General features: G+C 71.1%; 56 protein-coding genes (2 of these 56 cut by a window edge). 32 read left to right on the top strand and 24 right to left on the bottom strand.

The features are described from left to right. From ACIGXM_RS01625 to ACIGXM_RS01590, 8 genes are all read right to left on the bottom strand, one after another. On the bottom strand, positions 1-574 hold the 5' portion of the coding sequence (locus ACIGXM_RS01625) for a hypothetical protein (RefSeq protein WP_396555683.1). Its footprint begins 389 nt before the window's first position; only the first 574 of its 963 coding nucleotides appear in the window; it begins with the start codon at positions 572-574; its stop codon lies beyond the left edge, outside the window. Positions 575-758: 184 nt separating this feature from the next. Continuing rightward, entirely contained in the window at positions 759-1,802 is a 1,044-nt protein-coding gene (locus tag ACIGXM_RS01620; protein WP_396555681.1) for a serine hydrolase domain-containing protein, read from the bottom strand. A gap of 84 nt (positions 1,803-1,886) precedes the next feature. Continuing rightward, positions 1,887-2,999 carry a glycosyltransferase family 4 protein gene (locus tag ACIGXM_RS01615; RefSeq protein ID WP_396555679.1) on the bottom strand — a complete coding sequence of 371 codons (1,113 nt, stop codon included), beginning with the start codon at positions 2,997-2,999 and terminating at the stop codon, positions 1,887-1,889. Then, complete coding sequence (locus tag ACIGXM_RS01610) at positions 2,996-3,532, bottom strand: dCTP deaminase domain-containing protein (RefSeq protein WP_396555677.1); 537 nt, start codon at positions 3,530-3,532, stop codon at positions 2,996-2,998. The genes ACIGXM_RS01615 and ACIGXM_RS01610 overlap by 4 nt, the downstream gene beginning before the upstream one ends. Continuing rightward, entirely contained in the window at positions 3,532-4,068 is a 537-nt protein-coding gene (gene dcd, locus ACIGXM_RS01605) for a dCTP deaminase (RefSeq protein ID WP_396555675.1), read from the bottom strand. Before dcd ends, ACIGXM_RS01610 begins: the two co-directional genes overlap by 1 nt. Then, the gene (locus ACIGXM_RS01600) at positions 4,065-5,300 is read right to left on the bottom strand and encodes a metallophosphoesterase (RefSeq protein ID WP_396555673.1); all 1,236 of its coding nucleotides are present in this window, start codon (positions 5,298-5,300) and stop codon (positions 4,065-4,067) included. The genes dcd and ACIGXM_RS01600 overlap by 4 nt, the downstream gene beginning before the upstream one ends. Further along, positions 5,297-6,610: a UDP-N-acetylglucosamine 1-carboxyvinyltransferase gene (locus ACIGXM_RS01595; RefSeq protein WP_396555671.1), complete on the bottom strand. Its 1,314-nt coding sequence runs from the start codon at positions 6,608-6,610 to the stop codon at positions 5,297-5,299. The genes ACIGXM_RS01600 and ACIGXM_RS01595 overlap by 4 nt, the downstream gene beginning before the upstream one ends. Positions 6,611-6,841: 231 nt before the next feature. Then, the gene (locus tag ACIGXM_RS01590; protein ID WP_396555670.1) at positions 6,842-7,321 is read right to left on the bottom strand and encodes an ATP-binding protein; all 480 of its coding nucleotides are present in this window, start codon (positions 7,319-7,321) and stop codon (positions 6,842-6,844) included. Positions 7,322-7,493: 172 nt separating this feature from the next. Between ACIGXM_RS01590 and ACIGXM_RS01585 the strand changes: the two genes are divergently transcribed. Genes ACIGXM_RS01585 through ACIGXM_RS01575 form a run of 3 tightly spaced genes read left to right on the top strand, consistent with a single transcriptional unit; the run spans position 7,494 to position 10,121 of the window. Continuing rightward, positions 7,494-9,083: a hypothetical protein gene (locus tag ACIGXM_RS01585; protein ID WP_396555668.1), complete on the top strand. Its 1,590-nt coding sequence runs from the start codon at positions 7,494-7,496 to the stop codon at positions 9,081-9,083. A gap of 23 nt (positions 9,084-9,106) precedes the next feature. After that, positions 9,107-9,745, top strand: a complete 639-nt coding sequence (locus ACIGXM_RS01580; protein ID WP_396555666.1) for a GNAT family N-acetyltransferase — start codon at positions 9,107-9,109, stop codon at positions 9,743-9,745. Positions 9,746-9,749: 4 nt separating this feature from the next. Then, positions 9,750-10,121, top strand: a complete 372-nt coding sequence (locus ACIGXM_RS01575; RefSeq protein WP_396555664.1) for a hypothetical protein — start codon at positions 9,750-9,752, stop codon at positions 10,119-10,121. Positions 10,122-10,239: 118 nt separating this feature from the next. On the opposite strand, the gene ACIGXM_RS01570 is transcribed toward ACIGXM_RS01575, so the two are convergent. The 4 genes from ACIGXM_RS01570 to ACIGXM_RS01555 all read right to left on the bottom strand — a co-directional run bounded on the left by ACIGXM_RS01570 (position 10,240) and on the right by ACIGXM_RS01555 (position 13,698). Then, complete coding sequence (locus ACIGXM_RS01570) at positions 10,240-10,569, bottom strand: hypothetical protein (RefSeq protein ID WP_396555662.1); 330 nt, start codon at positions 10,567-10,569, stop codon at positions 10,240-10,242. A 134-nt stretch (positions 10,570-10,703) separates the two neighbouring features. After that, positions 10,704-11,426, bottom strand: coding sequence for a hypothetical protein (locus ACIGXM_RS01565; protein WP_396555660.1), 723 nt, complete (start codon positions 11,424-11,426; stop codon positions 10,704-10,706). Positions 11,427-11,537: 111 nt separating this feature from the next. Further along, on the bottom strand, positions 11,538-13,304 hold the full coding sequence (locus ACIGXM_RS01560) for a relaxase/mobilization nuclease domain-containing protein (RefSeq protein WP_396555658.1): 1,767 nt from the start codon (positions 13,302-13,304) through the stop codon (positions 11,538-11,540). Continuing rightward, positions 13,249-13,698 carry a MobC family plasmid mobilization relaxosome protein gene (locus tag ACIGXM_RS01555; RefSeq protein ID WP_396555656.1) on the bottom strand — a complete coding sequence of 150 codons (450 nt, stop codon included), beginning with the start codon at positions 13,696-13,698 and terminating at the stop codon, positions 13,249-13,251. Before ACIGXM_RS01555 ends, ACIGXM_RS01560 begins: the two co-directional genes overlap by 56 nt. Positions 13,699-13,837: 139 nt before the next feature. Here ACIGXM_RS01555 and ACIGXM_RS01550 point away from each other — a divergent pair, with 139 nt between their 5' ends. After that, entirely contained in the window at positions 13,838-13,978 is a 141-nt protein-coding gene (locus tag ACIGXM_RS01550) for a hypothetical protein (RefSeq protein WP_396555654.1), read from the top strand. An 11-nt stretch (positions 13,979-13,989) separates the two neighbouring features. Here the strand turns inward: ACIGXM_RS01550 and ACIGXM_RS01545 are convergent, their stop codons facing one another. From ACIGXM_RS01545 to ACIGXM_RS01535, 3 genes are all read right to left on the bottom strand, one after another. Next, a complete protein-coding gene (locus ACIGXM_RS01545) occupies positions 13,990-14,376 on the bottom strand; it encodes a hypothetical protein (RefSeq protein WP_396555652.1) in 387 nt (128 codons plus the stop codon). A 107-nt stretch (positions 14,377-14,483) separates the two neighbouring features. Continuing rightward, positions 14,484-15,602, bottom strand: coding sequence for a DUF3631 domain-containing protein (locus tag ACIGXM_RS01540; RefSeq protein WP_396555650.1), 1,119 nt, complete (start codon positions 15,600-15,602; stop codon positions 14,484-14,486). An 804-nt stretch (positions 15,603-16,406) separates the two neighbouring features. Then, on the bottom strand, positions 16,407-16,622 hold the full coding sequence (locus ACIGXM_RS01535; RefSeq protein WP_396555648.1) for a helix-turn-helix transcriptional regulator: 216 nt from the start codon (positions 16,620-16,622) through the stop codon (positions 16,407-16,409). A 673-nt stretch (positions 16,623-17,295) separates the two neighbouring features. Here ACIGXM_RS01535 and ACIGXM_RS01530 point away from each other — a divergent pair. Continuing rightward, positions 17,296-18,558 (top strand): tyrosine-type recombinase/integrase, encoded by a 1,263-nt coding sequence (locus tag ACIGXM_RS01530; RefSeq protein ID WP_396555646.1) that lies wholly within the window; start codon positions 17,296-17,298, stop codon positions 18,556-18,558. Positions 18,559-18,608: 50 nt separating this feature from the next. Here ACIGXM_RS01530 and ACIGXM_RS01525 read toward each other — a convergent pair whose 3' ends face one another. After that, on the bottom strand, positions 18,609-19,304 hold the full coding sequence (locus tag ACIGXM_RS01525) for a hypothetical protein (protein WP_396555644.1): 696 nt from the start codon (positions 19,302-19,304) through the stop codon (positions 18,609-18,611). A 42-nt stretch (positions 19,305-19,346) separates the two neighbouring features. Between ACIGXM_RS01525 and ACIGXM_RS01520 the strand changes: the two genes are divergently transcribed. Beyond that, on the top strand, positions 19,347-19,934 hold the full coding sequence (locus ACIGXM_RS01520; RefSeq protein ID WP_396555642.1) for an Imm21 family immunity protein: 588 nt from the start codon (positions 19,347-19,349) through the stop codon (positions 19,932-19,934). A gap of 85 nt (positions 19,935-20,019) precedes the next feature. Here ACIGXM_RS01520 and ACIGXM_RS01515 read toward each other — a convergent pair whose 3' ends face one another. Beyond that, on the bottom strand, positions 20,020-20,490 hold the full coding sequence (locus ACIGXM_RS01515; protein WP_396555640.1) for a hypothetical protein: 471 nt from the start codon (positions 20,488-20,490) through the stop codon (positions 20,020-20,022). Positions 20,491-20,849: 359 nt separating this feature from the next. Between ACIGXM_RS01515 and ACIGXM_RS01510 the strand changes: the two genes are divergently transcribed. Next, positions 20,850-22,979 (top strand): ATP-dependent nuclease, encoded by a 2,130-nt coding sequence (locus tag ACIGXM_RS01510; protein ID WP_396555638.1) that lies wholly within the window; start codon positions 20,850-20,852, stop codon positions 22,977-22,979. Between the two features lie 88 nt (positions 22,980-23,067). Here the strand turns inward: ACIGXM_RS01510 and ACIGXM_RS01505 are convergent, their stop codons facing one another. Next, the gene (locus tag ACIGXM_RS01505) at positions 23,068-23,883 is read right to left on the bottom strand and encodes a DUF4262 domain-containing protein (protein ID WP_396555636.1); all 816 of its coding nucleotides are present in this window, start codon (positions 23,881-23,883) and stop codon (positions 23,068-23,070) included. Positions 23,884-24,056: 173 nt separating this feature from the next. Then, positions 24,057-24,539: a hypothetical protein gene (locus ACIGXM_RS01500; protein WP_396555634.1), complete on the bottom strand. Its 483-nt coding sequence runs from the start codon at positions 24,537-24,539 to the stop codon at positions 24,057-24,059. A 507-nt stretch (positions 24,540-25,046) separates the two neighbouring features. On the opposite strand from ACIGXM_RS01500, the gene hemL reads away from it, so the two are divergent. The 8 genes from hemL (at position 25,047) to ACIGXM_RS01460 (ending at position 32,689) form a co-directional block, all read left to right on the top strand. Further along, positions 25,047-26,375, top strand: a complete 1,329-nt coding sequence (hemL, locus tag ACIGXM_RS01495) for a glutamate-1-semialdehyde 2,1-aminomutase (protein WP_396555632.1) — start codon at positions 25,047-25,049, stop codon at positions 26,373-26,375. Between the two features lie 13 nt (positions 26,376-26,388). Further along, complete coding sequence (locus tag ACIGXM_RS01490; protein WP_396555630.1) at positions 26,389-27,072, top strand: histidine phosphatase family protein; 684 nt, start codon at positions 26,389-26,391, stop codon at positions 27,070-27,072. A 131-nt stretch (positions 27,073-27,203) separates the two neighbouring features. Continuing rightward, the gene (locus ACIGXM_RS01485) at positions 27,204-27,866 is read left to right on the top strand and encodes a TlpA family protein disulfide reductase (RefSeq protein WP_396555628.1); all 663 of its coding nucleotides are present in this window, start codon (positions 27,204-27,206) and stop codon (positions 27,864-27,866) included. Then, a complete protein-coding gene (locus ACIGXM_RS01480) occupies positions 27,863-28,639 on the top strand; it encodes a cytochrome c biogenesis CcdA family protein (RefSeq protein ID WP_396555626.1) in 777 nt (258 codons plus the stop codon). The genes ACIGXM_RS01485 and ACIGXM_RS01480 overlap by 4 nt, the downstream gene beginning before the upstream one ends. Positions 28,640-28,641: 2 nt before the next feature. After that, on the top strand, positions 28,642-30,432 hold the full coding sequence (locus ACIGXM_RS01475) for a cytochrome c biogenesis protein ResB (RefSeq protein ID WP_396555624.1): 1,791 nt from the start codon (positions 28,642-28,644) through the stop codon (positions 30,430-30,432). A gap of 3 nt (positions 30,433-30,435) precedes the next feature. Beyond that, a complete protein-coding gene (gene ccsB / locus ACIGXM_RS01470; RefSeq protein ID WP_396555622.1) occupies positions 30,436-31,596 on the top strand; it encodes a c-type cytochrome biogenesis protein CcsB in 1,161 nt (386 codons plus the stop codon). A gap of 88 nt (positions 31,597-31,684) precedes the next feature. Beyond that, positions 31,685-32,089 (top strand): hypothetical protein, encoded by a 405-nt coding sequence (locus ACIGXM_RS01465; RefSeq protein WP_396555620.1) that lies wholly within the window; start codon positions 31,685-31,687, stop codon positions 32,087-32,089. A gap of 63 nt (positions 32,090-32,152) precedes the next feature. Beyond that, entirely contained in the window at positions 32,153-32,689 is a 537-nt protein-coding gene (locus tag ACIGXM_RS01460) for a GNAT family N-acetyltransferase (protein ID WP_396555618.1), read from the top strand. Here the strand turns inward: ACIGXM_RS01460 and ACIGXM_RS01455 are convergent. After that, positions 32,667-32,879, bottom strand: a complete 213-nt coding sequence (locus ACIGXM_RS01455) for an acyl-CoA carboxylase subunit epsilon (protein ID WP_396555616.1) — start codon at positions 32,877-32,879, stop codon at positions 32,667-32,669. The genes ACIGXM_RS01460 and ACIGXM_RS01455 overlap by 23 nt on opposite strands. Before the next feature lie 83 nt (positions 32,880-32,962). Continuing rightward, positions 32,963-34,555 carry an acyl-CoA carboxylase subunit beta gene (locus ACIGXM_RS01450; protein WP_396555614.1) on the bottom strand — a complete coding sequence of 531 codons (1,593 nt, stop codon included), beginning with the start codon at positions 34,553-34,555 and terminating at the stop codon, positions 32,963-32,965. A 524-nt stretch (positions 34,556-35,079) separates the two neighbouring features. Between ACIGXM_RS01450 and ACIGXM_RS01445 the strand changes: the two genes are divergently transcribed. The 4 genes from ACIGXM_RS01445 (at position 35,080) to ACIGXM_RS01430 (ending at position 38,583) form a co-directional block, all read left to right on the top strand. Then, entirely contained in the window at positions 35,080-36,537 is a 1,458-nt protein-coding gene (locus ACIGXM_RS01445; RefSeq protein WP_396555612.1) for a menaquinone biosynthesis decarboxylase, read from the top strand. Next, the gene (mqnP, locus tag ACIGXM_RS01440; RefSeq protein WP_396555610.1) at positions 36,534-37,445 is read left to right on the top strand and encodes a menaquinone biosynthesis prenyltransferase MqnP; all 912 of its coding nucleotides are present in this window, start codon (positions 36,534-36,536) and stop codon (positions 37,443-37,445) included. Before ACIGXM_RS01445 ends, mqnP begins: the two co-directional genes overlap by 4 nt. A gap of 41 nt (positions 37,446-37,486) precedes the next feature. After that, complete coding sequence (locus tag ACIGXM_RS01435) at positions 37,487-38,122, top strand: NAD(P)-dependent oxidoreductase (protein ID WP_396555608.1); 636 nt, start codon at positions 37,487-37,489, stop codon at positions 38,120-38,122. A gap of 86 nt (positions 38,123-38,208) precedes the next feature. Next, positions 38,209-38,583: a VOC family protein gene (locus tag ACIGXM_RS01430; protein ID WP_396555606.1), complete on the top strand. Its 375-nt coding sequence runs from the start codon at positions 38,209-38,211 to the stop codon at positions 38,581-38,583. 131 nt (positions 38,584-38,714) lie between these two features. Here ACIGXM_RS01430 and ACIGXM_RS01425 read toward each other — a convergent pair whose 3' ends face one another. Then, entirely contained in the window at positions 38,715-39,449 is a 735-nt protein-coding gene (locus ACIGXM_RS01425; RefSeq protein WP_396555604.1) for a cyclase family protein, read from the bottom strand. Positions 39,450-39,489: 40 nt separating this feature from the next. Here ACIGXM_RS01425 and ACIGXM_RS01420 point away from each other — a divergent pair, with 40 nt between their 5' ends. From ACIGXM_RS01420 to ACIGXM_RS01395, 6 genes are all read left to right on the top strand, one after another. Continuing rightward, positions 39,490-40,155: a UbiX family flavin prenyltransferase gene (locus ACIGXM_RS01420; protein WP_396555602.1), complete on the top strand. Its 666-nt coding sequence runs from the start codon at positions 39,490-39,492 to the stop codon at positions 40,153-40,155. A 119-nt stretch (positions 40,156-40,274) separates the two neighbouring features. Next, complete coding sequence (locus ACIGXM_RS01415; protein WP_035800738.1) at positions 40,275-40,736, top strand: Lrp/AsnC family transcriptional regulator; 462 nt, start codon at positions 40,275-40,277, stop codon at positions 40,734-40,736. Positions 40,737-40,744: 8 nt separating this feature from the next. After that, positions 40,745-41,707 (top strand): threonine/serine dehydratase, encoded by a 963-nt coding sequence (locus ACIGXM_RS01410; RefSeq protein ID WP_396555600.1) that lies wholly within the window; start codon positions 40,745-40,747, stop codon positions 41,705-41,707. A gap of 73 nt (positions 41,708-41,780) precedes the next feature. Continuing rightward, positions 41,781-42,944: an aminofutalosine synthase MqnE gene (gene mqnE / locus ACIGXM_RS01405; protein ID WP_396555598.1), complete on the top strand. Its 1,164-nt coding sequence runs from the start codon at positions 41,781-41,783 to the stop codon at positions 42,942-42,944. Positions 42,945-43,018: 74 nt separating this feature from the next. Next, positions 43,019-43,933 (top strand): hypothetical protein, encoded by a 915-nt coding sequence (locus ACIGXM_RS01400; RefSeq protein ID WP_396555596.1) that lies wholly within the window; start codon positions 43,019-43,021, stop codon positions 43,931-43,933. A gap of 104 nt (positions 43,934-44,037) precedes the next feature. After that, positions 44,038-44,982 (top strand): beta-ketoacyl-ACP synthase III, encoded by a 945-nt coding sequence (locus ACIGXM_RS01395; protein WP_396555594.1) that lies wholly within the window; start codon positions 44,038-44,040, stop codon positions 44,980-44,982. A gap of 176 nt (positions 44,983-45,158) precedes the next feature. Here ACIGXM_RS01395 and ACIGXM_RS01390 read toward each other — a convergent pair whose 3' ends face one another. Continuing rightward, entirely contained in the window at positions 45,159-45,806 is a 648-nt protein-coding gene (locus ACIGXM_RS01390; RefSeq protein ID WP_396555592.1) for a TetR family transcriptional regulator, read from the bottom strand. 377 nt (positions 45,807-46,183) lie between these two features. Between ACIGXM_RS01390 and ACIGXM_RS01385 the strand changes: the two genes are divergently transcribed. Both ACIGXM_RS01385 and ACIGXM_RS01380 read left to right on the top strand, forming a co-directional pair. Then, positions 46,184-48,736 (top strand): PQQ-binding-like beta-propeller repeat protein, encoded by a 2,553-nt coding sequence (locus tag ACIGXM_RS01385; RefSeq protein ID WP_396555590.1) that lies wholly within the window; start codon positions 46,184-46,186, stop codon positions 48,734-48,736. A 444-nt stretch (positions 48,737-49,180) separates the two neighbouring features. Then, positions 49,181-50,245, top strand: a complete 1,065-nt coding sequence (locus ACIGXM_RS01380) for a S1C family serine protease (protein ID WP_396557324.1) — start codon at positions 49,181-49,183, stop codon at positions 50,243-50,245. Between the two features lie 30 nt (positions 50,246-50,275). Here ACIGXM_RS01380 and ACIGXM_RS01375 read toward each other — a convergent pair whose 3' ends face one another. Next, the gene (locus tag ACIGXM_RS01375; protein ID WP_396555588.1) at positions 50,276-51,520 is read right to left on the bottom strand and encodes a sensor histidine kinase; all 1,245 of its coding nucleotides are present in this window, start codon (positions 51,518-51,520) and stop codon (positions 50,276-50,278) included. Positions 51,521-51,828: 308 nt separating this feature from the next. Here ACIGXM_RS01375 and ACIGXM_RS01370 point away from each other — a divergent pair, with 308 nt between their 5' ends. The 5 genes in view from ACIGXM_RS01370 to ACIGXM_RS01350 are tightly spaced (at most 50 nt apart) and all read left to right on the top strand, a layout consistent with a single transcriptional unit that may run on beyond the window. Next, positions 51,829-52,245 carry an NADH-quinone oxidoreductase subunit A gene (locus ACIGXM_RS01370; RefSeq protein WP_396555586.1) on the top strand — a complete coding sequence of 139 codons (417 nt, stop codon included), beginning with the start codon at positions 51,829-51,831 and terminating at the stop codon, positions 52,243-52,245. After that, a complete protein-coding gene (locus ACIGXM_RS01365; protein ID WP_396555584.1) occupies positions 52,236-52,883 on the top strand; it encodes an NADH-quinone oxidoreductase subunit B in 648 nt (215 codons plus the stop codon). Before ACIGXM_RS01370 ends, ACIGXM_RS01365 begins: the two co-directional genes overlap by 10 nt. Further along, positions 52,880-53,839, top strand: a complete 960-nt coding sequence (locus ACIGXM_RS01360; RefSeq protein WP_396555582.1) for an NADH-quinone oxidoreductase subunit C — start codon at positions 52,880-52,882, stop codon at positions 53,837-53,839. Before ACIGXM_RS01365 ends, ACIGXM_RS01360 begins: the two co-directional genes overlap by 4 nt. Positions 53,840-53,850: 11 nt before the next feature. Beyond that, entirely contained in the window at positions 53,851-54,798 is a 948-nt protein-coding gene (locus tag ACIGXM_RS01355) for an NADH-quinone oxidoreductase subunit H (protein WP_396557322.1), read from the top strand. 50 nt (positions 54,799-54,848) lie between these two features. Next, positions 54,849-55,259, top strand: partial view of a 4Fe-4S binding protein gene (locus ACIGXM_RS01350; protein ID WP_396557320.1) — the 5' portion only. Its footprint extends 75 nt past the window's final position; the window shows 411 of its 486 coding nt (coding positions 1-411); it begins with the start codon at positions 54,849-54,851; the stop codon falls past the right edge of the window.

The following is a 55,259-nucleotide window of genomic DNA, read 5'->3' as shown; positions in this document are numbered from 1 at the left end:
TCTCGCCCAGCCGCAGGCGGGGCTCTGGTCGGATCACCCGGAACAGGGTCGCTACCGCCTTGCGGATCTGCTCGTCCGGCATCCCCGGAGGCTGTTGGACGAGATCACGATCCCCCTCCCGCCCCGCGGGCGCCTCGACGGCCTCCTCGCTGGCCGACGGCTGATCGGCCTGTTTGGCGGGGAGGGAGGGTTCTTGGTACCCGTTCTTTGCAAGAGGGGCGCCAGCAAGGCCGGTCGTCGCCTGGCCGGAGGCCGGACGGGGGACACCCGGCAGCTCCGGTCGCTGTGGGGTGTCGTAGACGTGGGACTCGGACCGGATGGTGCCGTCGGGCATCCGGATGATCTCGACCCGGTAGTACCCGGCTTCGGTCAGCTCCTTCAACGCCTTGCGGATCGCCCCGCGTCCCTGCGGGCTGGAGTCGGCCATCTGCCGCCCGTCCTCGCGCCAGCCGTCCGGGCGCGAGAGGAGGTCGGCCAGCAGGCCGCGGGCCGTGTAGCTAAGCCGCCGGGCCTGAAGCAGGCCGTTGGGCAGCACCGTGAAGTTGCGCACGTGGGCGTTACGATGTACGCGCATCGGGAGTTAGAGCTCCTGTTGCCGGACCCCGGGGTGTTACCAGCACCGCCGGGGTCGCCTATGTTCGGTTGGATCACGGAACTTACCACGCGACCTTGTGCAAGATCGACGACTTGTGCCAGCGACCTCGATCACATTCGATGCGAGGTATGGTCTCCTTCAACTTCCTTGGAGTGGAAGGAATTCAGTCGAACACGAGTCCGCGGAACGCATCTCGGACGTCTGTCAGCGGCTGACGGTCACGGGTGTAGTAGAGCTTGTTGGTCAGCAGGATCGCCCAGCGGTCCTGCTTGGGGGAGATCCACATGCCGGTGCCGGTGAAGCCGTAGTGCACCCAGACATGGTCGGCGGGGTCGGTGCCGGGGGCGGGGTGCCAGAAGAGGCCACGGGTGGGCTTCATGCCGCCGGTGTGGACGGTCAGCGACTCCTCGGACCACGGGGGGCCGAAGCCGGGCTGTGCGGGGGCAGCTGTGGGGTCAAGCATGTATCGCAGGAAGCGGGCGAGGTCGTCGGTGGTCGAGAAGACGCCGGCGATTCCGCAGACGCCGCCGAGGAGGCGGGCGGAGAAGTCGTGGGCGGTGCCTCGGAGGTGGGAGCCGGTGTCCTGGTCGAGTTCGGTGGGGGCGCTTCGGGGAGCCTGGTCGGCGGGCAGGGGGCCGAAGCGGGTGGTGCCCATCCCGAGGGGCTGCCAGATGCGTTCGGCGGCGAGCTGGTCGAGGGGCTGGCCGGAGAGGTGTTCGGCGAGGTAGCCGAGGATGAGGGCGGCCCGGTCGGTGTACTCGACGGCCTCGCCTGGCCGGCGGTATAGAGCCTCGTGCAGGACACCTTCGCGGATGGCGGTCGGGTCGGTGCCGTAGAGGTTCCTCAGCTGGGCCCGCAGGGGGACTCCGGCGGTGTGCGTCAGCAGGTTCCGCGCGGTGGCCTGGCCGAGCGGGTGTCCGGATACCTCGGGCCAGAAGCCGTCGAGCGGCACGTCGAGCGGGAGTTGGCCGGCCTCCCAGAGGGAGCCGATGGTGGACCACACGGCGAGGATCTTGGTGAGGCTGGCGACGTCGAAGACGGTGTCCGGCAGCATCGGCTCGTCCGGCTTGGCGGGGTCGAGGACGCCGACGGCGCCGCTGGCCCGGGTTCCGGCGGCGTCGCCGACGGCCCACACGGCCCCAGGGTAGACCTGGTCGCGGACGCCGTCCGTCAGGAGCTGGTGGATGCGATCGGTGCTGGGTGTCATCGTCTCCCCGATTCACTGCGGACGTCCGCCCCGGCCAGCGTAGTGAGCCGGTCGGGGCGTGGTGGGCTTCGGCGCGAAGATCCGTCAGATGAGTTGCCTGCCAAGGTCGGTCAGGGCGGCCGCGGTGGTGCTGAGCGGGTAGCGGGCCGCATTCGCCCGCCCGGCGTTCCGCAGAGCAGGCAGGAGGCTGGGCGAAGTCCGTAGCCGGTCCAGGTCGCGGGTGAGGGCGGTGGTGTTGGTGAAGTCGGTGGCCAGGGCGGAACCACCGAGGGCTTCGCGCAGGCCGGGGACGGGCTGGTAGACGACGGGCAGGCCGCATGCTTGGGCTTCGAGGGCGACCAGGCCCATGGCCTCCAGGGTGGTGGAGGGCATGACGAGCGCGTCGTGCTCGGCGAACGCCTTCCACAGCTGCGGGCGGCGGAGCCAGCCGAGGTAGCGGGAGTGGATGCCGGCCCGGCGCATCAGCGGGGACAGGGCATGGAATTCGGCGCTGGGGGCGGCGATGCTCAGCTCGATCCCCTTGGCGGCGGCCAGAGCCTTGATGAGGACGTCGCCGCCCTTCTCGGCGGTGAGCCGACCGGCGTACAGCAGCCGCAGATGGCTGGCCGTGGTCCGCTTGGGCGGCGTGGGCGGGCGGCCAAGGAGGTGGTCGGGAATGCCCCACGGGATGTGGTGGATCTTGCGCCGGTCGGTCTGGGGAGCGAGCCGGATCAGGTGGTCGGCCATGGCAGCGGTGGGTGTCACGATCGCGTCTGCGAGGCGGGCGGTCTCGCGTAGGACCCGCAGCTGGTCGCGGTGCAGCTCGGCGAAGAGCAGGTCGGTGCCGTGGACCAGGGCGATTCGCGGGTGCTGGGGAAGGGCTCGCATCAGGGCCGGGGTGGCGCCGAAGGCCAGGTGCTGAAGGTGCAGCACCCCGATCCGTTCCGGGACCAGGGCATGCGCCAGGGCCTGCCCGAGTGCGGCGACGTAACGCCGGAAGGCGGGCCCTTCCAAGGTCTTGCCGGTGATGGCCAGCAGTTCCAATCCTGCCGGGACGGCGGGACGGCGCCCAGCGGGCCCGAGCATGAAGGCGCGCGCCGGGATGAGCGGGTCCTCGCCGGTGTAGAGGTCGCGGAAGAGTTCGACGCTGCCACCCGGGCTGCCGGCGGGCAGGTCGAGGCAGGTGGCCACCAGTGGCTGGCGATCGGGGGAGGTCATCGGGTGCCTCCGGGGATCTCCTCGTAGAGGCGGGAGATGTCGATGCCGTCGGTGGCCGTGTACTTGAGGCCGTGCTGCTGGTAGCTGGCCAGGGCGCCGAAGGTCTGAAGGAAGACCAGCTTCCCGAAGGTCATGCCGGGGTAGACCCGCACGGGCCTGGCCACGCGGATCTCCAGCGTCCAGCGGATCGCGTGGCCGGAGTGTCCGAGTGGTGCGGAGACGTGGACCCAGATGCCAAGCGCGCCGGTGGTGCGGTCGCCGTTGAGCATCTGCGCGTACCGCTCGGACCCGGTTCGCTCCAGCGTGATGCCGAGGTAGAGCACGTCGGGCTCCAGGACGAGGCCGTGGGCGGGGATGGTGGTCTCGCCGAAGGCGGTGGGTGCGGCGGCGTCCAAGGCGTCGTCGCACACCCGTAACGTCTCGCCCAGGCGCCAGTCGTAGGCGTTCGGGGAGAGCCGGACCGGGTCGAAGGGGTCGATGGCGATCTCGCCCGCCGCGACGGCCGCGGCGATGGCGCCTCCGGTGAGGATCATCAGGCCACCGCCTCAGCGCCGGTGCGGTCGCGCCAGTAGCCGGAGGGCTGCGGGCCCAGCGCGGCCTGGTACTTGCCGCTGTAGAGGTCGACCGGGCCGACGGAGACGAAGAACATGATCTGCCCGATCTTCATGCCCGGGTAGACCCGCAGCGGGCGGGTCGGGGAGAGCATGAGGGTCCACTGGCCGTGGAAGCCGATGTCGCCGATCGGAGCGGTGATCTCGACGAACAGGCCGAGCCGGCCTACCGAGGAACGGCCGAACAGCAGCGGCACGAAGGTGTCGGAGCCGACCTCCTCCACGGTGTGACCGAGGTAGAGCTCGCCGGGCTGAAGGACGAACCCGCCTGGACCGATCTCGGTCTCCTGGGTGGGGTTGGGGTGGTGGGCGTCGATGACGTCTCCGGTGTAGGTCAGCAGGGTGGAGCCGAGCCGCACGTTGTAGCTGTTGGGGTTGACCTGGTCGGGCTCGAACGGGGCGATTCGCACCCTGCCGTCGCGGACGGCGGCGGTGATCTCCGGTCCGGTGAGGATCACTCGGCATCTCCTTCCTCGTGGTCGGACGGGGTTTCGGTAAGGACGTGCCGGACGGCCTGGCCGAGCTGGAGCCCGGCTTCGTGCGCGCGGCCGGCCAGGAAGGTCTCGGCCAGGTAGTCGGTGGTCAGCACGCTGCGGATTCCGGGCGGCAGCGGGTCGGGGGCGACCACCAGCGGTCCGGCCCGATCGGTGAGGTGGGCCAGCAGACCGGGCAGGTCCCGCGTGACGGCTTCGGGCAGGGGCGCGTGGACGAGCTGGTTGCTGAACGGCTCGATGGCCAGCAGGTCGGCCAGGTGCAGCACATCGGCGAGCTGGACGGGCCGCAGAGCGGTCTCGTTGAGGATCACGGCTTCGACGCCGAGACCGGAGTGCAGCCGGTCGGCGGCAGCTGCGAGGAGCTCGCGCCGGTCGGGCACGGTGTGCCGCCAGCGGTCGGCGGGGCGGCCGAGCGGGGCGGCCAGCTTCGCGTTGATCGCCTCGATCGAGTGGCCGATCGCCTCCAACTCGACGGGAAGGGCTGTGCTGTCGGGGAAGCGGCGGGTGTGGGCGGTCCAGCCCGAGCCGACGGGCGCGGCGAGCGCGTACCCGGCGCCGAGCTCGGCGCCCTTGACGACGAGGGTGTTGCCGACGGGCTCGGCCGCGTAGTGGTCGCTGTGGCAGTGCCCGGCGAAGATGACGTCCAGGAACGGGCATTCGCGGGCCAGCGACAGGTCCTGCTCGAACCCGGAGTGGGACAGCAGGATCCAGGCGGCCACCTCGTGGTGGTGGGCCAGCAGCTCGCGCAGGGCCCGCACCGGGTCGGTGGCCCGGTGCCCGGCGCGCTGGTCGAGCGGGATCGCGGCGAACGCCTGCGGGCTGATGACCGCGGTGACCGCCACCTTCCGACCGCCGATCTCCGTTGTGTGCAGCGGCCGGAACAGCGGGCGGCCCGTCGCCTCGTCGACGGCGTTCGCGCATACCGTCAGCTCGTGCAGGCCCGGCTCGAAGTGGTGGCTCCAGCCGTGGTTGCCCGGTGCGAGCACGTCGTACAGCGACAGCAGGATCTGCCGCTCGACGCCGCCGCGGCCGAGTCGGTAGAAGCCCGTGCCCTCGAAGAAGTCCCCGCAGTCCACCACCAGCGACCGCTCGCGCTCGGCGTGGAGCCGGGTGAGCATCCCGGTGGCCTGGGCGAGGTTGGAGTGGACGTCGGTGGTGGCGACGATCCGCTCCAGCGTCCGCGTGGTCGTGGTCATCGGGTGACCTCGGTGATGTCGGCACCGAGGGCGCGGAGCTTGGCGGGCAGGTCGGCGTGGCCGCGCTTGAGCTCGTCCAGGCCGGTGACGGTGGTGGTGCCGCGCGCGGTCAGTCCCGCGATCAGCAGAGCGGTGCCGGTGCGGATGTCGGTGGCCTCGACCGGAGCGCCGGTCAGCCGCTGGGGGCCGGTCAGGCGGCACTGGGTGGGCGAGAGTTCATCGATCCGGGCACCCAGCGCGCGGAGCTGGGGGATGAGGTTGCCGTGCCGGCCGGGGTTGATGTCATCGGCGAACAGGTGGGTGCCCGGCAGGCCGAGGGCGAGCGCCAGGAGAGCGGGCTCGAAGTCGGCGTCGAGGCCGCCCGGGGCGAGCGAGGCGATGGCGAAGAGCGGTGTGCCACTCGGGGTGCCGCCGCCGGGCAGGACCAGGCCGTCGGGCTCGGCCAGGGCGGGAAAGCCGAGCCAGTTCAGGGCCTCCGTGAGAGGGACGGTGTCCTCGCCTCGCACGCCTTCGATCCGGCCGCTGCCGCCGGTGGCGGCGATCGCGCAGGCCAGCGTCCCGGCCTCGATCTTGTCGCCCGGCACCGCCCAGGCCAGCGTCTTGGTGTCGTCGGTGCGGGACAGCGGCTCGACGGTGAGCGCCGCTTCCGCCACGTCGATCCGCCAGCCGGCCTGCCGCAGGAAGTCCAGCATGCCGGTGAACTCCGGGGACAGGTTGGGATTGCCCAGCAGCAGCCGGTGGCCGCCGACGACCGCGCGGAGCACGGCGACGACGCTCGCGCCGCGGGAGCGGAACGGCAGGTCGATCGTCACCTGTCCCGGGCCGTTGGGACAGGCGGTGACCTGGTAGCCGGCGTCGTCGGATTCGACCTTGTCGCCGAAGGCCGCATACACCTTGAAGTGCTGGTCCATGCCCCGCTCGCCGATCCGGCAGCCCCCGGGCCACGGCAGCCGGGCCTGGCCGTAGGTGGCCAGCAGGGCGGGAACCAGGTAGTAGGACGCGCGGATGCGGGCGGCATCAGGGAGGGGCACCGGCAGGCGGCCGTCCACCGGCATCAGGGCCACCGCGTGCGCATCGGTGACGGGCCGGGCCAGGTGGCAGCCCGAGTGCTGCAGCAGGGCCAGCATCTGCTGTACGTCGGCGCTGTAGGGCACGTTGCCGAGGTGGACCGGGCAGCGGATGGCAGCTGCGGCGGCCAGCAGCGGCAGAGCGGCGTTCTTCGAGCCGTCCACCCGCACGAGGCCGGCCAGTGGCTGGCCGGGGCGGACAGTGACGGCCAGGCCGGTCACGGGGATTGGATCGAGAGTCATGCAGACCTCCACTGTGGTGGGTGTGACGGAGTGCTGGTACTGATCAGCTGTGCTCGGGGCGGCCCGGCCGCCGGCATCCGGTGCTCGCCGGGCGGTGGCCAGGCCGTGATGGGGCGCCGCCCCGACCGGAAGAGGTGGGGCGGCGCCCGCCGCATGCCGGTCCCGGACGCGGGGAGCGGTTGCGCGGTCCGGCGCGAGGAGATGTGTTGTTCTTACGCCGGAGCAGCTGGGTCAGGCCGCCGCGAACTCCTCGCGCGGCAGCGTGCAGGTGATCTGCTTGCCGACCAGGGTGGGCTTCACGGTCCAGCCCGGGGCGAGAGCGTCGAGGATCCACAGACCGCGGCCGTTCCTGGCATGCGGGTTGTCCGGTGGCTCGGGGGACCGACTCGGTAGTGCGGATGGTTCGGGATCATGGACCTGTACCACGACCTCTTCGTCGGCGTTGGCCAGCGAGACGATCACCGGTGCGTGCGGGCCGCACAGCCGGATCGCGTTGCCGACCAGTTCGCTGGCCACCAGACGGGCGGCCTCGGCGACCTCCTCGGCTGCTCCGGCCGAGGTCACGGCCTTGAAGACGCGAGAGCGCATCTCGGCCAGGTGCTCAGGACTGGCGCTCATGTGCAGGACGAAACCGTCGGGGCGGTGCGAGAGGTAGAAGCCGCACTCGGCGATCTCGGGCTCGCACGGCGGGCGGACGTGGTCTTCGTGCATGGCGGGCTCCCAGGCGACAGAGCAAGCCGCCGGCCACAAGGGTGGGGCTCGCGCAAGGGTTCGACGGGCACACGCTTCGCTGTCGTGGATGTACGGACAGCGAAGTGCCGTTCAGCATGCGCCGAGCGGGGAGGCGCCGCTACGCCATCGCAGCCGTCGCGAGGCCGCCGTCATGACCGGGCTCGAAGTGGTGTTCACGTCGTCGTGCGTCATGACCGCCGTCATGGCTGCCGTCATCTGGTTCGCACGGCGCCCGGACGGGTTTCCTGCTGATCGGTCACGGCTATCGTCAGAGCAGACGAACGGGGACCGGAGAGGACCTGCGGTGGCTGAAACTCCCACCCTGTTAAGGGTCTTGGCGCTACAGCGGCACTGGCAGGTCCACGAGACCTTCCGGCTGCGGTTCGAAGCGGCGGCGGACCGGCTCGCGCAGGAGGAGAACGACCCCCGGCTCAGGGGATTGTCCGTCTCCAAGCGGCAGTTCGAGCGCTGGTACGGCGGTGCGGTCAAGACCCGGCCGTACCCGGACCAGTGCCGGGTGCTGGAGGCCATGTTCGGCTTCGGCATCGACCTGCTGCTTGCGCCGGTCCCGGACGGCTTCAAGCCCGAACCCGCGACCGCGCCCCCGCTCGTCATCCCGCCGCCACGGCAGGTCCCTGTCCTCCTCCCGTTCGAGCAGGCAGACGAACTGCCTGCTGGTGGCCCGTTCAGCAGCGAAACCCGCCTCGGCGCGGGCACTACGGATTTGGAAAGGCAGGTTGCGATGGCGGCTCGTCGCGCGCTCCGGTTCACCGCGATGGCGGAGGGAAGCAGCATCGGTCCGGAAACGCTGGGCCAGATCCAGGATGAGGTACGGCGGTTGACCGTCGCGTACCCGAGACTGGCGCTCCCGACGCTGTTCGGTGACCTGATCGAGGTCCAGGACCTCACCTTCCGCCTGCTGGAGCACGGACGGGTCAAGCCCGCGCAGGCACGCGAGTTGTACCTGCTCGCCGGCATCACCTCCGGCATGCTCGCCAAAGCGAGTCACGACCTCGGCAACCCGAGCGCCGCGATGATGCAGGCCCGCACCGCCTTCGTGTGCGCGGACAACGCCGACCACCACGCCATGCGTGCTTGGGTCCGCTCCCTCCAGTCGCTCATCTCCTACTGGGCCGGGCGCCCCGCCGAGGCCGCCGAGTACGCCGCCGTCGGCCAGAGCGGCGCCCGCAGTGTCCGGGGTACCACCAGCGTCTGGCTGGCCTGTCTCTCCGCCCGCGCCCAGGCCCTCCTCGGCGATGGCGAGGCCACCCGCGCAGCCATCCAACAGGCCGAGGACGCCCGCGAGGCCGTCCAACCCGACGACCTCGACGCCTTCGGCGGCATCATGACCTTCCCGGTACCCCGCCAGCTCTACTACGCCGCCGAAGCGACCGTTCACCTGGGCGAGGACCCTGCCCTCGGTGAGAGCCGGTCGGAGGCCGCCGTCCATGCCTACCGCAACGCGTCCGAGGACGAGTGGGCCTTCGGTGACGAGGCCGGCGCCCAGACCGACCTTGCCCTCGCCCGTATCGCCCTCGGCGAGATCGAGGGCGCGGCCGAAGCCGTACGGCCCGTGCTCGACCTGCCCATCGAACAGAGGATGTTCGGGATCATCAGCAGTGCCCAGCGAGTCCACAGCGCGTTGCACGCCGAGGGCCGGCGCGGGGGCCACGCGATCACCAGCCTCCGGGAGGAGATCGAAGCCTTCACCGCGACCCCGACGTCCGTCCTCATCCGGTGACCGCGCCGGTAGGCTCCGCAGCCATGCACCCAGTCCACCTGGCCGGCCCCCGCCTGGCACTGCGCGAAGTCGAACCCGAGGACACCAACGCCCTCCTCGCCATCTACGGCGACCCGGAAGCCACTCGGCACCTCAGCTTCGAGCCCCGCACGCCGGACCAAGTCCAGCTGATCACCGACCGCTCGATCGCGTCGGCGAAGGAGAACCCGAGGACCGAGTACTGCCTCGCCGTCACCAGGCTCGGCGAGCACCAGCTGATCGGCTACGCGCGCCTGGCGACCGAACCTCAGCAGGCGGCCACCGTCGGATTCGCCCTGCACTCGGCCGAGTGGGGCAAGGGCCTCGGTACGGAGACGGTCCATCTGCTGTGCGCGCTGGCGTTCGACACCCTTGGTCTGCACCGGATTTGGGCGGCCCGTTCGCCGCTGAACGAGGCGTCGGCCCGCACGCTCCTGCGGGCCGGAATGACCGAGGATGGCCGGATCCGCGACCACGTCTTCGTCCGTGGCGCCTGGCGCGACTCGATCACCTACTCGATCCTGGAGCACGAGTGGACACCGATGGACGGGCTGGGGGTCAGCCGGACCTCGGGGCTCGGCGCAGCCGACAGGGCCCAGCCGCCTGTTGGCCCGCCGGACGACGGAAGCGGACCAGGGAGGTGAACTCGTGTTGACCGAGCTGGCCGTGCCGCACAAGGTGATCCCCGGTATCGCCGAGTTCGCGCGTGGCGGCCTGCCCAGCCCGCCGGCCACCGACGACGGCAACCACTGGGTCGACGGGTTCTGCTGGCTGTACTGCGGGCAGCAGTGGACCCGGGTCCTGTGGATCGGTCCGGCGAGCGTGGCTGGTGCCCAGGCGCCGATGTACGCCTGTGGCCCCTGCATCCGGGAACTCCAGGAACGGGTCTGGCGCTCGATCCTCCTCGGCGACGAGCCATCACGCCCCCGTCTGCTCGCTGAGGATGCCGAGGGACGCGATGCCGATGGCAGACGGCCCGGCCGGCATCGTCGCGGCAGCTGGCCGTTCCAACGGCGGTAGGTCCCGCCCTGACCAGGGACGGCCTATTCGATTCCCGCGCAGCGATGGCCGGGCCAGGGCGGCACCACGTCCGCCGCGGCCAACGCCGAACAGCATTGGCCCCGGCCGACTTTGGAGATCAATCCCACGTAGTACCCGCGAGCAGGCCGTCGAAGGCGAGCGCCGTCATCGCCTCGTCGAAGCTGGCCCACTCGTGTTCGGGTTCGGTGAAGTGCAGGTCGAAGTAGGCGCGGGTGAGGTCGGGCTCGTGCCACTCGTGGGCACAGCGGCAGCGAACGAAAACCTGGCGGCCGACGCTGAGGAGGAGCCAGTCGCGGCGGGCACGGCAGCGGGGGCAGATGACGGGTATGCCGCGGGCGTCGAGTTCGTCGGGGTGGGGGACGGCGCGAATGACGGGTTGGCGGGACTCGAGGTGAGGGTCGTGGAAGGCAGGTTCGTAGTCGGTCATGTAGCGCCCTTCCGTGTTGGTGACGGTCGCAGACACCACAAGACGAACGGCGGCCGGGGTGGTTCCCGGCCGCCGGAATGGACATCACATCGACATCTTGGCCGTGCGGCTCTCCGGCCACGGAATGGTGGAGGTTAGCCCTTGTCGCGGTTCGTGATGACTACGGGCGCGGGACCGACGATGTAGGAGAGGCGCAGGTACTCGATGCGGTCCTCTTCGGTCATGGCGGAGGCGGGGTCGCGGATCAGGGTGCCGTCGGGGACGTCGCCGAAGTACTTGTCCATCAGGGCGCCGAAGGCACAGGCGGCGTCGGCTTCCTGCTCGCGCTCGAAGTCGAGCTGGAGCTGCATCTGCGCGAGGGCGGCGTCCATCTCCTTCAGGGAGCAACTGCAGGCGAGAGACCTCTCCTCCTTGGTGAACGGGCGTCCGTCGTGGTGGGTCCAGGTGTTCTTCTCGAGGTAGGCCGGGAGGTCGGCGTCGAGCAGCAGGGTGACGACCTCGGCGCGGATGCCGGTCCGGATCACGCTGCGCAGGCGCTGGTGCTCGGCGCGGTCCTCGTCGGTCATGGCGGCGACGATGTCCTCGTCGGTGGCGCCATGGGACAGCTTGATCGAGTACCGGTACCGGAGGATGCGTATGGCGTGGGCCGGATCACCGAGGCCGTGATCGATCCCGATCTTGTACACGGAGGAGAGGGTTGCGAGCTCCACGTCGGTGGCGCCATGGGCCGTAGCCTGCTCGGCCTCGGTGAAGGGGCGTCCGTCGTGGTGGGACCAGGTCTTGGTATCGGGGCGGTAGATGAAGTCGGCCTTGTTGAGCAGCAGGAGGACGTCGAGGCGGCAGGTGGGCTCAGCCAAAGTGATGAAGGTCCTTGAAGTGGTGGGATTGGTTTTGGTGGCCGGTGACGGCTGGGCTGGGGTCTGAGCCTGCTGGGCGGGGCGCGGGGCAGGGGATTTCTCCTGGTCGGGTCAGCGTCGGCGGGCAGGATCGTTCGCGGCCCGGCCGGCGGCTAGCGGGGTTGGTGCGGGGGCGGAGGGCGTCGCGGTGGTGGTTGTGCGTGCTGTGCTGGCGGTCTTGGTCAGGAGGGCTGCGGTGGTGCGCTCGTCGGCGGTGGTCTTGCCAGTACGGGTGCGGTTCCTGACGGACCACAGGAGCTGCTGGGCTGGGGAGTTGGCGTTGGTGAGGTTGTGCGGCTGGGCAGCCTGGCCGAGGAGCTCGTCCGTGTCGTGGCCGACTTGTTCGGCGTAGTGGAGGACGACGGCGAGGGCGGGCCAGGTGGGGTCGGTGGTGATGCGCTGGGCGTGGTCGGGGAGCACGGTGAGTAGGGTGTGCTCGTAGCGGGTGAGGGTGTTGGTGTCGGGGGTGCGGCGGGTGAGGTCGGCGAGGGGCTGGGCGGCGACCTGGTGGTAGGTGGCCTGCAGGTGGGTGCCGGTCTGCCAGGCGGCTTCGTACTGCTGTTGGTGGCCGCGCTGCTGGTGCCATTCGGCGGCGGCGAGCGCGGCGACGGCGAGCAGGAGCAGGAGGGCAGCGAGGGTGCCGCCGTCCTTGGGTCCGCCGCTGCGGAAGAGCTCGCGGGTAGCCCTGTGCAGGGCGCTGGCCTTGTGGTGGCGGGGTTTGATACGGGAGCGGTTGGCGCGTTCGAAGAGGTCGGCCGCGTGGTGGAGCCGGTCGCGGTGTCGGGCTGGGCTGAGGGCGGCGGTGACGTCGAGGAGCTCGGACAGGGCGGCGATGTGGGCTTGGCCGGTTTCGTCGTCGCTGCTGTGCAGGGTGTGCGGGATGGCCTCGGCCGCGCGGCTGGCCCGCCGCCAGGCAGAGGTGTTCTTGCTGGGATGGGAGTTGGGATCGACGGCGGCCAGGCGCTTGCGGATCTTGGGCAGGGAGAGGTCGGAAGCGAGGGTGCTGCCGCTGAACCAGGCGCTCTCGCCGGGGAAGCTGACGCTGTAGCCCTTGACGTCGCCGGACGGCAGCAGGCTCTTCTTGTGTAGGACGCCGAGCTGGTCGAGGGCGAGGAAGAACTGCTCCTCGTTCTGGGCGGCGGCGACGGCCAGGCGGACGGTGGAGCGCAGGCGTTCGCGGGCGGGCTGTGCCTGGCTGAGGCGCTTGGCGCGGTGCTGTTCGGCCTGGGTAGGGCGCTTGGCGGCTGTGCCGTCACCGGGCGCTACCCGCCTTAGCCCGTAGTCGATCTCGATCTTGCGGGCCTCGCGCTGGGCGCGGGTGAAGTCGCGTCCGTTCTTGGGCGTGCGGCCGTCCTGGCGCATGAGGGTGGCGACGATGTGGATGTGGTCGGCGTTGTGGCGCACGGCGACCCAGCGGCACGCTTTGATGTCGCCTCTGGGTGCGATGCCGGTCGCGTGCAGGAGGCGCCGGGCAATGGTGGCCCACTGCACGTCGGTGAGGATCGGGTCCTCGGGTGCGGCCCGGACCGAGCAATGCCAGACGGTGGGCGCGTTCCGGTCAGCCGGGCTCAGGGCATTGACCGGAAGGTCGAGTTGGGCGGCGAGCTTGGCGATGGTGTCGCGTGGACCGCGTTCGCGCTCGGGGGCAGGGTCGGGGGCGAAGCCGTTCCATGAGGCGATCATGTGCGGGTCCTCGTGTTCGTCGGCCTTGCCGGGCCCGTACAGGTAGCGGATGAGGGCGTAGGTGCCGCCGCCGTTGTGGTCGATGCTGGGGATCAGGAAGTCACCGTCCGATGATCGAGGCGGAGGCGGCGTCGATGCCGTCCAGGGCCTGCACAACGCGGGCCATGGCGAGCTGGAGGTACTCCGGCGGCGAGCCGCCGGCGTTGAGGTGGAAGGCGATCTGGTTGACGTTGTTGCCGATGGCGGCGACCTGCCGGTCGGCCTCCATCAGTTCCTCCAGCAGGCGGCGGATGTCGGCGACGGCGGCCTCGGGGTTCTCGCTGAGGGCTGCGGCCAGGGTGACGGCGGCGGCGTAGCCGCCAGGCTTGAGACTGCTGGCTGCTGCGGCGGCCTCGACGGCGGCCCACTCCTGGTCGCTGAAGACCGGATGGCAGCGGTTGCGGCGGCGGGTCTTGAGGTACTGGCGGTGCCGGATCCCCGGCATGACACCCAGGTCGTGCTCGGCGCGATCGGCCGACGGCGCCGGCGAACTCTCGTCTTCCACCGGCACCCCCGGGCCGGATCCTGCTGCTGCTTCTGCCACCCCTGGGGCGGAAGCAGCAGCGGCGGGTACCCCCGCGGGGGCACCGTCGCCGTGTGGACTCCACACGGCCCAACTTGCTGCCACGTGGCCCGGGCTGCGTTGCTGAGTGCGCGAGTTGGCGGCGGCGGTCCTGGCGGTTTTGGGCATGGCGGTCTCCTCGCTGAGCGGTTGGTGGGGTGCCGCCCCGGCCCAGCAGGGCCGGGGCGGCGGCTGGTCGGCTGCTCAGGTGATCGCGTGGGCGGCGTGAGCTCGCCGTGCTCAGCTGGTCTGCGGGAGGCTGCCCTGGCGCAGGACGAAGAGGACCAGCTGTCCGAAATCGCTATAGTCACGGCCCTGCTCGCGATACTCGGTGACCGTCTTACCGAGCTCGGTGTGGGCGTCATAGGCGGACAGCGGTGCCCAGAGGCCGGAGCTGCGCTCCTTGCGGCTGGCGCGGCGAAGGGGCCCGGTCACGTGACCGAACAGGTCGAGCTGGAGGGCGATGAGGTCAGGGTGCCGGGTGAGACCGCGCCCGGCCAGCAGGTTGTCGTGATCGATGATCAGCTGGCGGGCGGAGGCTGCGAGGAGATCACGCTGATCGTCGGCGCTCCCGCTCAAGGTGGCGCGGAGGTTGAGGGTGTAGCCGTTGGTGGTGATGTCGGTCAAGCGACAGTTCCTTAGGTGAGGGGGCGTGAAGTGGTTGCACTCGTCGCACTCGTACCGGGTAGGCCGGACAAGGGCGTGAGCGCAGAGGGTGGGACGGGTGGGACCAGTCAGGACGGGGCGGCTGAGACCGCCGTGCCGCCTGCTGGGTGCGACGGCGCGGGCTCGGGGCAGTAGCGCCGCCACGGGTCGAGGAAGTCGTTGCGGGCGAAGCCCTTGGCCTGCCTGCCGTCGGGGAAGCGGATGTTGGACGAGGACACGCCGAAGTCCTTGAGTAGCAACTGCAGGCCGCGCGGGGTGAGCCCGTTGATGCCGTACTCGGCCCACGGCGCCTCCTCCAACTCCCGCAGCTGGTGCACGAGCGTGCTGGTGGCGAGCGTCGGCGAATCTCCGAGAGCGGCGAATACGGTGCGGATGTCCTGCAGGATGCGGATCTTGGCGCCGTCGCCGTCCTCCTCCAGACTGGCCTCCTGAGCGCACAACACCGAACACGCGGCCCGCGCGGTGGCGGGCCAGTGGCCGCCGGCCAGGTCGGCGACGGCCACCAGCGGCTCCCAGGTGTCGGCGGCGCGGTCGTTCACCGGCATGTCGGGGAACAAGCCGGTGGCCGTGGGCAGCAGTGGGCGGAGCCAGCCCGCCACCTGGTCGCGCAGGTCGTGCAGCGGCTGGATGTCGCGGGCCGAGCGGAACGGCTGGACCGTTTCGGCGGGGGCGCGGCGGCGCATCCGGATGACCACTGCCCGGTCCATGATCGTGTCCGGGAGGTTGCCGATCCCCGCCAGGGCGGCCATGGCGAAGGTGGGGAACTTGCCCGGCCGCATCTCCGGCCCGCCACCGACGATCCGCAGGGCAGGGCGGTTGCGCTGGTGACCGGCGTTCAGCACACCACGCAGCTCCTCGTTGCGCTCGGCGGCCTTCGTGCTGCCGAACAGTGTGTCCGCCTCGTCTACCAGCAGGGTCGGCGGATCCTCCTCGGTGATCGAGCGGAAGACGGCGGGCAGGCTGGCGTTCACCGTGATCAGTGGTTCGTGGACCGTCTCGGTGATGATGTCCAGCAATCGCGACTTGCCGCAGCGCTTCGCCGGACCGACCACCGCCAGCCGGGGCGCGTGCTGCCACGCGGGCTGCAGGTGACTGGCGGTCACCCACAGCGTCACCGCGGCCAGTGCGTGCGGGGACGGCAAGACCACGAATCGCGCGAATGCCGACTGCAGCTCGTCCAGCAGCACCGCACCTCGGTCCCCGGGGACCGCGTCTGGACCGGGCCGGTCCGGTGGACCGTTCACCGGACCGGCCCCCACCTGCGGACCGTCCGGACCAACGGACCGAAACGGCGGACCGGCGGACCGTCCGCCCGCTGGGACGGCGGCCCGGTGGACCGGACCATCCGAGGCAACGGTCCGCGCCTCCGGACCGTCGGTCCGGGACCGGTCCCCGAACGGCTCGGCGAATTCCGCCGACCGCAGCGGACCGTTCGCAGCGGCGGTCCGAATGCGGGGACCGTTCCCGGCAGCGGTCGCCGCGTGCGGACCGACGGTCCGTCCGGTCCCCACCTCGGGACGGTCCGCCCCGGACCGGTCCCCGAACTGCGGTAGCGCTCCGGATTCCGGTCCGGGACCACCGGTGTGCTCGGTCCCCAACTGCGGACCGACCGCTGCCACGGTCCCGGGGACGGAAGCGTCGATCCGGGACTGGTCCGCACGCCCCTGCGCGCTGTCCACAGGCGTGTGGACGGACCGGCTCGTCCGGTCCACCGGACCGGTGGACGGACCACTCGCCTCGGTGTGGACCGCCGTGTCGTCAGTCAGCCGGTGGCGGCCCGGATCACCGGGCACCCGCACGGGCGGCCGGTCCGGATCACAAGATGGTCCCTCTGCAGGGACGGGGAAGATGCTCGTCAAAAGGGAACTCCTCAGTGCGGCACGGGACCATCCGGTCCGATGCCGCTGGGTTGATCGATGGGAGGGGTGTGCAGAGCTCCTCGGCGCCCCGGGCGCCGGCAAGCGGAAGATGAGCGCGCCAGGGCGGCTCAGTCAGGCGGCGCGGCCGGCGCTCCGGCCGTCCAGCCAGGCATCCACTTCGGTCCACCGGTAGCGCAGGTGCCGGCCGACCTTGATCGCGTTCGGGCCTTGGCCCCGGTGCTTCCACCCGTAGACGGTGTCGAGGGGCACCTGGAGGTGGTCGGCGAGCTCCTGGGCTGTGGCCAGCGGGCGGCGGTCGGTGGTGGTGGCGCGGGGGGACTTGGGCACGCGGTCTCCGTGGGGTTGGGAACAAGGGCAGGTGGAAGCAGGCCGCTCCGGTGGGCGGCCTGTTTCGGGGCGGGAAGAAGTTCAGCAGGAGGGCCGGCCGTTTTCCAAAAAATCGGCCAGGTCCCCTTTGCGGGAACCTCCTGCGAACGCGCTTCGGGCAGTATGCGCGGGCGGCGGCCAAAAACCTAAAAAGGGCCTGCGAGTCGTCGGCCGAGCTGGGTGCGCGATCGCCGCCTCGCAGGTGAAGGCGCCGGTAATGAACGTAAGGGCCGCCATATCTCCCATGCAAGGACTTCGCGGAGATCCGCCAAAAGATCTTGAACGGGGTGCCTAGTGGGAGGCTGCTGCGCCGTCAAGGGCCAGCTCAGCGCACGTCCTGCGCTCAACTGAACGCTGCGCGCGTCCATGCACACTGTCGCTCGCGGAAGAGCGCGGATTGCCCGGGGCTATCCGGAACCATCTGGGGCTATCGAGCCCCATTGGGGCTCCCGAGAGCCAATTATTTGACAAACGGCCGCCGGTCGATGAATATCCAACACCCGCCCGAAGCGCGCCTTGATCGCTGCCCTATCGGATGCGCGGTTCGCTCGCGGCGCGGCTCTTCTCTCCATCACCCACTCACGCTGCCGTCCACTCGGCCGCGCATCTCCATGCCCCCGACCGAAGGAGCCGAATGGCGACCGTCTACGACACCTGGCACAAGACCTACCCCCGCCCGACCGACAAGGCATGCCGCGAGCACAGGGGCAAGTACCCGACCGCCGAGCACGGCAAGGGCAAGCGCTGGCAGGTCCGCTACCGCGACCCCCAGGGCACCCAGAAGAAGGAGGACTTCGAGACCAAGGTCAAGGCCGACGCCCGTGCCGCCGAGCTGAAGGTCACCCTCGACCAGGGCACGTACATCGATCCGGCGGCTACCAAGATCACGCTGGCGAAGTACGCCCAGAAGTGGCTGAAGGGGAACACGGCGGGTCCGACTACCGAGGTCCGGTACGAGGGGGTGATCAGGAACCACGTGATCGGGCGTCTGGGGCACCACGAGATGCGGGTGTTCAACGACCCCGAGCCGATCCGCCTCTGGATCAAGGAGCTGCAGGAGGTCCCGCTGGAGGCGTCCACCATCCGCGGCATCGGCGACGTACTCAGCAGCATCTTCGACGCCGCCGTCGACTCGGGCATCCTGCGGCGGAACCCCTGCAAGGCGTCGTCTGTGAAGTTCCCCAAGGCTTCGGGGAAGCGCGTCGTCCCGTGGACCCGGAAGCGGGTGCTCGCCGTCCTGGATGGGCTCCCCGCGAACTTCCGCGCGGGCGGTGCGGTCGGGGTCGGCTGCGGCCTCCGTCAGGGGGAGATATTCGCCCTGGCGGAGGATGACATCGACTTCAGGGGCGGCTGGTTGCACGTGAACCAGCAGATCCGCTTCGTCGGCTCGAAGATGGTCTTCGCGCTGCCCAAGGGCAACAAGCTCCGCTCGGTCCCGCTGTCGTCGACCACGGCCACGGCCTTGCGCGCCCACCTCAAGGAGTTCGAACGGACGTCCGTGACGCTGCCCTGGCACGAGCCGGAGGGCAAGCCGAAGACCCTCCGCCTCCTCTTCGTGGACTCCAAGGGCCAGCCGCACAACCGGAGCGTCTTCAACCAGGGCATTTGGAAGCGGGCCCTGGTGCACGCCGGCGTCATCCCGCCGCGCACGACTGGCTCGAAGTACTTCGAGGCGGCCCCGCAGGACGGCATGCACGCCCTCCGCCACACCTACGCCTCGGCCCAGCTCGAAGGCGGCACCAGCATCAAGGCCCTCGCCGTCTACCTCGGCCACTCCGACCCCGGCTTCACGCTCCGGACCTATACCCACCTGATGCCGAGCAGCGAGGGCCGGAGCCGCTCCGCCACCGATGACTTCCTGCTCGGCAGGGCCGACGAGGGCCTCGTGCAGAGTTGAGCGAAGCGGCCTGCCACCCAGTCGCCGGTACCGGGGAGTCGATGGGCTCATCAACTGAGGGACATGAGAAGGCGTGCGGCTGCGACCGTTGCTTCTTGCTGGAAGGCAAGGTCGGCGAGGAGGTCGTGCTCGTCGTACTCGCTGTCGCCCATGATGCTGATAACGGAGACCCACTCGCCACCGCCCGTGGTGTAGGACCTCCATGAGTGTCCGACGCGCACCGTGTTGTGGACCGAGTGGTTACGGCGCCTGATGGCCTGCCTGATGAAGTCGAGTGCGATCGCCTGGTTGCTACCTGCGTTGGGACTGAGCTTCTGCTGAAGGGTGCTGAGGAGCTGCCCGGCGGTCATTCGTTCGATGTTGACCGCTGGGTCGACCTGTTTGAGGATCGCGCCCAGGGCGGCCTCGGTTTCCGCAGCCTGGGCCATGACAAGCCCGCGCAGGCGGTGCATCTCTGCCGCTTCGTGGTCGCCGTGCGGTGGAACGCCAGCGTCGTCGGGGTCTGGGTTCAGTTCGTCCCAGATGGTGGTCCAGCTCACCACGTGTTCCCCGTACCGCGGCTGTGATTTGTCGGTCATCGAGGCAGTATCGACGGGAGATAACGTCAGGGCAACGGAGTTGAGCATCAGAGCCGCGCGGGGGCGGCTGAGTCCGGCCCGGCTGTTGGTCTGCCAGCCGTCATATCCGATAGTCCAAGGCTTCTGGTCGGCACTGCCAGCGGTTTCGCCGAGATGCTGTTTGAGCAAGTCCGGCGTGGTGCTGTCAGGGGCTGCGGGCACACTGGCGGCATGACTACCTCAGCGTCCGTGGAAGCCAGTTCCACTCATCAGGCCCGGGGTTGGGTTGAATCGATAGGCGGCCCGCTCATAGTCGTTCCGGTCTCGGCCTTGGTCGAGTGGGGCGGCTGCACGGGAGCGGGGATGGTCATCGGTGACACAGACACCCCGGACGACTACGACCGGGCGTGCGAGGTGGAGGGCCTGGCCGATGTGATCGAGGTGGGCACGGCTGATGCCCGGGCGCTGGTGTTGGCAGACGAGCCCGCCAGTAGCTGCTATCTCCCGGAGCATCAGGCCGTCGTCCGTTGGCTGGCAGCCGACTCCGAGGCCGATCTGCTGACTGCGGCCGGAGCCGTCATCGCCGATCCCGCTACGGTCTGGGAGGAGTGCGGCACCTGGGAGACGGACGGCCCGGCGGTGTTGATGGACTCGGTCACCCCGGGAGCCGAGCTGGACGTCGAGTATCCGGCTGGGGGACTGCCTGAGCAGGCCCCTATTCCACTGCCCGCCGGGCGCTGGAGGGTCCGTGCGGTCCACGCTCAGACTGACGCCCGCACCTGCGTCGGCCTCGTTCAGCTTCTGCCGCTCGGACTGTGAGGCAGGTGGTTTCCGGCGAGCGCACCCGATGGTGCGGCTGTACCGATGAGTTCGGATGCCGTGATCGCGCTGGCCGTGCTCGCGGTTATGGCAGGTGATCGGTGTCGGGTTGGCCCGTTGGTCTCTCGACGGCCAGGATGCGCAGATCGCCGCCCCAGCTCTCGCATCGAACGCTGCCCGAGATGAGGTCCAGCTCAAGCGCCATGCGACCGGTTCTCGGCACCCACTCCTCTCGCACGCCGAGCACGACCGCCCCGAAGTGGCTGGCGAGCGGGTTCACGGTACGAAGGGGAAGAACGTCGATTCGACCCCAGCCGCCCGCGTCGAAGCCGTCGTGGGGCTTGGAGGCCTCAACCAGGAGGCACCAGTCCGTGCCGATCGAGATACCGGTGGACCCGCCTTGATCATCGCCTAGCCACAGCTCGACCGGGCCGTCGACAGGCTGCCCCTCCTGGGAGTGCCACGATGCCGACAACCGGACAAGCCGCCGCCCGAGCAGAGTGCTGGGGTCGATGCCGGACCCGTGCAAGGGACAGGCGGGATTCGTGGGCTCCATCCGGGGACCGTATCCCGGCCGCTCGCTCCGGTTCACACGTGTTTGCGGCACGACCTTCAGCGGTGGAGAACTGCTGATGGGGCGTACGCCATCGGTAGTCGTGGATCTCGACGAAGCCCAGCCCCGCCGGCGCGCTGCAGTCCGGACCGTGGAGGTCCAGGGAGCCCAGCTCGGTGGTGAGGGCCGCCGTCGGGGCGAAGTAGCTGGCCGGTATCCACATGGAACGTCATCCGCGGTGAGTGCCACACGCTATCGCCCAGCACCGACTGTCATGGCGTACGACGGATGCGCTACAACCTGCCTCGGCGGCAACGTCAACTACCGCTCGTGGCTGATGATCTCGGAAGTGATCCTCTAAGGTGATCGGACGGCAGGCGGACGACGGCGAGGAACTGGCTTTGCGTATCTCCCAGTTGGTCATCAGGAACTTCCGAGGGGTCCGGGAGCTGAGCCTGCCGATGTCATCCTTCGGGTGCATCATCGGCGAGAACAACGCGGGTAAGTCCACCGTCCTGCAGGCGTTGGACGTGTTCTTCAACGGGCCGTCGCTCAAGCCGACCGACTACTACGATCACAGCGCCGACCTCCAGGTCGAGGTCACCCTGACTGACATCGGGGAGACGGATCTGGCCCGCCTCGCGCAGGAGCACCGGCAGCGGATCGCGCAGGTGGTCGAGGATGGTCGGCTGGTGCTTTCGCGGATCTACGGCGAGGGCGGGAAGAGCGAGCTCCGCAGAATGACCAAGGTGCCGCGGGATCCTCGGTTCCGGCCAGAAGCGGTCAGCGAGATGATGGCCAAGAAGGTCAACCCGGAGCTGCGCGAGGCGGCCGTCTACCAGTTCCCGGAGCTGCACGGCGTGCTGCCGGCTAAGCCGACGCAGAAGGCCATCCGGGACGCGGTGCAGGATCTGATTGCCGAGTTACCCGAAGCCGAGTTGGTGATCGGACCCGTTGACCTTCCTACTGGCATGCCGAGTTCGGTGCAGGCGTTGTTGCCCGAGGTGATCTACATCCCGGCGGTGAAGGATCTCAGCGACGATCTCAAGACCGGTGAAGCGGCATCTTTTGGCAAGCTCCTCGGCATCCTGCTCAGCCAGACCAAAGGCCACTTCGATCAGATGGAGAAGATGTTCAGTGAGCTCCACAGAGCCCTGAACGTCCAGATGGAGACCGACGGCTCGCCCAAGGACGAGCGGCTCCCTCAGGTGAAGACGATCGAGAGGATGCTGGAGGGCAACCTTCAGCAAGCCTTCCCCAGGGCATCGATCAGCATCGAGTTCCCGCCACCGGAGCTTCGCAGCGTCCTATCGAACGCTCGGATCGCGATCGACGACGGTATCCGGAGCGACTTCAAGAGCAAGGGCGACGGACTGCGCCGCTCGGTCACCTTTGCGATCCTGCGTACCTACGCTGACCTTCGTGCGAGCGAGCGGGAGACGGACCCAAGTGCGAGCCCCCGTCCCTACCTGCTGCTCTTCGAGGAGCCTGAGCTTTTCCTGCACCCGCAGGCGCAGCGCCAGCTGTTCGAATCTCTCAAGGTGTTCGCCCAGGACAATCATGTCCTGGTCAGCACGCACTCCAGCAGCTTCTTCAGTCCCCAGGCCACCGGCACCTTTGTCAAGCTGACCAAGGACTACACAGCCTCCCCGCCTGAGGCCAAGGCATTCCCCATCGATCTGTCGGACCTCACGCTGAAGGACCAGTTCCAGCTGATCCGGCAGGAGAACAACGACGCCGGCTTCTTCTGCAACGACGTCCTGCTGGTGGAAGGGGACAGTGACCACATCCTGATCCCGCACCTGGCTAAGGCGCTCAATGAGAAATGGGACTTCGAGCAGCGGTCGATCGCGATCGCCCGCCTTGGTGGCAAGGCCGGGGTGGCGCGCTATCGGGAGTTCTTCGAGCGGTTCGGGGTCCGGGTTTCGGTGCTGGTTGACCTGGACGCCATCACTGACGGGTTCGACAAGCTCGGGGCCAGCAGGTCGAACAGCGACTTGCGGCAGCAGCTGGTGAAGAGGCTGGGGGACCTGGCGTCGGCCTCAGGAGAGCTGTCACGCGCGCAGCTGAAGTCGATGCAGGACTCGGGCGAGATCAAACGGCAATGGCGAGCCGTCAAGGACGCCAGGGAGAGCCATGCTGCGGGAATCGGAAGCCTTGACGAAGTCGTGGCTGCGATGGATGCCTTTTTCGAGCGAAACGAGAGCCGTAGCCAGCGTCGGGCAGAGCTGAAGGACCCGACTGATGAGCAGGTGAAGGAGCTCAAGGAGCAACTCCTCGAGCAGCTTCGCGCTGAGCGGATCTATGTCCTCGAACGGGGCGACATCGAGAGCTACTACCCGCGGGGCAAGAGCACAGACAAGCTGGCCCAGGCGCAGGAGTTCTGCGAACAGTACCCGGATGGTGACTCGATTCGGGCGCTGTTGAGCGGTGGATCCACCATCGAGAGCTGTGAGTTCGACGCGATCTTCGCCAGCCTCTTCGAGAGCTGATCTGCCATCACTGGACGCTGGGCTGGGGGGAGCAGCTCCCTGGACGCGCCCTCCCGTCAGCCTAGCTCGGCGAACTGGTCGCCGAGCGTCACGGCTGCGGCGGCCAGTTCCCGTCAAGATCGCGCCGTGCCTCGCCGCCGGCCGCGAGCCAGGAGAGGGCCTTCAGATCCGGGTGGTGGGTGACCACGTGGCCGAGGGTGGTCTGTTGCAACTCGTCGTCGGTGTGGCCCTCCGGGCAGAAGCTCCAGTTACCGGCCTTGCTCCTGACAGCGCGTGAGACGCGAGTCGTGCCCTGGATGACTGCGGGGGAGGCGAGGGCGTCATGGAAAGGCAGGTTGGTGGGGAAGGGCCAGCGGTGGTTCGTGTCCTCGTCGGCCCATGGTCCAGACGACTCCTCGCGCGGGATCCACAGGAGCGGCTGCGAGGCGCGGCAGGTCTCCTCGACGCCCTCGTCCCAGGGGAAGCGGCCCTGCTTGTCCGGCCAGAACATCTGGGTGATGGGCAGTGGCGGCCGCTGGTAGAAGTCGAGGCCGGCACCGAAGAAGCTCAAGTACCAGCTCGGGTGGGCGGGCCGGATCGCGACCGAGAAGCCGCCGCCCAGGACGTCGTCACGGTGTTGGTCCGGTTCCAGTGGGTGGCCAGCCCGGATCCGGTGGGCGAGGGCGTTGACGATGCGCATCCCGGTCTGCATGGGGGTACCGAAGAAGCTGACCCCGGGACTGCGCAGGGTGTGCCAGAGCCCGATGGAGTACGACCAGTCGCCGGGCAGGTCGCCGCCGGCTACCCCCATGACGTGCCAGTCGTACTCGCGGATGTTCCCGGCGATGCGGCTGTCGCGCGCATCCCAGTCGGAGGGGTTGCCAGCCGTGTCGCAGAGCAGGCAGCCGCAGTCGGGAAGATCCATGCGGGCGAGCGTAGGGTGGTCGATCACCTGTGCGTAAGACCGGGGCGGCCGGTAGCCCTCGGGGCACTTTCGGAGCGATGTGCCCTCAATGTGCCCCGGCGGTCCGAAGTCCGCCCCCCGAGGGTCCGTCGGACTGCTGTCGGACGGCCCTCAGGAGACGGAAAAGCCGCAGGTCAGGGCCAGACCAGGCAGTACAGCTGGTGCCCCGCGTCGTGCAGCCGGTTGGCGAAGTCCTGCCACTCGTGCAGCATCGTGTAGATGACGAAGGCGTCCCGCGGGCCGCGGCGGTCGGGGACGGTGGACCAGATGAAGGCGGCGGCGCCGAGTTCGGTGACGTCCGCCTTGCGGAGCGGCTCGACCACGGTGTGCGGGAGCTGGACGACGGCGTAGTCCGGGTGCAGGACGACCAGTTCGAGCGGTGGGACCTGGTGCAGCGGGACGCCCTGGATGCCGGTGAGCACCATCGCGCTCATCGTCTCCGGCTTGATCTTGGTGGAGAGGTGGCCGTTGGGGGAGCCGCTGGTCTCCATCAGGTCCCCGAGCCGTCCGAGCGAGCCGAGTTCGCCGGCGTCCAGGCCGAGGCCGCCGGGGCCGAGCGCGGTGGGGACTCTCGCGGCGGTCGCGCGGTCGGGCGCACCGAAGTACTTGTAGGTCACCCCCACCCGTCCCTCACCCCGCCTTCCCCTCTCGCCGGACCCGGCAGCCGTCCTGCCGTGACCCGGACCCGTCGCCGTGGCCTCCTCGAAGCCGTCCTGCGCCTCGGACACTCGGACCATCCTCACCGGAATTCGCCGGAATCGACAGACCCCCGGACCTCCGGTGTCCAGCCGGAAGTCCTCTTTTCCCGTTATGCCACCCGTTGCCGCTGTCCGCCCACCCGCGGCTGTATGTCCATACAACCCCGTCGCCGCACCCCCGCCGCGTTCACACAACCTCTACACCAGAACAGGTGTACGAGGCCATGCTCACCATGTCGTGCGGGCGTGCGACATCGGCTGCCCGTGACCGGCAGTACCGCGCGCTGGAGACGAGTGTTACCCCTCCAGTGTGCGGGACGAACCTGCGGTAGGCGCACACGGATCATCGTTCCAGATGATCGGCTCCGACATGCAGAGGTAAAGGACACGATTTGAGAGCGGCGTGGTTTGAGAGGATGGGTTCTCGTGAGCTACCCCTATGAAGCACCTCAGTCCCAGTCGCTCTTCGACCGCGCGTCGCGGGTCACCCCCGGCGGGGTGAACTCGCCGGTGCGCGCCTTCCGCGCGGTGGGCGGCACGCCGCGCTTCATGGTGTCCGGCGCCGGTCCCTACCTGACCGACGCGGACGGTCGCGAGTACGTCGACCTCGTCTGCTCCTGGGGGCCGATGATCCTCGGCCACGCGCACCCGGCCGTGCTGGACGCCGTCCGGGAGGCGGTCGCCCGCGGCACCTCCTTCGGCACGCCCGGCCAGGGCGAGGTCGAGCTGGCCGAGGAGATCGTCGCCCGGGTGGCTCCGGTGGAGCAGGTGCGGCTGGTCTCGTCCGGCACCGAGGCCACCATGTCGGCGATCCGGCTGGCCCGGGGCTTCACCGGCCGGGCCAAGGTGATCAAGTTCGCCGGCTGCTACCACGGTCATGTGGACGCGCTGCTCGCCGCCGCCGGTTCCGGGGTGGCCACCTTCGCGCTGCCCGACACCCCCGGGGTGACCGGCGCCCAGGCCGGCGACACCCTGGTGCTGCCCTACAACGACCTGGCCGCCGTCGAGCAGGCCTTCGCCGCGCACCCGGGCGAGATCGCCTGCGTGATCACCGAGGCCTCGCCCGGCAACATGGGCGTGGTGCCGCCGGCACCCGGCTTCAACGCCGGCCTGGCCCGGCTCTGCCGGGAGAACGGCGCGCTCTTCGTCTCGGACGAGGTGATGACCGGCTTCCGCGTCTCGAAGGCCGGCTGGTACGGCCTGGAGGCCGCGCACGAGGGCTGGGCCCCGGACCTGCTCACCTTCGGCAAGGTGATGGGCGGCGGGTTCCCGGCGGCGGCCTTCGGTGGCCGGGCCGACGTGATGGCCCACCTCGCGCCGGCCGGTCCGGTCTACCAGGCGGGCACCCTCTCCGGGAACCCGATCGCCACCGCGGCCGGGCTGGCCCAGCTGCGCGGCTGCACCGACGAGGTCTACGCCACCGTGGACAAGGTCGCCGACACCGTCTCCGGCCTGGTCACCGAGGCGCTGACCAAGGAGGGCGTGGCGCACCGGCTGCAGAAGGCCGGCAACATGTTCTCGGTCTTCTTCACCGACCAGCCGGTGACGGACTACGAGTCGGCGAAGCGTCAGGAGGCCTTCCGGTTCACCGGGTTCTTCCACAGCCTGCTCGCCGACGGGGTCTACCTGCCGCCGTCCGCCTTCGAGTCCTGGTTCGTCTCGGCCTCGCACGACGAGCGCGCGATCGAGCGGATCGCCGCCGCGCTGCCGGCCGCCGCCCAGGCCGCCGCCCAGGCCCGCCCCCACGAGAGCTGAGGAACCCGCACCGATGAGCGCCAACGAGACCACCGTCGTCCACCTGATGCGGCACGGTGAGGTGCACAACCCGGAGGGCGTGCTGTACGGACGGCTGCCCGACTTCCACCTCTCCGAGCTGGGCCGGCAGATGGCCGAGCGGGTCGCCGACCACCTGGCCGACCACGACATCACCTACGTGGTCGCCTCGCCGCTGGAGCGGGCCCAGGAGACCGCCGCGCCGATCGGCGGCGTGCACGGCCTGGACGTCGCGGTGGACCCCCGGCTGATCGAGGCGGAGAACGTCTTCGAGGGCAAGACCTTCGGGGTGGGCGACGGCTCGCTGCGCAACCCGGCCTACTGGCGGTACCTCACCAACCCGTTCCGCCCGTCCTGGGGGGAGCCGTACATCGAGCAGGCGGTCCGGATGATGGGCGCGCTGGCCGCGGCCCGGGACGCGGCGCGCGGGCACGAGGCGGTCTGCGTCAGCCACCAGCTGCCGATCTGGACGGCCCGTTCGTTCGCCGAGCGTCGCCGGCTCTGGCACGACCCGCGCAAGCGGCAGTGCTCGCTGGCCTCGCTGACCAGCTTCACGTACGAGGGGGACAAGCTGGTCTCGATCGGCTACCGCGAGCCGGCCCGCGACCTGCTGCCGGCCCACCTGGTCGGCAAGGGACGCAGGGGCGACGCGCCGGTGGCGAAGAGCTTCGGGGCCTGAGCTGGCCGGATAAGGCCCGACGGGCTTGAGGCGGCACTGATCCGGCCTTTACACCCGCAGCTCAGAGGGGGTCCGACTCGCAAGGTCGGACCCCCCTAAAGCCCCCCAAAGTCACATGCGAAACTTTTCACATGTCTGGTACGCCGCTCCCCCCGTTCTCGGCCCCGGAGACCCCCACCCAGCCTTCGGCCGGGGGGTCCTCCTCGCGCCTTCGTCTGGCCGCGGCCATCACCGCCGCGGTCGCCGTGCTGACCCTCGCCGGGTGCAGCTCCACGGGCGCCGACTCCGGCGCCACCTCCCAGGCCGGCTTCGTGATGGGCGCCGACGGCATCGACACCGTCGCGGCCGCCGACCGCCAGCCGGCCCCGGCCATCAGCGGGAACGACCTGGAGGGCAAGCCGGTCTCGCTCGCCGACTACAAGGGCAAGATCGTCGTGCTCAACATCTGGGGCTCCTGGTGCTCGCCCTGCCGGGCCGAGGCCAAGGGGCTGGAGCAGGTGTACCAGAAGTACCAGTCGCAGGGCGTCCAGTTCCTCGGCATCAACACCCGGGACACCGACCCGACCAACGCCAGGATCTTCGAGCAGGACAACGGGATCACCTACCCGAGCATCTACGACCCGGACGGCACCCAGATCCTCAAGTTCCCCAAGGGCAGCCTCAACCCGCAGGCGATCCCGACCACCATCGTGATCGACCGTGAGGGCCGGCTCGCCGCCCGGGCGCTGCGGGCGCTGCCGCCGGGCGACCTGGAGTCGATGCTCACGCCGGTGCTGGCGGAGAAGAGCTCGTGACCTCGGCGCTGCTGGCGCTGGGCGAGAACAACCAGACGGTGGTCAGCGGACCGCTGCTGCTGGCCATCCCGGTCGCCGTCGCGGCCGGCCTGGTCTCGTTCTTCTCGCCCTGCGTACTGCCGCTGGTCCCCGGCTACCTCTCGTACGTCACCGGCTTCTCGGCCGCCGACCTGGCCGACGCGCGCGGCGCCCGGCGCGGTCGGATGCTGCTCGGCTCGGCGCTCTTCGTGCTCGGCTTCACCGCGGTCTTCGTCTCCGGCGGCGCCCTGTTCGGCTTCTTCGGGCAGACGCTGCGCGAGTACAGCCACACCATCAACCTGGTGATGGGCGCGCTGACCATCCTGATGGGCCTGGCCTTCATGGGCCTGATGCCCGGCTTCAGCACCCGGGAGATCCGTTCGCACCGCCGTCCGGTGGTCGGGCTGTTCGGTGCCCCGCTGCTCGGCATGGTCTTCGGACTCGGCTGGACCCCGTGCATCGGCCCGACCATGGGCGCGCTGCAGATGCTGTCGATGAACCAGGCCAGCCCCTGGCGCGGCGCCTTCCTGATGGCGGTCTACTGTGCGGGTCTGGGCGTACCGTTCGTCCTGGCGGCCCTGGCGTTCCGCCGCGCGATCGGCGCCTTCGGCTGGATCAAGCGCCACTACCAGTGGGTGATGAGGCTCGGCGGCGGCATGCTCGTCGCGGTCGGGCTGCTGCTGGTGACCGGCGCCTGGCAGTCCATGGTGAACCAGCTTCAGTACCTCGTCCCGCAAGATTCGATCGGATTCTGACCGTGAGTGACACCGAACTCAAGCCCGCGACGGACCAGGAGTCCGCCGAGCGGTTGAGCAGCGCCCCGGTCGAGTCGGACGGGCCGACCGGGATAGGGCTGTTCGGCTGGCTGCGCTGGACCTGGCGCCAGCTGACCTCCATGCGGGTCGCGCTGATCCTGCTCTTCCTGCTCTCGCTGGCGGCCATCCCCGGCTCGCTGATCCCGCAGGAGAGCGAGAACTCGCTCAAGGTGCAGACCTGGAAGGCCGGGCACAAGAGCCTCACCCCGCTCTACGACAAGCTGCAGCTCTTCAACGTCTACAGCTCGGTCTGGTTCTCGGCGATCTACATCCTGCTCTTCATCTCGCTGGCGGGCTGCATCATCCCGCGCACCTGGCAGTTCGTCGGGGTGATCCGCTCCGCGCCGCCGGCCGCGCCGCGCAACCTGACCCGGATGCCGGTCTACGCCGCCTGGCAGACCGACGCGGACCCGCAGACCGCGGTGGCCGCCGCGCACCGGCTGCTGCGCAAGCGCCGGTTCCGCGCCCACCTGGCCGGCGACGCGGTCGCCGCCGAGAAGGGCTACCTGCGCGAGGTCGGCAACCTGCTCTTCCACCTCTCGCTCTTCGCCCTGCTGGCCGGCTTCGCCTGGGCCAGCCTGGCCAGCGGCACCGGCGGCAAACTGGTGATCGAGGGCGGCGGCTACACCAACACGGTGACCCAGCTGGACGACTTCACCGGCTCCGCCTTCTACGGTCCGGAGGACCTCGACCCGTTCGGGTTCAACCTGGACGGCTTCACCGCCGTGTACCAGACCACCGGTGACCAGATCGGCGAGGCCCGCGAGTTCACCGCGCACATCCACTACTGGCAGGGTGCCGACCCGACCAAGCTGAAGCCCGGCGACATCCAGGTCAACCACCCGCTGGAGATCAGCGGCAGCAAGGTCTACCTGATCGGCCACGGCTACGCCCCGGTGATCACCGTCAAGAACGCCGCCGGCCAGGTGGTCTTCCATGACGCGGTGCCCTTCCTGCCGCAGGACAACAACCTCACCTCGACCGGTGTGATCAAGGTGGCCGACTACGGGGAGAAGGACGGCAAGAAGGTCCAGCTCGGTTTCAGCGGATTCTTCCTGCCGACCGCGCCGGCCAACTTCGGGCCGACCACCGGGCCGGTCTCGCTCTTCCCGGGCGACGCCAACCCGGCGCTGATCCTGACCGGCTACCAGGGCGACCTGGGCACCGACTCCGGGACCCCGCAGAACATCTACGAGCTGGACCTGACGCACCTGACCCAGATGCAGCAGGACGGCGGCATCGCCAAGGTCAAGATGACGCCGGGTGAGGCCTGGCAGCTCCCGGACGGCTACGGGACGCTCTCCTTCGACGGCTACAAGCAGTGGGCGACCTTCAGCGTCTCGCACCGGCCCGGCAACGACATCGCGCTGGCCGGCGCGGTGCTCGCCATCCTCGGCCTGATCGGCTCGCTCTTCGTGCAGCGCCGCCGGATCTGGGTGCGCGCGGTGGTCGGCCCGGACGGCCGGACCCTGGTCGAGCTGGCCGGTCTGGCCCGCAGCGAGTCGGCGCGGATCGCCGAGGAGCTGGCCGAACTCGCCGTCGACCTGCAGGACGACGCGCCGGCGCTGGACCTCGACGAAGAGGAGCCGGACGACGACGCCCCGGAGGGCTCGGCCGGTGACGACAAGCCTTCCCAAGCCGATCCCGATCGGCAACCCGAAGCACCCGAGCCGTCGGACCCCGACGGCACGGCAGCCCCCGCCCATCCCGCCGACACGGACTCGAAGGAGTAGACGGTGAGCAACGTCACCGGGGTCAACGCCCATCTGGCCGACCTGTCGAACAAGCTGATCTGGTCGGCGATGTTCGTCTACATGCTGGCCATGTTCGCTCACCTCTTCGAGTGGACCTTCGGCAGCAAGGGCGCGGTCGCCCAGCGCTCCGACGCGCAGGGCGCCACGCTCGCCGAGACCGCCGCCGCCGCCACCATCGGGGCCAAGGCCGAGGCGGAGAAGGCGGCCAAGAAGGTCACCGTCACGGTCGCCTCGGCCGGCGGCGGCACCACCACGCTGACCCGCACCAAGCTGGCCGGCGAGGGTGCCATCGTGGTCACCAGCGGCCGGGACGACGACGGCCTCGGGGTGGACGGTCCGGGAGCCGCCGGCAGCAGCGCCAAGGGCGACCTGGCCGGCCGGATCGCGGTCTCGCTGACCGTCCTCGGCGCGCTGTGCAACGGCGGCGGCGTGCTCGCCCGCGGCCTCTCGGTGATGCGCCCGCCGTGGGGCAACATGTACGAGTTCTCCTGCGCCTTCTCCTTCACCATCATCGGCGCGTACCTGGTGCTGCTGGTGATGGGCAAGCCGGTCCGCTGGATGGGCCTGCCCGCCGTGGTGACCTCGACGCTGACGCTCGGTCTGGCCACCAGCGTGCTCTACACCGACTCCGAGCAGCTGGTTCCGGCCCTGCACTCGTACTGGCTGGCGATCCACGTGACCACCGCGATCATCTGCGGCGGCGCCTTCCACGCGGGCTTCGTGGCCACCGCCCTCTACCTGGGCAAGGACGCCTACGACAAGCGGATCGCGGCCGGCAGGACCACCGGCCCGTTCAACACCGCCGCCTCGATCTGGGAGCGGATGCCGTCCGCCGCGAGCCTGGACAAGCTCTCCTACCGGATCAACGCGCTGGTGTTCCCGCTGTGGACCTTCACCATCATCGCGGGCGCGATCTGGGCCGAGGCCGCCTGGGGCAAGTACTGGGAGTGGGACCCGAAGGAGACCTGGTCCTTCATCACCTGGGTGATCTACGCCTGCTACCTGCACGCCCGGGCCACCGCCGGCTGGAAGGGCCGCAAGGCCGCCTACCTGGCCCTGCTGGCGTTCGCCTGCTTCCTCTTCAACTACTACGGCGTCAACATCTTCATCACGGGCAAGCACTCGTACGCCGGCGTCGGGTGAGGTGATCCCGGGTCGGGGGCAAGCCGGCCGGCTGCGGAGGCTGGGGCAGCTCTGCTCCAGGGGACAGGGGCTGTGAGGAGGCCGCGCCATGGACAGCGAAGAGATCATGCTCAAGATCCGGATCACCGTCGCGGAGCGGGAGCGGCTCCGCTGGCTGGCCCAGGGCCACCGGCACGACCTGTCGGAGGTGGTCGCGGACGGGCTGCTGGACGTGCTGCCGACCCTGCAGGGGACGGCCCGCGCCTACGGCCTGCTGGCGGCGCTGGCCGAGCCCGCGCCGTGTGCGCTGACGGTCTGGCTGCCGGCGCCGCTGGCCGACCTGCTGGTCCCGGCGGCGGCGCAGGTCGCGCTGGCCACCGGGGTGCGGCTGGGCTCGGGCAGCGCGATGCTAGGGGCGGCCCTGCGGCTCTGGCTCGACCAGGACCCGCAGCGGCTGGCCCGCAACCTCAGCGTCATGCACGCCGCCCGCCCGGCGGGCCTGGTCGCCGCCTGACCCGATCGTTCGGCCGGACAAATTCGACTGCCCCGGGGCGTACCCCCGGGGCAGGATGACGTCATGACCCGATCACAGAGCCCCCGTCCGACCGCGGCGCAGTGGTCCGTCGAGCCGACAGAGGTCGACCACCCGGAGGCCCGGGCGGTGCTGCGCGCCTATCTGACCGAGCTGGTGGCCCGCTACCACGGCCGTCCGGCCGGCGCGGACGAGGTCGCGGCGGCGCTGGCCGCCGAGCCGGCCGAGGGGCTGGCCGTGCTGCTGCTGGCCCGCCACCGCGGCGCGGTGAGCGGCTGCATCGGGCTGCGCCGGCTCGGACCGGCGCTGGGCGAGGTGACCAAGGTCTACGTCCGCCCCGGGGCGCGCGGGCTCGGCGGCGGCGCCCGGCTGCTGGCCGAGGTGGAGCGGGCGGCCCGGCAGCGCGGGATGACGGTGTTGCGGCTGGGCACCCGGGCCGACCTGGTGGAGGCCCGGGCGCTGTACGCCCGCCACGGTTACCGGGAGATCCCGCGGTACCACGACGACCCGTACGAGGACCACTGGTTCGAGAAGCGGCTGCCTCCCGTGACCGGGGGTGTTACGCGGCCTGCTGCCAGCTGACCGGCGAGAAGTAGGCCGGGCGGCGCTCCAGCCGGCTCCAGCGGGCGATCGGCTCGACCGAGGCGACGGCCTGGCTGGCCTGCTGGGCGGCCGCGGCGCGGGCGGTCAGCACGGCGGTGAGGGCGGCCAGCTCCTCGACGGTGAGGGAGCCGCGGGTGATCTTGACGAGTGGTTCGGCAGCGATGCTCATGGTGTGTTCTCTCCCCCTGCTGATGGTCTGGTCGAAGGGCCGGAGCCGGGCGCGGGCCGACCGGGTGGCCGGCCCGCGGAGGGCTACATCGGCGGGTTGCCGTGCTTGCGGGAGGGCAGGTCGGCGTGCTTGGTGCGGAGCATGGCGAGCGCCGAGGCGAGGACCGTGCGGGTCTCGGCCGGGTCGATGACGTCGTCCACGAGGCCGCGCTCGGCCGCGTAGTACGGGTGCATCAGCTCGCTCTTGTATTCCTTGATCTTCTGGGCCCGCATCGCCTCGGGGTCCTCGGCGCCGTTGATGTCCCGGCGGAAGATCACGTTGGCCGCGCCCTCGGCGCCCATCACCGCGATCTCGTTGGTGGGCCAGGCGTAGGTCAGGTCGGCGCCGATGGACTGGGAGTCCATCACGATGTAGGCGCCGCCGTAGGCCTTGCGCAGGATCAGCGAGATCCGCGGCACGGTGGCGTTGCAGTAGGCGTAGAGCAGCTTGGCGCCGTGCCGGATGATGCCGCCGTGCTCCTGGTCCACGCCGGGCAGGAAGCCGGGGACGTCGAGCAGGGTGATCAGCGGGATGTTGAAGGCGTCGCACATCTGCACGAAGCGGGCGGCCTTCTCGGAGGCGTTGATGTCGAGCACGCCGGCCAGGGACTGCGGCTGGTTGGCGATCAGGCCGACCACGTGCCCGTCGATCCGGGCGAGCGCGCAGATGACGTTGGTCGCCCAGCGCTCGTGGATCTCCAGGAACTCGCCGTGGTCGACGATCTCCTCGATCACCTTGCGCATGTCGTAGGGGCGGTTGCCGTCCGAGGGGACCAGGTCCAGCAGCGCCTCGCAGCGCCGGGAGATCGGGTCCTCGCTGGGCGTGGACGGCGGCATCTCGCGGTTGTTCTGCGGCAGCAGCGACAGGAGGTAGCGGACCTCCTCGATGCAGGACTGCTCGTCGTCGTAGGCGAAGTGCGAGACGCCGGAGACCGCGGAGTGCACGTCGGCGCCGCCGAGGCCGTTCTGGCTGATCTTCTCGCCGGTGACCGCCTGGACCACGTCCGGGCCGGTGATGAACATCTGCGAGGTCTCGCGGACCATGAAGATGAAGTCGGTCAGCGCCGGGCTGTAGGCCGCGCCGCCGGCGCACGGGCCGAGCATCACGCTGATCTGCGGGATGACGCCGGAGGCCTTGGTGTTGCGCTGGAAGATGCCGCCGTAGCCGGCCAGCGCGGTGACGCCCTCCTGGATCCGGGCACCGGCGCCGTCGTTCAGCGAGACCAGCGGGGCACCGGCCGCGATGGCCATGTCCATGATCTTGTGGATCTTCTGCGCGTGGGCCTCGCCCAGCGCGCCGCCGAAGATCCGGAAGTCGTGCGCGTAGGTGAAGACCGTCCGGCCGTGCACGGTGCCCCAGCCGACGATCACGCCATCGGTGTGCGGCTTCTTCGCCTCCAGGCCGAAGCCGGTGGCCCGGTGCCGGCGCAGCGGCTCCACCTCGTGGAACGAGCCCTCGTCCAGCAGCAGCTCGATCCGCTCACGAGCCGTCAACTTGCCCTTCGCGTGCTGCGCCTCGGTGGCCTTCTCGCTGGGGCCGCGCCTGACCTGCTCCCGCAGCTCGTGCAGCTCCGCGACCCGACCACGGGCATCGCCGGGACCGTCCTCCCCCGTGGGGGCCTCGTGCAACACCGTCATCTCGAACTCCAAGGTGTGAGGCGAGTGTCCGAGCAGTCGGTGTCGGCTCTGGAGCCCCGGCTGCGATTCGCTTCGTCACCTACGACATTACGAGGATGCCGTACCTCATTTCGGCGTCGGTTCCGTACAAGGTCAGGCAGGAATAGATGTGGGACCTTCATAGCCGGGCACCTCGGAGCCCGGCTTCGAGACAGCCTCCAGGGAGAGTCCGACGGCCTCTTGAAGGATGCCTGTCAGGAGTCTGCCCACAGTCGTACTGCGGGGTGATTGCCCAGTTCAGGGCCGATTCGCACGGTTTCCGACCGGCTCGCCGGGCCGCCGGCCGAGCGGACCGGAGAGATCGTCGAGCGGGCCGTCCGGGCGGCTCCGCGAGCCGGCCGGACTCGTAGGGATGCGCCAAAAGCGGGCGTCTGAGCTGATCAGCCACGGTAGGCCGTCCGGGTTAGGCGACCCGCCACGGCACCGGTGTCGCGGTCGGGGGACCTGTTCCGGGGCGGACCACCGGGTGGCCGATACTGGCTGGCATGGCATACGACGATCTCCGCTCCTTTCTGCGGGCTCTGGAACGTGACGGCGACCTCAAGCGGATCAAGGTCGAGGTGGACCCGTACCTGGAGATCGGCGAGATCGTCGACCGCGTGCAGAAGGCCGAGGGCCCGGCCCTGCTCTTCGAGAACGTCAAGGGCTCGACGATGCCGCTGGCGATGAACGTCTTCGGCACCGAGCGCCGGCTGGCCAAGTCGCTCGGCCTGAAGTCCCCCGACGACATCGCGGAGAAGATCTCCGGCCTGCTCAAGCCCGAGCTGCCGCAGGGCTTCACCGGGTTCCGGGACGCCTTCGGCAAGCTCGCCTCGATGGCGCACGTGCCGCCGCGCAGGGTCAAGCCGACCGAGGCCCCGGTGCAGGAGGTGGTCCTCACCGGCGACCAGGTCGACCTGGACACCCTGCCCGCGCTCTTCACCTGGCCGCTGGACGGCGGCTCGTTCTTCAACCTGGGCCTGACCCACACCAAGGACCCGGACACCGGGGTCCGCAACCTCGGCCTCTACCGCCTCCAGCGGCACGACAGGCGCACCATCGGCATGCACTGGCAGATCCACAAGGACAGCCGCAACCACGCCGCGGTGGCCGCCAAGCGCGGCGAGCGGCTGCCGGTGGCGATCGCCTTCGGCTGCCCGCCGGCGGTCACCTACGCGGCCACCGCGCCGCTGCCGGGGGACATCGACGAGTACCTGTTCGCCGGGTTCGTGGCCGGCGAGCGGGTCCGGATGGTGGACTGCAAGACCGTCCCGCTCCAGGTGCCGGCCGACGCCGAGGTGGTGCTGGAGGGCTGGCTGGAGCCCGGGAAGGAGCTGCCGGAGGGTCCGTTCGGCGACCACACCGGCTTCTACACCCCGCAGGAGCCGTTCCCGGCGCTCACCATCGACTGCGTTACCATGCGCCGCCGGCCGATCCTGCAGTCCATCGTGGTCGGCCGCCCGCCGACCGAGGACGGCCCGCTGGGCAAGTTCACCGAGCGGTTCTTCCTGCCGCTGCTGAAGATCATCATCCCGGACATCGTCGACTACGACCTGCCCGAGGCCGGCGGCTTCCACAACTGCGCGATCGTCTCGATCGACAAGAAGTACCCGAAGCACGCGCAGAAGGTGATGCACGCCATCTGGGGCGCGCACATGATGTCGCTGACCAAGCTGATCATCGTGGTGGACGCCGACTGCGACGTGCACGACTACCAGGAGGTCGCCTGGCGGGCCTTCGGCAACGTCGACTACAGCCGCGACCTGTCCGTGGTCGAGGGGCCGGTGGACCACCTGGACCACGCCTCCTACCAGCAGTTCTGGGGCGGCAAGGCGGGCATCGACGCCACCCGCAAGCTCCCCGAGGAGGGCTACACCCGGGACGGCGGCTGGCCGGAGATGGTCAGCTCGGACCCGGCCACTGCCGCACTGGTCACCAAGCGCTGGACGGAGTACGGGCTGTGAGCGCCACCGCCGACCTGATCGAGACCCCACCGCCGGGCAAGGCCAAGGCCTTCCTGCGCCTGGTGCTGATCGAGCACTCGGTCTTCGCCCTGCCCTTCGCCTACATCGCCACCCTCAGCGCGATGTTCCTGGCCGACCGGCGGGTGCACTGGGCGACCCTGCTGATCGTCACCGTCGCCATGGTCAGCCTGCGGACCTTCGCGATGGCGGCGAACCGGATCATCGACCGGGAGATCGACGCCCGTAACCCGCGCACCGCGACCCGCGAGCTGGTGACCGGCGCGGTCTCGCTGCGCACCGCCTACACCGGCTCCGGCGTGGCGCTGCTGGTCTTCCTCGGCGCCGCGGCCCTGCTCAACCCGCTCTGCCTGTGGCTGGCGCCGGTGGCCGTGGTGCCGATGGTGGTCTATCCGTACGGCAAGCGGTTCACCGACTTCCCGCACGCGATCCTCGGCCTGGCGCAGGCGATGGGACCGGTCGGCGCCTGGCTGGCCGTCACCGGCAGCTGGTCCTGGGACGCGGTGGTGCTCGGGCTCGCGGTCGGCGTCTGGATCGGCGGCTTCGACCTGATCTTCGGCTGCCAGGACGTCGCCGCCGACCGCGCCGAGGGTGTGCGCTCGGTGCCGGCCCGCTTCGGCATCGCCGCCGCGCTGTACGGCGCGCGCGCCTGCCACGTCGTCACCACCGCCCTGCTGGCCTGGTACGGGGTGCTCACCCACGCCGGGCCGGCGTTCTACGTGGGGCTCGCGGTGGTGGTCTGCGCGTTCCTCTACGAGCACTCGATCGTCAAGCCGGGCGACCTGTCCCGGCTGAACCGGGCGTTCTTCACCACCAACGGCTTCGTCGGGATCTCGCTCTTCGTCTGCGCGTTGCTCGACCTGGTCCTGCGCGGGCTGCGGGCCGGCTGAGCCGCGCGGATCCTGGGGGTGCGAGCACTCTGGAGGTCGCCATGCGGCTCACGGTCTTCGGGGCCACCGGACGGACCGGGGTCCAGTTGGTCCAGCAGGCGCTGGACGCCGGACACCAGGTCACCGGGGTGGTCCGCGACCCGGCCGGGCTCACCGTCCGGCACCCCCGGCTCTCGGTGCGGACCGCCGACATCACCGACCCGGCGGCACTGCGGCCCACCGTCCGCGGCGCCGACGCCGCGATCAGCCTGCTCGGGCCGCACGGACGGGCCGCGAGCGACGTCACCTCGTCCGGGGTCCGCGCGATCCTCGCCGCGCTGTCGGACGAGGGCGTGCGGCGCTTCGTCGCGGTCAGCGCCGCGCCGGTCGCGCCGCCCGCGCCGGGGGAGACGCCGCTCTACCGGTTGCTGGTGAACCCGCTGGTCAGCAGCGTCTTCCGGGAGGTCCACCTGGACCTGACCCGGATGGAGGAGCTGATCCGGGCGAGCGGGACCGACTGGACGGTGGTCCGCCCACCCCGGCTGATCGACCGGCCGCGCCGCGGCGGGGTGCGGCGGGAGATCGGCGGCAACGTCCGGCGGGGCCACGTGCTCGGGCGCGCCGACCTGGCCGCCACCCTGCTCGCCTGCCTGGACGATCCGGCCACCGTCGGGCAGGCCGTCGGCGTGGCCTACTGACGCCGGGCCGGTGGCCCGGCGGCGCGGTCCGGCGGATCCTGGAGCTGGCCGGTGTCGGAGGGTTCGGAGGGTGAGGAGAGGGCGGCATGATCGGGAGCCTGGAGAGCATCGTCCTGGACTGCCACTACCCGGCGGGGCTGGCGCACTTCTACGCGGCCGTGCTGGGCGGGGAGGTGGACCGGCCCGATCCGCGCTGGGAGCTGGACGAGGAGTGGTCGACCGTGCACACGCCCGGGGGCACGGTGCTGGCGTTCCAGCGGGTGGAGGACTACCGGCCGCCGATGTGGCCGGATCCGGCGCACCCGCAGCAGTTCCACCTGGACGTCGCGGTCACCGACCTGGACGTCGCGGAGGAGCGGGTGCTCGCGCTGGGGGCGGTGCGCAAGGACGCCGAGACCGACTTCCGGGTCTACCTCGATCCGGCCGGCCACCCGTTCTGCCTGGTCCGCCAGAAGCCCTGAGTTCACGGGGTGGCGGACTACACGGGGTGGCGCCAGAGCCGCTCGACCACACCGATGATGACCGATGATCTCCCCCCCCCACGAGGAGTCGGCCTGGCGGGCGCCCCCAGAGATGGTCCAGACCTTTGCGGCTAGCCGCCGACCGTCGCCACCGCGCGGATCGGGGCGCCGTCGGCGGCGGCCAGCCGGATCGGGAAGAGGCTGACCGTGATCGGGCGGTCGCGGGCCTGGGCCTCCAGCAGCGGGGTGAGGTCGGTGAGGTTCTCCGCGATCACCCCGCCCTCGGGCCCGCCGAGCAGGATCCGGTGCGCGGCCAGCGCCGGCTCCGCCGCCGCCCCGGCCTCGCCGTCGGGCTCGCCGTCGGGCGCGCCGGGGCCGGGAGTGCGGTCCACGCTCAGCGCGTCCACCCCGACGGTCCGCACCCCCGCCCGGGCGATCGCCTCGGCGGCGGCCGGGCTGAGGTAGGGGTGTGCCAGGTAGCGGTCCGTCCCCCAGAACCGCGGCCAGCCGGTGGCCAGCAGCAGCACGGTGCCCGGAGCGGCCACCCGGGCCAGCGCGGGGGCCAGCTGATCGGCGGTCACCGCGGTCCGGTCCGGCAGCGCCCGCAGGTCGGCCACCACCGCGGGCCCGGTGAACAACTCCAGCGGCAGACCGTCCAGGGTCGGCCAGGTGACGTCCACGTGGTAGGGCGCGTCCACATGGGTGCCGGACTGCGAGCCGAGGTGCACGCGGAGCACGTTCACCCCGGCGGTGTCCGTGGTCAGCACCGGCCGCAGCGCCACCTCGGGGTCGCCGGGGTAGACCGGCATGCCGGTGGTGAGCTGGTGGGTGAGGTCGATCAGGAACGGCGCCGACGGAGAGGTCACCCCGCCATCCTCCCGCGTCGCAGGCTCTAGGGTGCGAGGTATGAGCAAGGAACAGAGGGCACCGAGGCTACCCTGGGTGGTGGGGGTGTCCGGCGCGTCCGGCACCCCGTACGCGGCCTCGGTGATTCGAGCGCTGCTGGCGGCGGGCGAGGCGGTGGACCTGGTGGTCAGCCGGGCCGCCCGGCTGACCATCCTGGACGAGACCGGCATCGCCTTCCGCGACGCGCACTGGCGCACCGACCTGGCCGCCTGGCTGGCCGATGCCGACGCGTCGGAGGTCGACCTGGCCGACGTCCGGTACTGGGCCGCCGGTGACTTCGCGGCCGGCCCGTCCAGCGGCTCGTACCCCGCCAAGGGAATGCTGGTGGTCCCCGCCACCACCGGCGCGGTGGCCGGGATCGCCCTGGGCCTGAGCAAGGATCTGCTGCAACGTGCCGCCGCCGTCACCCTCAAGGAGCGCCGCCCGTTGGTGGTCTGCGTCCGCGAGACGCCGCTCGACGGGGTGACGCTGCGCCACCTGGTCGAGCTGGACACGGCCGGCGCCGTGGTGCTGCCCGCCTCGCCCGGTTTCTACGCCGGCGGCTCCACCGCCCGGGAACTGGTGGACTTCGTGGCCGGCCGGGTGCTGGACGCGGTCGGCGTCCCGCACCGGCTCTACCGGCGCTGGGAGGGCGAGTTGGGTGCGGCCCGCTCGGACGGGGCGTAGGCGGACCCGTCAGGGGAGAGTATGTTCTCTGCGATATCCGGGTTGGTCCGTACGTGGGCCCTTGGATTCCGGATAATGATCTCTGGCTCTGGCTAGGTTCGGAAGGACGCGGACGGTACATGGACACGGTCGACAGACAGCTCATCCAGGCACTCCGGGAGAACGGACGAGCCTCCTACGCCGAACTTGGCCGCCTGGTGGGCCTGTCGGGCCCCAGCGTCACGGACCGGATCAACCGCCTGGAGCAGGCCGGCGTGATCACCGGCTACCGGGCCACCGTCAATCCGGCCTCGCTCGGCTTCGGGGTCACCGCCCTGATCGGCCTTCAACTCACCGACGCCGCCGACCACGAGGACGTGGCGCACCGGCTGAAGGACCTCGGCGAGGTGGAGGACTGCTGGTTCATCGCGGGCGACGACTCGTACATGCTCAAGGTCCGGGTCTCCGACGTGGAGGGCCTGGAGTCGGTGGTCAAGCGGCTCTCGGGGACCAAGGGGGTGGCCCGCACCCGGACCACCGTCGTGCTCTCCACCAAGTGGGAGAACCGGGTCAGCGAACTGCCCCTCGACGCGGGAGAGTGAGGGCCGCCATGGCACTGGTGGGTCTTGAGGAGCTGCGGGCCGCCCAGCGGCGGATCGCCGGAGTGGCGGTCCGGACGCCGCTGATGCCCTGCCCGTGGGCCGCCGACGGCACCAGGCGGCTCTGGCTCAAGCCGGAGAACCTGCAGCCGACCGGCGCCTTCAAGGTCCGCGGGGCGTACAACCGGCTGGCCGTGCTGAGCGCCGAGGAGCGGGCCCGCGGAATGGTCGCCCAGTCCAGCGGCAACCACGCGCAGGCCGTCGCTTACGCCGCGCGGCTGCTCGGCATCAAGGCGGTGATCGTGATGCCGGACACCTCGCCGGCGGTCAAGGTCGCCAACACCCGCTCGTTCGGCGCCGAGGTGATGCTGGTCTCGCCGGACGACCGCGACACGGTGACGAGCGAGCTGGCGGAGCGGCACGGGTACGTCTGGGTGCCGCCGTACGACGATCCGTACATCATCGCGGGGCAGGGCACGGTCGGCCTGGAGATCGGCGAGGACGCCCCGGACGAGCTGGACACCGTGCTCGTCCCGGTCAGCGGCGGCGGCCTGATCAGCGGCGTCGCCGCCGCGATCAAGCTCACCACGCCGGGCGTCCGGGTGGTCGGCGTCGAGCCGGAGCTGGCGGCCGACGCGCAGGCGAGCCTGCGCACCGGCGAGCGCGTCATATGGCCGGTGGCCGACACCTACCGGACCATCGCCGACGGCCTGCGCACCCCGACCGTCGGCGCGCTGCCCTTCGAGCACCTGCAGGCCTACGTGGACGACATCGTCACGGTCGGCGAGGCGGAGATCCGCGCCGCGGTGGCGGTGCTGGCCCGGCGCGGCCGGCTGGTCGCCGAGCCCTCCGGCGCGGTCACCACGGCCGCCTACCTGTCCCGGGCCGGCGAACTCGGCGGCCGGGTCTTCGCCGCCGTGGTGAGCGGCGGCAACCTGGAACCCGCGCTGCTGTCGGAGCTGCTCGGGGGGTAGGCGTAGTCTCGGATCCGGCCGCGGACCCGAGACCGCGGCCATCGGATCGAAGGACGAGGAGGCGGGTCACCGCATGGACGCAGGGCTCAAGCGCGAGCTGGAGGCGAAGGTCTACGCGGGCGAGCGGCTGACCCGCGAGGACGGCATCGCCCTCTACGAGAGCGACGACCTGGCCTGGCTGGGCGGTCTGGCACACCACGTGCGGACGAGGAAGAACGGCGACGTCGTCCACTTCAACGTCAACCGCCACCTCAACATGACCAACGTGTGCGCCGCCTCCTGCGCCTACTGCTCGTTCCAGCGCAAGCCGGGCGAGAAGGACGCCTACACCATGCGGATCGAGGAGGCCGTCCGGCTCGCCAAGGCGATGGAGGTGGACTCGCTCACCGAGCTGCACATCGTCAACGGCCTGCACCCGACCCTGCCCTGGCGCTACTACCCGCGCTCGCTGCGGGAGTTGAAGGCGGCGCTGCCGAACGTCTCGCTGAAGGCCTTCACCGCCACCGAGATCCACTGGTTCGAGAAGATCAGCGGTCTCTCCGCCTCGGAGATCCTGGACGAGCTGATCGACGCCGGGCTGGAGTCGCTGACCGGCGGCGGCGCGGAGATCTTCGACTGGGAGGTCCGGCAGCACATCGTCGACCACGAGACCCACTGGGAGGACTGGTCGCGGATCCACCGACTGGCCCACCAGAAGGGCCTGAAGACCCCGTGCACCATGCTCTACGGGCACATCGAGGAGCCCCGGCACCGGGTCGACCACGTGCTGCGGCTGCGCGAACTGCAGGACGAGACCGGCGGTTTCCAGGTCTTCATCCCGCTGCGCTACCAGCACGACTTCCACGACTCCAAGGACGGCGTGGTCCGCAACCGGCTGATGGCCCGGACCGAGATGGCCACCGGTGCCGAGGCGCTGAAGACCTTCGCGGTCTCCCGGCTGCTCTTCGACAACGTGCCGCACGTCAAGGTCTTCTGGGTGATGCACGGTGTCACCACCGCCCAGCTGGCGCTCAGCCACGGCGCGGACGACATGGACGGCTCGGTCGTCGAGTACAAGATCACCCACGACGCGGACAACTTCGGCACGCCCAACAAGCTGGGCCGCGACGACCTGCTGGAGCTGATCCGGGACGCCGGGTTCCGGCCGGTGGAGCGCAACACCCGGTACGAGGTGATCCGCGAGTACGACGGCCCCGACCTGCTGCGCCGGGAGACCCCGCAGGCGATGCGGCTCTGACCGCGCCCCTGCTTCAGCCCGATTTAGGGTTCGGCGGTTTCTCAACTGCCGCGGGATTTGCGACTATCGATTGCATGTCCGGATCCCATCGCTCCTCCGCCAAGCGCCGCCGCAGTGCCGGTCCCGCCTCCGCGGGCCGGCCCGGCGGCGCCGCCGTTCCGGGTGCCCGGGCGCAGTCCCGGGGCCGTCGCCGCAGGTCGCGCCGCCGCCGCGGGGCGCTGACCGGGACGGTCGCGGTGCTGGTCGCCGCGGCGGTGGGCTGGTTCACGGTCGGCCCGGGCAACCTGACCGGCGGCCAGGCCGAGGCGCTGCCCCGGAGCACCCCCGACCTGCCGTCATCCGCGGCGGGTGACGCCGCCCCCGCCGCGTCCCCGCCGCCCGCCGCCCGGCCGAGCGGCGATTCGGCGATTCCCGGGCTCGGCGCGTCCTTCCTCGCCCGAATACCCGCCGACACCAGCCAGGTGGTGCTGGCCTCCGGGGCCGGCAGGGACTCCTCGACCACCGCGGTCACGCTGTGGAGCCGCACCCCCGACGGCCGCTGGAGCCCCGGCCCCACCTGGGCCGCGCACAACGGTGACGCGGGCTGGACGGCCGACCACACCGCCGGCGACCTGCGCAGCCCGATCGGGGTCTTCACGCTCAGCGACGCGGGCGGCCTGAAGGCCGACCCGGGCAGCCGGCTCCCGTACCACCAGGACAGCGGCTTCGTGGCCACCGGGACCGGTTTCAGCGGGGAGTCGCTGGCCGGCGCCTTCGACTACGTGGTGGCGATCGACTACAACCGGGTGACCGGCACCTCCCCGCTGGACCCGCGCGAACCGCAGGGCACCGACAAGGGTGGCGGGATCTGGCTGCACGTCGACCACGGCGGCCCGACCCACGCCTGCGTCTCGCTGGCCGAACCTGACATGATCTCGCTGCTCAGGGCGCTGGACCCGGCCGCGCACCCGGTGATCGCGATGGGGGACGCCGCCTCGCTCGCGGTGTAGCCCTTACCGCGCAAGGCCTGTTGTGCAGGCCCTACAGCATCCGGGGCCGGATCCTGTCACCGACCGTGAGCAGTTAACGCGTGAGTAACCGTTTGAGTGGCAGCATGACCGGTTCCCGCATCGTGGCGCTCGGCCACTACCAGCCTCCCAAGGTCCTCACCAACGACGACCTGGCCAAGCTGGTCGACACGGACGACGAGTGGATCCGCAGCCGGGTGGGCATCCGGCAGCGGCACATCGCCGAGGGCGAGACGCTCGTCGACCTCGCCACCGAGGCGGCGCAGAAGGCGCTGGCCGCCGGCGGACGGTCGGCCCTGGAGATCGACCTGGTGGTGGTGGCGACCTGCACCGCCGTCGAGCGCAGCCCGAACACCGCCTGCGCGGTGGCGGCGCGACTCGGCATCCCCTCGCCCGCCGCCTACGACATCAACACGGTCTGCTCGGGCTTCTCGTACGCGCTGGCCACCGCCGACCACGCGATCCGGGCCGGCGCCGCCCGCCGGGCGCTGGTGATCGGTGCCGAGCGGATGTCGGACACCGTGGACTGGACCGACCGGTCCACCTGCGTGATCTTCGCGGACGGCGCGGGGGCCGCCCTGGTGGAGGCGCAGCCGGAGGGTGCCGAGCCGGGCATCGGGCCGGTGGTCTGGGGCTCCGAACCGGAGAAGAACGACGCGGTGACCATCACCGGCTGGCAGCCGGTGATCAGCCAGCAGGGCCAGTCGGTGTTCCGCTGGGCCACCACCCAGATCGCCCCGCTGGCCCGGCGGACCTGCGAGCGGGCCGGGCTGGACCCGAGCGAGCTCAAGGGCTTCGTGGCCCACCAGGCCAACCTGCGGATCATCGACGCGATCGCCAACAAGCTCGGCGCGCCCGACGCGGTGATCGCGCGGGACGTGGTGGACTCCGGCAACACCTCGGCCGCCTCGATCCCGCTGGCGCTGAGCAAGCTGGTCGAGCGCGGCGAGCTGGTCACCGGCGACCCGGTGCTGCTCTTCGGCTTCGGCGGCGGTCTGGCCTACGCCGGCCAGGTCGTCCGCTGCCCCTGAGCAGCCGGACGGCAGTGTGGGCGGGACCCCTTCCGGGTCCCGCCCACAGGCGTTTTCGGCCGCGCGTTTGCGGTACGTCGGCGAACCTCCCCCGAGGACACGGCCGCCGCCCGACGTCCCCGGACAGGCGGCCGGGGGTACGCGCGAGCACAGGTACTGCGTGGTCGTAGGGGTGGCTATCTGGGTGGCTTCTTGCCGGTGACGCCCAGGTAGACCAGGGGGGCGAGGGTGGGTTTGAGGTCCTTGACCTTGACGCCCCAGGAGGTGAACGCCTTCTGGTGCTCGGCCGCCGAGGCGAGCAACGAGATCAGCGAACCGGCCACCGCCGCGGCGTCCTGCGCCTTGTCGGCCTGGCCCTTGGCCTGGAGGTCCTTGATGGCATCCGAGAGTGGTTTGGCCACCGCGTTGAGGACCGTCATGCGGATCTTGAAGAACCGCTTGTCCCCTTCCGCGGCACCGAGTGTGACCACTCGCAGAATGGCATCGTTCTTGCGCCAGAAGGCAAGGAATCCGTCCACCAGATCTTCGGAGGTGGTGGTGCCGGACTTTCCTGCCCAGGACTTTCCATCGACGAGCGCTTTGAGCTCGACGCTGTCCTTGGCCATTTCCTCAGCGATCTCAAGGACGGCGCCCTCGACATCGGGGAAGTACTGGTAGAAGGTCGCGGGGGAGGTACCTGCCATACGGGCGACGTCGATGACCTTGACGTCCCGGTACGGCGACGTGCTGAGCATCTCGCGGAGGCAGTCGAGCAGCTTCTGCCGCGTCTCCTGTCCGCGTCGCCCGGCGACGCGACCGTCGACGGTGCGAACTTGTCCTGTCATGCCGTCAGCTTACCGCGCACCGATCATGGCGCGATTCGGTGATGCGACTATTAGTCCGGCCGGGGGTGGTAATGGGGCTCGGATAGCGATATTTCGAAGCCCCCCCGTGTGCTGATGGCGGCACAGAGTGACGGCGAGTGGACTGAAGCCAGGTCGGGTAGCTCTCCGTAGCCTTCCGCGTGAATGCGGTGAACGGCGAGGAGGCGTCAGTTGGTGCCGAACCGGACCGAACCGACGGCACGACAGCGGGAACCGGCCACCTTGGCGCGACACGGCCCCCGGCCCGGCAGGGGGAGATTGGCTCAGACGGCGGGGGCATTGGACAATCGTCTCCGGCCCCCGAACGGGTGGCGCGCGGACGGGGAGGTGGCAGCCGAGTGAACCAGCTGACGGCGCAGGATCCGAGACGGATCGGGCCCTTTGAGGTGCTCGGACGCCTGGGCGCCGGTGGGATGGGGCTGGTCTATCTGGCACGCTCCGCGTCCGGCCGGCGGGTGGCGATCAAGACGGTCCGCGGGGAGCTGGCCGAGGACGAGCTGTTCCGGGTCCGCTTCGCGCGGGAGATCGCGGCGGCGAAGACCGTGGGGGGCTTCTACACGGCCGCGGTGGTGGACGCCGACGCGGACGCCCCGGTGCCCTGGCTGGCCACCGCGTACGTGCCGGCGCCCTCGCTGGAGGACCTGGTCGACGCCTGCGGGCCGCTGCCGGTGGACGCCACCCGGTGGCTGGTCGCCGGGATCGCCGAGGCGTTGCAGTCCATCCATGCGGCGGGTCTGGTGCACCGTGACCTGAAACCGTCGAACGTGCTGGTGGTCGAGGACGGCCCGCGGGTGATCGACTTCGGGATCGCCGCCGGGGTCTCGCACACCCGGCTGACCATGACCAACGTCGCGGTCGGCACCCCCGCCTACATGTCGCCCGAGCAGGCCAAGGACAGCCGCAGCGTGACCGGGGCGAGCGACGTCTTCTCGCTCGGCTCGCTGCTGGTCTTCTGCGCCACCGGGCACCCGCCCTACCACGGCGGCAACCCGGTGGAGACGGTCTTCAAGCTGCTGCGTGAACAGCCGGACCTGTCCGGGTTGCCGGTGGAGCTGGTGGACCTGGTGCGGGCCTGCATGCGGCCGGCGCCCGAGCACCGGCCGACGCCGGCGCAGATCCAGGCCGAGCTGGCGCCGCACCTGTTCTCCCGCGACGATGCCGGCGAGGAGGGCGGCGACTGGCTGCCGCCGGTCGCGCTGGACCTGATCGAGCGCAAGCGGCGGGGTCGTCAGCTGCCCGGGGCACGGGCGGCTGCCCCGGCGCCGGGGGCTTCGGCGGCTTCGGCCGCGGTGGCCGCCCCGCCGATGCCCGCGATGCCGCCCGGGCCGCCGGCCCCGACCGGGCGCGGTGGCGTCCCGGATCCGTACCTGGCGGCCGGGCCGGACGCCGGGTGGCGGTCGGTCGCGCCGCCGCGCAGGCCCGAGCCGGTCGATCCGCGTACGCTGGGCGGCGGCCAGCAGGTCGGCCCGCCGAGCGCGCGGCCCACCGGCGGTGGCTCGGCGCTGGACGGCGAGGTCTCCACCGCCAAGCTGGGCGCGGCCCGGCGGCACCGGCGCGAACCCATGGCCGAGGAGATCCGGCTCTCGGGGGCCTCGGTGGGTATAGGACCGGGCCCGCAGGCGCACGGCCCGGAGCCGGACCGGGTGACCGGCGGTTCGGCGCCGGCCGAGACGAACTGGGTCCGGCGGACGGCCGCGCACGCCGCACCGGCCACCCCGCCGGCCATCCCACCGGCCATCCCACCGGCCACTCCTTCGGCCACTCCTTCGACGGGGGCGACGGTGCAGGGGCCGTGGCGGCCGTGGCGGTTCCGGATGTCCAACGACGTCTGGGGCACCCCGGTGGCCGCCGACGGCACGCTGTTCATCTCCAGCTTCGAGGTGCACGCGCTGGACATCGCCTCCGGCCGGCGCCGCTACAAGACCCGGGACGTCGCCTGGGCGGTGGCGGTCGGCGCGGGCCGACTGCACGCCGCCGACGGTCCGCACCTCTACACCGTCGACGTGCGGGACGGCGGCGAGCTGTGGCGCACCTCGCTGGACGGCTGGGTCTACTCGCTGGACGTCGCGGACGGGGTGCTCTGCTGCGGCGTGCGCGGCGGCGGGGTGCAGGTCCGCTCGGCCGCCAACGGCGCCGAGCTGTGGCAGGCCGGCGACGCCCAGCAGGACTACGAGAACCCGCAGTCCGGGCCGGCCCTGGTGGCCGGCGCGCTCTGCTACTACGGCGGCGGGCGGCTGCGCTGCGCCGATCCGCGGACCGGGCGGCTGCACTGGGCGTTCCCGGTCGGCGAGGACGTGCCGTCCCGCCCGACCGCCCGCGGCGGGCTGTTCTACGTCACGGCGGGGACCAAGGTCTACGCGCTGGACGCGGTGACCGGCGTCGAGCGGTGGCGGTTCGAGGCGCCGGTGGTGCTCTTCACCCCGCCGACGCTGGACGACTCCCCGGCACCGGCCGTCTACGTGGCCGACTACCTGGGCACCCTGTACGCCCTGGACGGCGCGACCGGCCGGGTCCGCTGGCAGGCGCGGACGGCCAGTCGGCAGGGCGCCGAGCCGGTGGTGGTCTCCGGGAGCACCGCGCTGATCGCCAGCGGCGAGACGCTCTACGCCTTCGAGACGGGGGCCGGGCGCGAGCTGTGGCGGTACGCGGCGCGCGGCGAGATCGTCGGTACGCCGGCCGCCGCCGACGGCCTGGTGCACCTGGGCAGCCGGGACCACTCGCTGCACACGGTGGACCTGGCGACCGGTCGGCTCCGCTGGGAGCTGGGCACCAAGGGTGAGCTGACCGGCTCTCCGGTCGCGGTCGGCGGGCGGGTCTTCGCCAGCAGCAAGGACCGCTGCGTATACGCACTGGATGCGGCCTACGGCACGGCGGTGCCCGAGCGCCGCTGACGGACCGGCTGGCGGGCCGGACGACGGGCTGGACGACGGGCTGGACGACGGGTCGGACGACGGGGGGGGGGGGGGGGGGGGGTGGGGGGGGGGGGGGGGGGGGGGGGGCGGGGGGGGGGGGGGGGGGGGGGGGCCCCCCCCCCCCCCCCCCCCCCCGCCCGTCGGCGTGCCATTGCCGTCCAAACGGACATACGGGTGGAATGCTGGCAAAACTTGGCCTGGTGTCCCGCTGTGGCGCGTTCGCGCGCCCGTTCGGCCTGCCGGGCGCCGTGGCCGTCCGCGCGTACGGAACCGGAGGCAGCTCAGGTGCATCCCACGAAGGACCACACCCGCCCGATCCCGGCCGGCCCCCGCCCGACCGGCCCGAAGGCCGTCGAGGGACTGCCCGGGGGGCCGCTCGGGGGTCCACCGGCCGGGTGCCGGCCGCGCGCCGGCCGGGCCGCCCTGCCGGCCGCGGCGGTGCTCGCGGCGGTGCTGGTGGTGAGCGGCTGCACCCGCACCGCGTCCTCGACCTCGTCCTCCTCCGCGTCGACCAGCGCCACGCCCGCGGCCGCCGACTCCGGCGGACCAGCGGTCAGTGACCAGTTGCAGAACGACTACCAACGGGTCATCGGCAACGTGCTGCCCTCGGTGGTGCAGATCACCACCGGGTCCGGGCTCGGCTCCGGGATCGTCTACGACGACAAGGGCGACATCGTCACCAACGCGCACGTGGTGGGCAACGCCAGCAGCTTCCAGGTGACCCTGGCCAACAGCACCAAGACGCTGGACGCCACGCTGGTCGGCAGCTACCCGGACGACGACCTCGCGGTGGTCAAGCTGAGCAGCCCGCCGAGCGGGCTGCGGCCGGCGGCGTTCGGGGACAGCGACAAGGTCGAGGTCGGCCAGATCACCCTGGCCATGGGCAGCCCGCTGGGGCTGTCCAGCAGCGTGAGCGAGGGCATCGTCTCGGCCGTCGGCCGGACCGTCTCGGAGCCGCAGGGCGGCGGCTCGCCCGGCGCCACCATCGGGAACATGGTGCAGACCTCGGCCGCGATCAACCCCGGCAACAGCGGTGGCGCCCTGGTCAACCTGGCCAGCCAGGTGATCGGCATCAACACCCTGGCCGCCACCGAGCCCGAGCTGGGCGGCGGCGCGGCCCCGGGGATCGGCTTCGCCATCCCGAGCGTCACCATCACCAACATCGCCGACCAGCTGATCAAGCAGGGCAAGGTCACCAACTCGGGCCGGGCGGCGCTCGGGATCGTCGCCCGGACCTTCATCGGCAGTGACTTCAAGCCGGCCGGCGTGGTGGTCGTCAGCACCACCTCGGGCGGGCCGGCGGCCTCGGCCGGGCTCCAGGCGGGCGACGTGATCACCCAGCTCGGCAGCACCCCGATCACCACGCTGAGCTCGCTGAGCACCGCACTGGCCTCGCTGCAGCCCGGCAACAAGGTCAGTGTCAACTACACCCGCAACGGGCAGGGCCAGACCGCCGAGGTCACCCTCGGGACGCTCGGCAGCTCCTGACCCGTCCGCCGCCCGCCGGCCCGGCTCGGCTCAACGGGCGGCGCCGCGCGGGGCGCGGGTGCGCCAGGGCAGCTCGACCGTCACCGTGGTCGGGCCGCCGGCGGGGCTCTCCACCAGGAAGACGCCGTCCACCGCGCGCACCCGCTCGGCCAGGCCGGCCAGCCCGCCGCCTGGCCGGAACCCGCCGTCCGGCCCCACCGCGCCGCCCCGGCCGTCGTCGCCGACCTGGAGCATCAGCCGGTCCGCCGAGCGCCAGACCTCGACCGTGGCGCTGGTGGCGCCGGCGTGCTTCGCGGTGTTGGTGAGCAACTCGCTGACGGTGAAGTAGGCGATCCCCTCGACCGCGGAGTCCGGCCGCTCGACCGTGCCGTCGGGGCCGCGCAGCTCCACGCTGACGCTCACCCCGCCGGGCACCGTGCAGCGGGCCGCCACCGAGGAGAGCGCCGCGTCCAGCCCGCGGTCCGTCAGCACGGCCGGGTGGATGCCCCGGGCGAGATCACGCAGCTCCTGCAGGGCCAGCTTGACCTCGCCGTGCGCGGCACCGACCATCTCGGCCGCGGCGGCCTGCTCGCCGGTCAGCTCGGTGTCCAGCAGCTTCTCCTTGGCCAGACCGAGGTCCATGGCCAGGGCGACCAGCCGGGCCTGGGCGCCGTCGTGCAGGTCGCGCTCGATCCGCCGCAGGTCGGCGGCGGCGGTGTCGACCACCGCGCCACGGTCGTCCTCCAGCTCGCGGACCCGCTCGGAGAGCCGGCTCGGCCCGAGCAGCTGCTCCACCATCAGCCGGTTCACCGCCCCCAGCCAGCGCGCCACCCAGGGCAGCGCCGGCCAGCCGATGACCAGGAAGACCAGCACGACCGAGAAGGTGATGACACCCCAGGGCAGCATCAGCACGGAGAACAGCGCCGAGCGCCAGTTCAGCCCGTCGGTCAGCGAGGCGATCACCCAGGCCATCACGCCCGGCCGGGCCGGCAGCAACGGCTCCGGATCGGCCACCCGGGCCCCCAGCGAGGCCCGCGCCCGGACCCGGGCCAGCCTCCCGAGGGCGCGCGAGCCGGTCAGCCCGGCGGCGAACAGCGGCAGCCCGACCACCGTCACCGCGAGGCCGGCCCCGACCGCGAGGCCGGTCACGGTGAAGACGAAGGAGAGGATGCCGACCGGCAGGTTCAGCAGCAGATGGCGCACCTGGCGCCACAGCCGGGCGCCGTACAGCGGCTCGGCCGTCTGCTGCCGCGCGGCCGCGGGGTCGCCGGGGGGTGCCTCGCCGAAGGGCCTCATGCCTGCCGTCCGTCCTCGTCGCTACCAGGGGTGGGTGACCAGCTTGACCGCTCGGCCCGGCCCCGCGCACTGGGGTAGGGTCCCGTCTTCGGCGGGGGATAACCCCACCTCCGCAGGGGGCCCGGCGCCGGGTCCGGGACCGCGGGGGTGTCCACCGGCCGTCTTGCGGAGCGGGCGGGGTTCCGGTGCGGTGCGGTCGGGGACTTAGACTCACGCCATAGACGAGGTTATGGATGTGTAAAGACCCGCGGTGAACCAGGCCGGTGCGCAGGCCCGGGACACGGCGCGGCCGATCTGGAGGCGAACGCATGGAGGGGCCCGTGATCGCTGCCCTCGCGGCCGATCCCGCGGCGGGTGGCGGCTACTTCGACGCCTACGCGGCGGTCGGGCTGCTCGCGGTGGTCGGTGTGCTGTTCGTCGCGGTGGCCTTCACGGCCAACCGGCTGCTGCGGCCGGTGGTCTGGTCGCCGGAGAAGCTGCTCAGCTACGAGTGCGGCGTGGACCCGGTCGGTGAGGACTGGGCGCACACCCAGATCCGCTACTACGTCTACGCCTTCCTCTACGTGATCTTCGCGGTCGACGCGATCTACCTCTTCCCGTGGGCGACCGTGTTCGCCGCCGCGGGGTACGGCGCGGGGACGTTGGTGGAGATGTTCGTCTTCCTCGGTTTCCTCGCGGTCGGGCTGCTCTACGCCTGGAAGAAGGGCGTTCTGGAATGGACGTGACCCACTCGCACGGTACGCCCGGGGCCTCGGGGCCGATCCCGCTGGGCATGCCCGACGCCGCCCGCCCCGGCCCCGGCGCGCTGGAACCGCGCCGGATCGGGCCGCTGGCCCGGTTCGCGCCGGATCCGGTCAAGGTGGTGCTGAACTGGGGACGCCGGTACAGCCTGTGGTGCTTCAACTTCGGGCTGGCCTGCTGCGCGATCGAGTTCATCGCCGCCTCGATGGCCAAGCACGACTTCATCCGGATGGGCGTGATCCCGTTCGCCCCCGGCCCCCGGCAGGCCGATCTGATGATCGTCTCGGGGACCGTGACCGACAAGATGGCCCCGGCCGTCAAGCGGCTCTACGAGCAGATGCCGGAGCCGAAGTACGTCATCTCCTTCGGCGCCTGCTCGAACTCGGGCGGCCCGTACTGGGACTCCTACGCCGTCACCAAGGGCGTGGACCAGATCATCCCGGTCGACGTCTACGTGCCCGGCTGCCCGCCGCGGCCGGAGGCGCTGCTCCAGGGGATCCTCAAGCTGCAGGAGAAGATCGCGGCCGAGTCGCTGCCCGAGCGGTACGCGGCGCAGCCCGCCGGCCCGTCCGTCGGGGCGCTGCGCCGGCCGCTGGTGCCCGGTCCGGGAGGCGTCCAGTGAGCACTCCACCGAGCACCGGACCCGGTGTGCTGACCGCCGAGGGCACGGCCGCGGCGATCGGCCCCTGGGCGACCGCCACCGAGGCGTACCGGCTGCTGACCGTCGACGTGCCGGCCGAGCACTGGATCGAGGCGCTCACCGCGGCCCGGGACGGGCTGGGGCTGACCTACTTCGACTGGCTGAGCGCGGTGGACGAGCTCGCCGAGGGCTTCGCGGTCTGCGCCCACCTGGCCGGCGTCGGCGAGGGCCCGGGCGCCCTGCGGCACCTGCTGCTGCGCGCCCGGGTGCCGCGGGACGCCGCCGTGCTGCCGACCGCGGCGGGCGTCTACCCCGGGGCGGGCTGGCACGAGCGGGAGACCCACGAGATGTTCGGGATCGGCTTCACCGGCCACCCGCACCTGGTGCCGCTGCTGCTGCCCGAGGGCTTCGAGGGCCACCCGCTGCGCAAGGAGTTCGTGCTCGCGGCGCGGGTCGCCAAGGCGTGGCCGGGGGCCAAGGAACCGGGCGAGAGCGACCACGGGGACGGGCCGGCCCGGCGCAAGATGCAGCCGGCCGGGGTGCCGGACCCGAACGAGTGGGGGCCGCTGAAGGGCACCCTGCCGCCGGTGGCGGAGCGGCCGGCCCGCGGCGCCCGGACGGCCCGGGCGGGTGCGGCGGCCGGCGCGGAGGGTGGGCCCGCGGTGCGGGCGGACCGGCCGCGGCGGACCCGGAGCATCACGGAGGGTTCGGCCAGCCAGGCGGCGACCGCGCCCGCCGGCGGGACCGCCACGGCCCCGGCCGAGGCGGCGGAGCCGGCGGTGGAACGGCCGCGCCGGGCCCGGAGCTCGGACGCCCCGTGGCACACGCCGGCGGAGGCCCCCGCGCCCGGGAGATCGGCCGAACCGACCTCCCCCGCGCCCGCGAGCGAGTCCGACGACCAGAAGCCCACCACCCCCCAGGACGGAGACAGCGCGTGAACCTGCTCGACATGCTGCTGCGCTGCGTCGCCGCGCTCGTCGTCATGCTCACCCTCCCGCTGGTCATCGGTCAGACCGAGCACAAGGTGATGGCCCACATGCAGGGCCGGCTCGGCCCGATGTACGCGGGCGGCTTCCACGGCTGGGCCCAGCTGGTCGCCGACGGCGTCAAGTTCGCCCAGAAGGAGGACATCGTCCCGGCCGGTGCCGACCGCCGGGTCTTCCAGCTGGCCCCCGCCGTCGCCCTGCTCCCGTACCTGCTGGTGCTGCTGGCCATCCCGGTCGGCCCGCACGGCTTCGTCGGCCAGTCGATCGACGCCGGGATCTTCTTCGTGCTCGCCGTGATGGGCATCGGCGTGCTCGGCTCGCTGATGGCCGGTTGGGCCTCGGCCAACAAGTTCTCGCTGCTCGGCGGCCTGCGCACGGCGGCCCAGCTGATGTCGTACGAGCTGCCGATGCTGCTGGCCGGCGCCTCGGTGGCGATGGCGGCCGGCACCCTCTCGCTGCCCGGGCTGCTGAACGAGTTCCACTGGTGGTGGATCCCGTGGCAGCTGATCGGCGGCTTCGTCTTCTTCACCGCCGGCCTGGCCGAGCTGCAGCGCCCGCCGTTCGACATGCCGGTGGCTGACTCCGAGATCATCTTCGGCGCGTACACCGAGTACACCGGCCTGCGCTTCGCGCTCTTCCTGCTCTCCGAGTACGCCGGGATCCTGGTGCTCTGCGCGCTGACCTCGGTGCTCTTCCTCGGCGGCTGGCACGGTCCGATGGCGGCGAGCCTGGGCTGGCTCTGGATGCTGCTGAAGACCTTCGCACTGGCGTTCCTGGTGATCTGGCTGCGGGTCACCTACCCGCGGTTGCGCGAGGACCAGCTGATGCGCTTCGCCTGGACCGGCCTGATCCCGCTCGCGCTCCTCCAGCTCGCCCTGACCGGCATCATCAAGGTGGCGATCTCCCAGTGAACCTCCCCGGCTCCGGCCTGGCCAAGGGCCTCGCCGTCACCCTGCGGACGATGACCAGGAAGTCCGTCACCGCGCAGTACCCGGACGCGCAACCGCTGCTGCCCCCGCGCAGCCGCGGCGTGATCGGGCTGCTGGAGGAGAACTGCACGGTCTGCATGCTCTGCGCGCGCGAGTGCCCGGACTGGTGCATCTACATCGACTCGCACAAGGAGACCCTCCCGGCGGTCGACCCGAACGCCCGGGCCCGCACCCGCAACGTGCTGGACCGGTTCGCCATCGACTTCTCGCTCTGCATGTACTGCGGGATCTGCATCGAGGTGTGCCCGTTCGACGCGCTCTTCTGGTCGCCCGAGTTCGAGTACGCGGAGACCGACATCCTGGAGCTGACCCACGAACGGGAGAGGCTCCGCGAGTGGATGTGGACCGTCCCGGCGCCGCCGGCGCTGGACCCGGCCGCCGAG

It is taken from the genome of Kitasatospora sp. NPDC052896 (assembly GCF_044547075.1).
Classification (GTDB): Bacteria; Actinomycetota; Actinomycetes; order Streptomycetales; family Streptomycetaceae; genus Kitasatospora.
This window is presented reverse-complemented; position numbering and strand designations above follow the sequence as displayed.

Excerpts from the sequence above, each read along its gene's own strand:
- ACIGXM_RS01490 (WP_396555630.1), top strand. The coding sequence starts at position 26,389 with ATGAGCGCCAACGAGACCACCGTCGTCCACCTGATGCGGCACGGTGAG.
- ACIGXM_RS01460 (WP_396555618.1), top strand. The coding sequence starts at position 32,153 with ATGACCCGATCACAGAGCCCCCGTCCGACCGCGGCGCAGTGGTCCGTC.
- ACIGXM_RS01445 (WP_396555612.1), top strand. The coding sequence starts at position 35,080 with ATGGCATACGACGATCTCCGCTCCTTTCTGCGGGCTCTGGAACGTGAC.
- ACIGXM_RS01585 (WP_396555668.1), top strand. The coding sequence starts at position 7,494 with ATGACCGGGCTCGAAGTGGTGTTCACGTCGTCGTGCGTCATGACCGCC.
- ACIGXM_RS01395 (WP_396555594.1), top strand. The coding sequence starts at position 44,038 with ATGACCGGTTCCCGCATCGTGGCGCTCGGCCACTACCAGCCTCCCAAG.
- ACIGXM_RS01375 (WP_396555588.1), bottom strand. The coding sequence starts at position 51,520 with ATGAGGCCCTTCGGCGAGGCACCCCCCGGCGACCCCGCGGCCGCGCGG.
- ACIGXM_RS01610 (WP_396555677.1), bottom strand. The coding sequence starts at position 3,532 with ATGATCCTCACCGGAGGCGCCATCGCCGCGGCCGTCGCGGCGGGCGAG.
- ACIGXM_RS01370 (WP_396555586.1), top strand. The coding sequence starts at position 51,829 with ATGGAGGGGCCCGTGATCGCTGCCCTCGCGGCCGATCCCGCGGCGGGT.
- ACIGXM_RS01570 (WP_396555662.1), bottom strand. The coding sequence starts at position 10,569 with ATGACCGACTACGAACCTGCCTTCCACGACCCTCACCTCGAGTCCCGC.
- ACIGXM_RS01580 (WP_396555666.1), top strand. The coding sequence starts at position 9,107 with ATGCACCCAGTCCACCTGGCCGGCCCCCGCCTGGCACTGCGCGAAGTC.
- ACIGXM_RS01595 (WP_396555671.1), bottom strand. The coding sequence starts at position 6,610 with ATGACTCTCGATCCAATCCCCGTGACCGGCCTGGCCGTCACTGTCCGC.
- ACIGXM_RS01415 (WP_035800738.1), top strand. The coding sequence starts at position 40,275 with ATGGACACGGTCGACAGACAGCTCATCCAGGCACTCCGGGAGAACGGA.
- ACIGXM_RS01485 (WP_396555628.1), top strand. The coding sequence starts at position 27,204 with ATGTCTGGTACGCCGCTCCCCCCGTTCTCGGCCCCGGAGACCCCCACC.
- ACIGXM_RS01450 (WP_396555614.1), bottom strand. The coding sequence starts at position 34,555 with ATGACGGTGTTGCACGAGGCCCCCACGGGGGAGGACGGTCCCGGCGAT.
- mqnE (WP_396555598.1), top strand. The coding sequence starts at position 41,781 with ATGGACGCAGGGCTCAAGCGCGAGCTGGAGGCGAAGGTCTACGCGGGC.
- ACIGXM_RS01455 (WP_396555616.1), bottom strand. The coding sequence starts at position 32,879 with ATGAGCATCGCTGCCGAACCACTCGTCAAGATCACCCGCGGCTCCCTC.
- ACIGXM_RS01505 (WP_396555636.1), bottom strand. The coding sequence starts at position 23,883 with ATGGATCTTCCCGACTGCGGCTGCCTGCTCTGCGACACGGCTGGCAAC.
- ACIGXM_RS01365 (WP_396555584.1), top strand. The coding sequence starts at position 52,236 with ATGGACGTGACCCACTCGCACGGTACGCCCGGGGCCTCGGGGCCGATC.
- ACIGXM_RS01355 (WP_396557322.1), top strand. The coding sequence starts at position 53,851 with ATGCTGCTGCGCTGCGTCGCCGCGCTCGTCGTCATGCTCACCCTCCCG.
- ACIGXM_RS01400 (WP_396555596.1), top strand. The coding sequence starts at position 43,019 with ATGTCCGGATCCCATCGCTCCTCCGCCAAGCGCCGCCGCAGTGCCGGT.
- ACIGXM_RS01420 (WP_396555602.1), top strand. The coding sequence starts at position 39,490 with ATGAGCAAGGAACAGAGGGCACCGAGGCTACCCTGGGTGGTGGGGGTG.
- ACIGXM_RS01615 (WP_396555679.1), bottom strand. The coding sequence starts at position 2,999 with ATGACCTCCCCCGATCGCCAGCCACTGGTGGCCACCTGCCTCGACCTG.
- ACIGXM_RS01465 (WP_396555620.1), top strand. The coding sequence starts at position 31,685 with ATGGACAGCGAAGAGATCATGCTCAAGATCCGGATCACCGTCGCGGAG.
- ACIGXM_RS01515 (WP_396555640.1), bottom strand. The coding sequence starts at position 20,490 with ATGGAGCCCACGAATCCCGCCTGTCCCTTGCACGGGTCCGGCATCGAC.
- ACIGXM_RS01530 (WP_396555646.1), top strand. The coding sequence starts at position 17,296 with ATGGCGACCGTCTACGACACCTGGCACAAGACCTACCCCCGCCCGACC.
- ACIGXM_RS01410 (WP_396555600.1), top strand. The coding sequence starts at position 40,745 with ATGGCACTGGTGGGTCTTGAGGAGCTGCGGGCCGCCCAGCGGCGGATC.
- ACIGXM_RS01520 (WP_396555642.1), top strand. The coding sequence starts at position 19,347 with ATGACTACCTCAGCGTCCGTGGAAGCCAGTTCCACTCATCAGGCCCGG.
- ACIGXM_RS01435 (WP_396555608.1), top strand. The coding sequence starts at position 37,487 with ATGCGGCTCACGGTCTTCGGGGCCACCGGACGGACCGGGGTCCAGTTG.
- ACIGXM_RS01390 (WP_396555592.1), bottom strand. The coding sequence starts at position 45,806 with ATGACAGGACAAGTTCGCACCGTCGACGGTCGCGTCGCCGGGCGACGC.
- ACIGXM_RS01590 (WP_396555670.1), bottom strand. The coding sequence starts at position 7,321 with ATGCACGAAGACCACGTCCGCCCGCCGTGCGAGCCCGAGATCGCCGAG.
- ACIGXM_RS01430 (WP_396555606.1), top strand. The coding sequence starts at position 38,209 with ATGATCGGGAGCCTGGAGAGCATCGTCCTGGACTGCCACTACCCGGCG.
- ACIGXM_RS01620 (WP_396555681.1), bottom strand. The coding sequence starts at position 1,802 with ATGACACCCAGCACCGATCGCATCCACCAGCTCCTGACGGACGGCGTC.
- ACIGXM_RS01600 (WP_396555673.1), bottom strand. The coding sequence starts at position 5,300 with ATGACCACGACCACGCGGACGCTGGAGCGGATCGTCGCCACCACCGAC.